Origin of the sequence: Flavobacterium sp. Sd200, from assembly GCF_009826935.1 — a bacterium.
Classification (GTDB): domain Bacteria; phylum Bacteroidota; class Bacteroidia; order Flavobacteriales; family Flavobacteriaceae; genus Flavobacterium.
The window spans coordinates 1-57671 of sequence record NZ_WUMN01000003.1 but is presented as its reverse complement, the minus strand read 5'-3'; the positions used below and the strand labels follow the sequence as shown (position 1 = coordinate 57671).

Here is a 57671-nt window from a genome sequence, read left to right as displayed (position 1 = left end):
CACCGTGTAGCAATGGAGGTGCGCAACTATTTATCTAAACAGGGCTTTATAGAAGTTGAAACTCCTGTACTTATTAAATCGACACCGGAAGGTGCACGCGACTTTGTAGTGCCAAGCCGCATGAACGAAGGGCAGTTTTATGCCCTGCCGCAATCGCCGCAAACTTTTAAACAGTTGCTTATGGTGGGCGGTATGGATAAATATTTCCAGATCGTAAAATGTTTTAGAGATGAAGACCTTCGTGCCGACCGCCAGCCGGAGTTTACACAAATTGACTGCGAAATGAGCTTTGTGGAGCAGGAAGATATTATACAAACCTTTGAAGGACTGGCAAGCCACCTGCTTAAAGAAGTTAAGGGCATTGAGACAGGCGCTTTCCCTAGGATGACTTATGATGAGGCCATGAGAAAATATGGCAACGACAAACCGGATATTCGTTTCGGGATGGAGTTTGGAGAACTTAACGCCGTTGCACAGCATAAAGATTTTGCCGTGTTCAACAGTTCAGAGCTTGTTGTAGGTATTGCCGTTCCGGGAGCTGCAAGCTATACCCGCAAAGAAATAGACGGACTTATTGAATGGGTAAAACGCCCACAGGTAGGTGCCAGCGGAATGGTATATGCTAAATATGAGGCAGACGGAACACTAAAATCATCGGTAGATAAATTTTATGACCAGGCAGACCTTTTACAATGGGCAGAAATTACAGGAGCCAAACCGGGCGACCTTATATTAGTATTGAGCGGAGATGCCAATAAAACCCGCGCACGCCTTAGTGCCCTGCGCATGGAGCTTGCAACACGCCTGGGCTTAAGAAACCCAGAAGTTTTTGCTCCGCTATGGGTAGTAGACTTCCCTCTATTGGAATGGGATGAAGAAAGCGAGCGTTTCCATGCCATGCACCATCCTTTCACGTCGCCAAAGCCGGAAGATATCGCATTGCTTGAAACCAATCCGGGTGCAGTGCGTGCCAATGCCTATGACCTTGTATTGAACGGAAACGAAATTGGCGGTGGTTCTATACGTATACACGACAAAGCAACACAATCGCTAATGTTTAAATATCTTGGTTTTACAGAAGAAGAGGCCAAAGCACAGTTTGGTTTCCTTATGGATGCATTTCAATATGGCGCACCACCACACGGTGGGCTTGCCTTTGGTTTCGACAGGCTTGTAGCAATACTTGGCGGCCAGGAAACTATTCGCGATTTTATTGCGTTCCCTAAAAACAACAGCGGCCGAGATGTAATGATCGATGCGCCAAGCACCATAGACAACAAACAACTTGACGAGTTGCACATCAGGCTGAAATAAAAAAATAAACCTATTTTTCACAGTGTTCTATCCGCTCCGTAAGCTTTATAAAAGCCCGTAGCAGGATAGAGCACTTTTTTTTTTAAGTGTATAACCTATCTTATCAAATGAAAAAAAATTTAATAGTTTTTCTATCTACACTATTACCTATAATCGCAACATCACAGGAAACAAAAACACCAAACAATATAAAATTTGGCGTACAGGCCGGAGTGACCTATGCCGGGATTCGGGGCAATGAAAAGGCAAAATCAAATGATTATGCTATAGATTTTACCGCAGGTATATCTATTGAAGCCCCAATAAATGAAAAGTTTTCAATTTTGGGAAACCTCAATTATGAAGCGTTAAGTTTTACAAATACAATTTCACTCTTTTCTTCAAACGAGTGGCTACCAGATCCTAATGATCCATCATTCAGAGAGGGAATTCTGGACACAAGATTTACATTACACTATTTAAACCTTCCCTTAAATATAAAATATTATATAGGCAAGAACAGACTGTATTATGTAAATGGTGGTGTATTTGCAGGAATCCTTTTGGGAGAAACATTAAGAATAGATAGGACTATAGTAAGCGATAGATCAGGCTCGCTGTATAAAGACCTCAATTTTGGTATAAATTTAGGTATCGGTACACGTATACCTGTTAATAGCACCAACGACATCAATATAGAGTTAAGAAACAATCTTGGGCTCAGCAACATTGGCGATGTACCTACAATAAACGGCGGCAGCGTTAGAACCAACTCTGTAAATTTAACTGTAGCATGGCAATTTGGACTGTAAGCACATTGCTTCATTTAGAAATATTTTCCGGCATAAAAAACCGCAAATCTTTGTAAAAAAAGTCACTCAAACTGTAATATTTTTTACAACATAATAAAAAATTCAGTTTTAAAATAATTATTTTTCATTTTTTTTAACATTTCGTTTTGCGGTTTCAGAAATAATTCTACCTTTGATGTATTATTAATTTTTTTTATTACCAGAATGCGAACAGGCAAAGTTAAATTTTTTATTGAATCTAAAGGTTACGGATTCATAACTGACGATGAAACAGGACGTGACATTTTTGTACATGCCACAGGATTAAACGGTGAAAACCTACGTGAGGGCGACAAAGTGAGCTACGTTGAAGAAGACGGCAAAAAAGGTAAAGTTGCTGCGCAGGTAGCAGCTATAAGCTAATATACAACCATATTACTTTAAAACCTCTTTACAATCACAAAGCCATCTGTTTAACAGGTGGCTTTTTTAATAAAAATCATCACTAATCGCATCAATCGACCGTGTTTTTTAGCAAAAACGCAGTATTCAAAAAACACTTCTGCCAACTTTACAGAAATCGATTGCTTTGAGGATTTGATTTTTATTTAGAACCAATAAAAATTGCGGTTTTATTTGCAATCTCTCAATAAAACCTTGATTTTTTTTCGGGACGACCTGTATATTTGTGAATAATTACACAATAAACCTTCAGGTCATGAACACCAGTCAGGCTGATTATTTCCCTATATTAATGCAAACGCTGCTTGCCATTGGCTTTGTGGCAGGAACAATATTTGTTTCAGGACTACTTGGCCCTAAAAGAAACTCTAAAAACAAAGACAAAAACTTTGAGTGCGGTATCGAATCTGTTGGTAACGCACGCATCCCTTTCTCTGTAAAATATTTTTTGGTAGCCATACTTTTCGTTCTTTTCGACGTAGAAGTAATATTTATGTACCCATGGGCGGTTAACTTCCGTTCTATGGGCGTAGAAGGGCTTCTAAAAATGGGCATCTTTATGTTCCTTCTTGTTGTGGGCTTCTTTTATGTAATGAAGAAAAAAGGCCTTGAGTGGGAATAAACCAGGCATCATGAGGCATGCTTTTTGCAGCCTATCTGCTGATGATCAAAAACTAAATTACAATGAGCAATTCAAAAGATATTAAAATAGTAGATGCCCCTCCGGGAGTAGAAGGCAATGGCTTTTTTGCCACCCAACTCGATACGGTTGTGGGTATGGCAAGGGCAAACTCGCTTTGGCCTTTGCCGTTTGCAACTTCATGCTGCGGCATAGAGTTCATGGCTACCATGGCAGCACATTATGATGTGGCACGTTTTGGGTCTGAACGTATGAGTTTTTCGCCGCGTCAGGCCGACATGCTTTTGGTAATGGGCACCATTGCCAAAAAAATGGCTCCTATTTTACGTCAGGTTTACGAGCAAATGGCAGAGCCTCGCTGGGTTATTGCCGTTGGTGCCTGTGCATCATCCGGTGGGGTGTTCGACACCTATTCTGTGCTTCAGGGTATTGATAAAGTAATTCCGGTAGATGTTTACGTGCCAGGCTGCCCACCAAGACCGGAACAAATTCTGGACGGTATCATGACACTTCAGGATATTGTAAGGAACGAATCGGTAAGGAGAAGAAGTTCTCCTGAGTATAAAGAACTATTGGCTTCTTATAACATTACATAAATAATGGCTTTAGAAACATCTGTAATAGAAGAAAAGCTTACTGATAAATTTGGCGATAAAGTAACCGGATTTGTCATTATCAAAGATATACTGTCGTTTGAGGTTGAGGCGGGCGCAATGCACGATGTAATGCAGTACTTAAAAGAAGATGCACTGCTTCGCTTTAATTTTTTGACCGATGTGTGCGGCATCCATTATCCGGATAACGAGGTTAACAGGCAGTTTGCCGTTACCTACCACATGCACAACTGGTACGACAACGTTCGCATTCGCTTTAAAAGCTTCCTTAACGGAGAGGCACCCGAAATTGACTCGGTAACCGACCTTTATCTTGGAGCCAACTGGCAGGAACGCGAAACATACGATTTTTACGGCATCATATTTAAAGGACATCCTCAGTTAAAAAGGATCCTTAACATGGATGAGATGGTATCGTTCCCTCTGCGCAAGGAATTCCCACTGGAAGACGGTGGGCGTACAGACAAGGACGACCGTTTCTTTGGCCGTAAAACTGATAACGTGAATAACAATTAACCGGGAATAAATTATTATATAATGTCAGACCTGTTATTACCACCGGAGCATCGCTATGCCAAGATGATCGAGCAAAGAAAGAATGAAGACGGCAGCGAACTCTCTATATTAAACCTTGGCCCTACCCACCCCGCTACACACGGCATCTTCCAAAACATTCTTTTAATGGATGGCGAAAGAATACTGGATGGCGAAGGAACTGTAGGCTACATACACCGCGCTTTTGAAAAAATTGCCGAGAACAGGCCGTTTTATCAAATAACACCACTAACTGACAGGATGAACTACTGCTCATCTCCCATTAACAACATGGGCTGGTGGATGACGTTAGAAAAGGCACTGGACATAGAAGTGCCTAAGCGTGTGCAGTATTTAAGGGTTATTGTTATGGAACTTGCCCGTATTGCCGACCATATTATATGCAACTCGGTTTTAGGAGTAGATACAGGTGCCCTTACAGGCTTTTTATATGTTTTTCAGTACCGCGAAAAAATATACGAAATATACGAAGAGATATGCGGTGCCCGCCTTACTACAAATATGGGTCGCATAGGTGGTTTTGAGAGGGACTGGAGTCCTGCCGCCTTTAAAAAAATAAACGATTTCCTTGAAGAGTTCCCGGCTATATGGTCGGAGTTTGAAAACTTATTAGTGCGCAACCGTATTTTTATGGACCGTACTATTAATGTGGGGCCAATATCTGCCGAAAAAGCTATGAGCTATGGTTTTACAGGCCCTAACCTGCGTGCAGCGGGCATTGATTATGATGTGCGCATTATGCAGCCTTACAGCTCTTATGAAGATTTTGATTTTAATGTTCCTGTAGGCCAATCGGGCGACACGTATGACAGGTTTTGCGTTCGAAACGCCGAAGTATGGGAAAGTCTTAGCATTATTAAACAGGCACTGGCTAAATTGCCTGAAGGACCTTACCACGCAAATGTGCCGGATTATTACCTGCCTCCAAAAGAGGAAGTGTACAACAATATGGAAGCGCTTATTTATCACTTTAAGATAGTGATGGGTGAAGTTCCGGTTCCAAAAACAGAAGTATATCATGCCGTAGAGGGCGGTAACGGAGAGCTTGGCTTTTACCTTATAACCGATGGAAGCCGTACACCATACAGGCTTCACTTCCGCAGGCCATGCTTTATATATTACCAGGCGTTTAACGATATGGTTAGGGGCCAAATGCTGTCGGATGCTATTGCAACACTGTCGAGCCTTAATGTAATTGCAGGAGAATTAGACGCATAGAGTTGTTTTAAATTTTGAATTACGAATTTTAAATTACGAATTGAAATTGGCAATGCCATTTAAAATTCAAAATTTAGAATAAAATAGAAACAGAAGGATGGAGATTAGTCACATACATCAGGAAATAAACATAACACCAGCCTTGCAGGCCAGGATAGACGAACTGTTGAGCCACTACCCTGCCGACAAAAGGAAATCAGCATTGCTGCCTGTACTGCATGACGTGCAGGATGCGCATGACAATTGGCTGAGCATACCATTGCAGGATAAAGTTGCCGAAATATTAGGCATAAAACCGGTAGAGGTGTATGAGGTAGTAACATTTTACACCATGTACAATCAAAAGCCCATAGGTAAATTTATGTTTGAGTTTTGCAGGACATCCTGCTGTGCTGCACGTGGTGCCGAGAACCTGATGGACTATACCTGCAACAAGCTTGGCGTTAAAGAAGGCGAAACAACAGCAGACGGCATGTTTACCGTAGTTGGTGTAGAGTGCCTTGGTGCCTGTGGCTATGCACCTATGCTTCAGTTGGGCGATTTTTACAGAGAGAACCTTACTCCGCAAAAAATGGACGAACTAATAGAAGACTGCCGCGCGGGTAAAGTAGATTTACATAAACTGACCATTACTCAATAACGATGGCTACAAAGATATTATTAGAGCATATAAACGTACCGGGTATAAAAACCTATGAAGTGTATCGCCAGCAAGGTGGATACCGCTCTGTAGAAAAGGCCCTTAAAGGCATGACACCGGACGAGGTGGTGGAAGAAGTAAAAACCAGCGGTCTTCGTGGTCGTGGGGGTGCGGGTTTCCCTACCGGAATGAAGTGGAGCTTTATCGATAAAAAATCGGGCAAGCCAAGGCACTTGGTTTGCAATGCCGACGAATCAGAACCTGGAACGTTTAAAGACCGTTTTTTAATGGAGTACATTCCGCACCTTTTGATAGAAGGAATGATTACTTCGAGCTACGCATTGGGGTGTAACCTGAGTTATATTTACATTCGTGGCGAATACATGTGGGTTTTCCGCATATTGGAAAAAGCAATTAAAGAAGCCTATGCCGCCGGATGGCTGGGCAAAAATATATTAGGTACAGGCTGGGATCTTGACCTGCACGTGCACTGTGGTGCCGGAGCCTATATTTGTGGCGAAGAAACCGCACTTATTGAATCGTTAGAAGGAAAAAGGGGCAATCCAAGGATAAAACCTCCATTCCCTGCTGTTAGTGGTTTGTGGGCTAACCCAACCGTGGTAAACAATGTAGAATCTATTTCGGCAGTGCCATGGATTGTAAACAATACCGGTGCAGAGTATGCTAAAATTGGTATAGGGCGCTCTACGGGCACAAAATTATTCTCTGCATCCGGCCACTGTAAAAACCCGGGTGTTTATGAAATAGATATGGGGCTAAGCGTGGATGAGTTTATGAACTCTGATGAATACCTTGGCGGTATGATGGACGACAGACCTTTAAAAGGTTTGATTCCCGGAGGATCTTCAGTACCAATATTGCCATCACATCTTATTTTTAAAACCGCAGCCGGAGAAGACCGCTTAATGACCTACGAATCGCTTGCCGATGGTGGATTTGCAACAGGATCTTCATTAGGTTCGGGAGGCTTTATAGTATATAATGATACAACCTGCGTGGTGCGCAATACCTGGAACTTTAGCCGTTTTTACCATCACGAAAGCTGCGGACAATGTTCGCCATGCCGTGAAGGCACAGGCTGGATGGAAAAAGTATTGCACCGCATAGAGAACGGCCACGGCCGCGAAGAAGATATAGATTTGCTGTGGGACATACAGCGCAAAATAGAAGGTAACACCATTTGCCCACTGGGAGATGCAGCAGCATGGCCTGTGGCAGCAGCCATTCGCCACTTTAGGGACGAGTTTGAATATCATGTTCGTTTTCCTGAAAAAATTAAAAATCGCGACCATTTTGTAAATGAGCCTTTTGAAAAAGTAAGGCATTTGGTGGCGAAACAGGCAGTGATATAAGCCCCTCCCGACCTCCCCAAAGGGGAGGAGACTGGAGACGAAAAGTATAATAATTAAACATACCCGAGTTCCCCCTTTGGGGGTTAGGGGGCTGATAAAGATGAAAGTAACAATAGACGGCCAGGAAATAGACGTAGAACCGGGGACCACCATCCTGCAGGCTGCGCGCAAAATAGGCGGCGAGAGCGTTCCGCCAGCCATGTGCTATTACTCTAAACTTAAGGGAAGCGGTGGTAAATGCCGTTGCTGCCTGGTAGAAGTATCTAAAGGCAGTGAGGCCGACCCAAGGCCAATGCCTAAACTTATGGCTTCGTGCGTAACGGGCTGTATGGATGGCATGGAGGTCAAAAGCATTACTTCTGAAAGGGTTGTAGATGCACGTAAGAGCGTAACCGAATTTCTTTTAATTAATCACCCACTGGATTGCCCTGTGTGCGATCAGGCAGGTGAATGCGACCTGCAAAACCTTAGCTTTAAGCATGGTGCAGCCAAAACCCGCTTTATTGAAGATAAACGTACATTTGAGCCCGAGAATATTGGTCCAAACATACAGCTTCACATGAACCGCTGCATACTTTGCTACCGCTGTGTTATGACAGCAGACCAGCTTACTGACAACCGTGTGCATGGCGTAATGAACAGGGGCGACCACTCGCAAATATCTACCTGTATTTCGAAAGCTATAAATAATGAGTTCTCAGGAAATATGATCGATGTGTGCCCTGTAGGCGCACTTACCGATAAAACATTCCGTTTTAAACAAAGGGTATGGTTTAACAAGCCTTACAATGCACACCGCAACTGTACAAAATGCTGTGGTAAAACCACTCTGTGGATGTTTGGTAACGAAATACAAAGGGTTACTGCGCGTAAAGACGAATATCATGAAGTGGAGGAATTCATTTGCAACGAGTGCCGCTTTGACCATAAAGATACTGCTGACTGGGTTATTGAAGGACCACGCAAGTTTGAAAAAGACTCTGTTATCAACCAAAATAATTACACCCGTCAAATTAAACCTGTAGTTATAGAGACTGAACACAACATACTTTTAGGCCGCGATATAGACCGCAAAAAAATAAGTATGACCGAAGTTCCGCTAAAACCCGAAGAACAAAAAGTATTAAACGAAGGTAACGTATAAGTTGGTTTACGGTTGATGGTTATTAGTTGTTGAAAGCTCAGCAACTTTTAAACTTTAAACGTTCAAACTTTAAACTAATAAGAAATGGATAGTGCAATAATTATAGAAAAAGGCATTTTTATAGTGGTAATATTTGCCATTACCATGCTTTTTGCCATGTATGAAACCCTTGCCGAGCGAAAAATTGCTGCCTGGCTACAGGATCGTATAGGGCCTAACCGGGCAGGTAAAGGTGGTATACTGCAGCCACTTGCCGATGGTTTAAAACTTTTTTCTAAAGAAGAGTTTTTTCCTGATACGCAAAACAAGTTCCTTTTTATTGTAGGCCCGGCCATATCAATGACCACTGCATTAATGACCAGCGCGGTTATTCCGTGGGGTGATAAGTTGCAGATATTTGGCAGAGATGTTATCCTTCAGGCTACAGATATTGATATTGCAATGCTGTATGTTTTTGGTGTACTATCGGTTGGTGTTTACGGCATCATGATAGGCGGATGGGCATCAAACAATAAATTCTCGCTAATGGGTGCCATGCGTGCCTCATCTCAAATGATATCTTATGAGGTTGCCATGGGTCTTGCCATAATTGCACTGGTAATGATGACAGAATCGCTATCATTAAGAGACATTGCAGCAGGACAGCACGAATGGCGTTGGAATATACTATATCAGCCAGTGGGTTTCCTTATCTTTTTAGTATGTTCTTTTGCAGAAACGAACCGTACTCCTTTTGACCTTGCCGAGTGTGAGGCCGAGTTGATTGGTGGATATCACACCGAATATTCGTCAATGAAAATGGGCTTTTACCTGTTTGCCGAATATGCCAGTATGTTTATATCATCTACCATACTTGCGGTGTTATATTTTGGTGCTTACAACTATCCGGGTATGGACTGGGTAGAGGCCAACTGGGGTGTTAACCCTGCAAATATTATTGGCATTGCAGTATTGTTTGCTAAGATATGTTTCTTCATATTCTTTTATATGTGGGTGCGTTGGACGATTCCGCGCTTTAGGTATGACCAGCTAATGAAACTTGGATGGAAAATGCTTATTCCGCTTGCTATTGCAAACATTATTGTAACGGGCGTTGCCATATTGTTTTTTGATAAATAAGAAATTTTATACCCTAATAGGTTAAATCGACACATCATGTCTATACAAACCATATCATTATCGGGAAAGAAAAAAGAGGTATCTAACAAAAAGATGACCTTTTTAGAAAGCCTTTACCTTGTGGCAATTGCCAAAGGACTTATGATTACCATAAGGCACCTTTTTAAAAGAAAGGTTACCATTAAATATCCGGAACAAACCCGCGAGCTTAGCCCTGTTTACCGTGGCCAGCACATGCTTATGCGCGACGACGAAGGACGCGAACGCTGCACAGCCTGTGGTTTGTGTGCCCTCTCCTGCCCTGCCGAAGCCATTACTATGAAAGCCGAAGAGCGCAAGCCCGAGGAGAAACACCTTTACAGGGAAGAAAAATATGCTTCTATTTATGAGATAAACATGCTGCGCTGTATTTTTTGCGGCCTGTGTGAGGAAGCCTGCCCTAAACAGGCTATCTATCTTACAAAATCGCGTGTTATGGTAAAATCTAACAGCGACAGGGAAGATTTTATTTACGGAAAAGACAAATTGGTTATGCCGCTTGACATGGCCATAAGGAACACCCAAATGCAAACGGCCAACTAAACCATGCTAACACTATTTTACATCTTATCGGCTATTACCTTGGGAACGGCTTTTTTAACCATCCTGAGCAAAAACCCAATCCATAGTGCCATTTATCTTATTCTTTGCTTTTTCTCTATAGCCGGGCACTACCTAATGTTTAACGCTCAGTTTTTATTTATAGTACACATTATAGTTTACAGTGGGGCTATTATGATTCTGATGCTGTTTACCATAATGCTCATGAATCTTAATAAAGAAGACGAGCGAAACAAACCGCTGCTTTCGCGCATTGCCGCAGCCGTTGCCTTTGGCCTTGTAGCACTTATACTACTTGCAAGTTTTATAAAATCGCAACCGGTAATCGAACAATATAAAGTTTCAGGACAGGACTATCAGTCTATCAAAGTACTTGGGCATGTATTGCTAAACGAATACATTATTCCGTTTGAGTTTGCATCAGTATTGCTTTTGGTATCTATGATAGGTGCTGTACTGCTATCTAAAAAAGAACACATAAACGGTTAGTATGGAAAATATTTTACAGGAAATAGGTATAGACAACTACATTTACCTTTCTACACTTCTTTTTTGTGTGGGCGCTTTCGGAGTATTATACAGGCGCAATGCCATTGTAATGTTTATGTCTATAGAGATTATGCTTAATGCCGTAAACCTGCTTTTGGTAGCTTTTTCTACCTACCATCAGGACGCCGCAGGTCAGGTATTCGTATTTTTCTCTATGGCAGTTGCCGCTGCCGAGGTAGCCGTTGGGCTTGCCATACTTGTGGCGGTGTACCGTAACCTTAACGGTATTGATATAGATAACTTAAAGAATTTAAAAGGATAACGCCTAATGGATACAAATTTGGCCTTACTATTATTATTTGCCCCATTTGTCGGGTTCCTGATCAATATTTTCTTTGGTAAAAAGATAAGCAAAACACTATCAGGCACATTGGGCACGGTAGCTGTTGCCGTTTCGTTTATTACAACGCTTGTTTTCTTTTTGCAGGTAATGAGCACTAAAGAGCCAGTTATGGTTAACCTGTTCCAGTGGCTTACATTACAAAATTTCAGCGTAGATTTTAGCTTTCAGTTAGACCAGCTTTCGTTGCTGTGGCTTATGTTCGTTACCGGTATTGGTACACTGATACACGTATATTCTATAAGCTATATGCATGATGACGAAAACCTGCATAAGTTTTTTGCCTACCTCAACCTTTTCGTGTTCTTTATGATAACGCTTGTTATGGGCAGCAACCTCCTTATAATGTTTATAGGCTGGGAAGGTGTTGGACTTTGTTCGTACCTGCTTATCGGTTTTTGGTATAAAAACCAGGACTATAATGATGCAGCCAAAAAGGCTTTCATCATGAACCGTATTGGCGACCTTGGTTTCCTTATAGGCATCTTTATTCTTGCTTATCTGTTCCACTCTGTAGAATATAATGTTATTAAAACAGAACTTGACAACCAATGGCCTGTAGACCAAACGTGGCTGGGTGTTGCCATGCTGTGCCTGTTTATTGGTGCTTGCGGTAAAAGCGCGCAGATACCATTATACACATGGTTACCCGATGCGATGGCAGGGCCAACTCCTGTATCTGCACTAATACACGCGGCTACAATGGTAACGGCAGGTATCTTTATGATTACAAGGCTAAACTTTTTATTTAACCTTACACCTGATGTACTTGAAATAATAGCTGTTGTTGGAGCAATAACATCGCTCATTGCAGCATCTATAGGGCTCGTACAAAACGACATTAAAAAAGTACTGGCTTATTCAACGGTATCTCAGTTAGGTTTGATGTTCCTTGCCCTTGGGCTTGGTGCCTATGAGGTAGCAGTATTCCATGTAATAACACACGCTTTCTTCAAAGCATGCTTATTCCTTGGTTCGGGTTCTGTAATACATGCATTGCATGGCGAACAGGACATGCGCAACATGGGCGGTCTTCGAAAAGTAATGAAGGTTACATTTATTACTTTCCTTATTTCAACTCTTGCCATATCAGGATTGCCTCCATTCTCCGGGTTCTTTTCTAAAGACGAAATATTGCTAACGGCTTTCCACCATAATAAAGCGTTGTGGGTTATAGGCTCTTTAGCATCGATAATGACGGCATTTTATATGTTCCGACTGCTGTATCTTACTTTCTATAAAGAATTCAGGGGTACAGAAGAGCAGAAACACCATTTGCACGAGTCGCCTGCTCTTATTACTTTCCCATTAATAGTTTTGGCGATACTTGCCCTTGTTGGAGGAGCAATAAGCCTTCCGGGCATGAGCTGGCTTAACGAATATTTAGCCCCGGTAATTGCCAAACCAGCAGTACATGGGCACCTTGGCACTACAGAATATGCACTTATGGGTGTAGCAGTGGTTGGTGCACTGATAGGTATAGGTGTGGCGTATGCCAAATACATTAAGAAAGGCGAAGTACCACCACAGGACAGCGAAATTACAGGTGTTGCAGGAGTATTGTATAACAAATATTATGTAGATGAAATTTATACTGCAATAATTGTAAAACCTATATATGCTATAGGCAGCTTCTTTAAAAATGTTATCGAAACAGCCATTTCGGCATTTATTTACGGCTTAGGAAAAACAGCTATAATGCTGGGCAACGAGGGTAGGTCATTGCAAAACGGAAGCGTAGGTTTTTATCTTTTGGTTTTTGTATTGGGTGTTTGTTCAATAATTGGCTATATATTTCTGGCAAAATAATTCATACTAATGGACGTATCTTTTATACTTATTGTTTTATTGTTTGGCGCAGGAGCCACTTATTTTGTAGGCGATAAATGGGCCTCTAAAGCGGCACTTATTTTTAGCCTTGCAGCTTTCGCGGCAACGGTATATATAACCTATTTGTTTACTGCAGGCGAAAATGTTAGCACCTTAAAATTATGGATTAAATCGCCAAGAATATTCCTTGCCTTTAGGGCAGACGGGCTGTCTTTACTCCTAACGTTGCTTACAACTGCCTTGACCCCGGTAATCGTATTTACTTCTTTTGGCAACCTTTTCCCTAAAACAAGGGCATTTTATGCACTTATACTTTTTATGGCATTTGCCATGGCCGGAACCTTTTTGGCTGTAGATGGTTTGCTGTATTATATTTTCTGGGAACTTTCTCTGATACCGATATATTTCATAGCATTACTTTGGGGTAGCGGAAATGCCGAAGAGCGAAAAAAAGCAGTAGTTAAATTCTTTATCTATACTTTTGCCGGCTCGTTATTTATGCTTGTTGCATTTATATTCCTGTATCAAAGAACGCAATCGTTCCTTAATTTCCATTTATACAATGCAATGATCACTCCACAGGAACAAACCTGGATATTTTTTGCGTTCTTTTTGGCCTACGCTATTAAAATTCCAATTATACCGTTCCATACATGGCAGGCAAATGTGTATCAAAAAGCACCTGCCGCTGGCACCATGCTCTTATCGGGTATTATGCTTAAAATGGCTTTATACAGCATTATAAGATGGCAGTTGCCTATTGCTCCAATAGCTGCAGTTCAGTATAAATATATTATTGTTGGCCTTTGTATTGCAGGGGTTATATATGGTTCTGTACTTGCACTGAAACAAAATAACCTTAAAAAACTTCTTGCCTACTCGTCTCTTGCCCACGTTGGGCTTATAGCTGCCGGAAATTATACGCTTACCTTAGACGGCCTTCGCGGAGCAGTGATACAAATGCTGGCGCACGGTGTTGTTGTGGTAGGGCTATTTTTTGCTGCCGAAGTTATTGAACGCAGGTTTGGCACACAGCAAATAGATGAAATGGGAGGCATACGCATACAGTCGCCTAAGTTTACCTCTATGTTTATGATATTGGTACTGGCATCTGTTGCATTGCCCGGAACCTTTAACTTTATAGGAGAATTTGAGTTGCTTTACAGCCTTGCCCAAATTAATATATGGATAGCCGTTATTGGCGGAACCACAATTATCCTTGGAGCATTTTATATGTTGAGGATGTTCCAGCAGGTAATGCTGGGCGAAAAAAATGTAAAAGCATTTACAGATGTAACCTTTAACGAAGGGCTTGCGTTTGTACTGATCATTGGGGCACTTTTATTCTTTGGCTTGTACCCGAAACCCATAGCCGATTTTGTGACCCCTGAGCTGGAAAAGATTTTAGTTTACATAAACCGATTTAATAAATAATGGATATTTTAATAGCTATTGCAGGATTAGGTATAATATGCCTTGTAGCTGAGATTTTTAACCTTAGAAAAATCATCGTGCCTTTTACAGTGGCAGGACTTATTGCTCTATTGGGTTATACGGGTGCAAAAATATTCAGTAAAAACCCTGATATTCTGGGTACGGGCTTAGACGGAGCTCCGTATAACAGCATGATGGCATCAGACAAATATGGTCTTGCCTTTAGCGCATTATTTATATTGATCAGTATATTTTTGGTGGCATTAAGTCCGGAATTTCACAAAGAACACAAAGCAAAACTATCAGATTTTGTAGCTATAAAACTATTTTTGCTTACAGGAGCTATAGCCATGGTATCGTTTACAAATCTGGCTATGTTCTTTTTAGGTATAGAAATACTTTCAATATCATTATATGTTCTTGCAGCAAGCAAGCCTAAAGATGTAAAAAGCAATGAAGCCGGTATGAAGTACTTTCTGATGGGAGCTTTTGCTTCGGGCATCATACTTTTTGGTATTGCACTTATATATGGCGCAACAGGAACATTCAACATGCTCGACATTAATGCCCTTAACAGGGAGGCACTCCCTACATGGTTTGCCATAGGAACTGTGATGATGATAATTGGCCTTATGTTTAAAATTGCAGCAGTGCCCTTCCATTTTTGGGCACCGGATGTATATGAAGGCTCTCCGGCTCTAACTACTGCAACCATGAGCACATTGGCAAAAGTAGCGGCAATGGCATCATTATTTAAATTGGCTACAACACTAAATGCACACGTTCCCGGATTATTAACAACTATAAATCTCCTGGCTGTATTGTCTATGACAGTGGGTAACCTTTTGGCATTAAAGCAAACAAATGTAAAACGTATGCTTGCTTTTTCAGGTATATCTCATGCGGGTTATATGTTGTTAGCATTCCAGTTTCTTAATCTGACAACTTCGCAGGGCAACCTGTTGTTTTATGCAACAGGATATGCACTAGCAGGTATAGCCGCTTTTGCAGTAATACTATCGGTTTGCGGCAGCAAAGGAAACGAAGACATATACAACTTTAACGGCCTTGGCAAAACACACCCTCTACTGGCGGGCGTACTTACATGTGCATTGCTGTCTATGGCCGGGATACCTATTTTTTCAGGATTCTTTGGTAAACTGTTCCTGTTTGGACAGGTGCTTGAAAAAGGCCGACTGATACTTGTAGTAATAGCAGTAATAAATTCAATAATAAGCATTGGATATTACTTTAAATTAATCCTGTCTATGTACACTCAGGAAAGTACAACAGAGACAGAAAAAACTACTGTACCATTTGTATACAGTGCAGTGGCTGTACTATCTATAGCCATTAATATTGCTATAGGTCTTTATCCTCAGTTTATACTTGATCTGATAAAATAATACGAATTACCCCATAAACAAATGGCGTTTTGCAGACTGCAAAACGCCATTTGTTTTATACGAAAGAAACTTTAAGATTACCAGCCCTCTTTGAAACCTTCTTTGAGAGCGGCAGTATATTTTTCTACATTAAATTTATAAAGGTTTGGCGATTTGTGTGCCCCACCCTTGCGCGATTCGTCCTGCTTGTCTAAAATGTCATAACCAATCATCTTACGGTAAAAATTACCCCTGTTTAGCTTTTTCCCTAAAATGATCTCATACAATTTTTGCAACTCGGGCATGGTAAATTTCTCAGGCAGCAGCTTATCTCCAATAGGCTCATAATTTAGCTGGCGCCTAAGCGTTACAAGAGCTTTATCGAATATTTCCTTATGATCCATCATCATATCCTGAAGTGCGTCGATATCAATCCACTCGCAGGCTTCAGAGAACACATCTGTAACAGGAATAACATCAGCAAAATTGACCAATGCATAGAACCCTACCGATAAAAAGCGTTGCTTATGCCACAAATTATCGTCATAATCTTCAAAGAAATATTCAGAGCGGTTAAGATCAGTAAAAATTTTAAACTGCTGTAAAAAGATATCCCCTGCCCCCGTACGCTCCTTAAGGATGCGATTAGCAGCATCGTTTATAACTTCCTGTTTGCCCATATAGCCACCCGGAAGCCCCCACTTATCCTGGCCTTTTACTTTAAGCAGTAAAACTTTTAGTGCCGAATTATGAAAACCAAAAACAACACAATCTATAGAGATATGCGGAATATATTCTTTCCATGCCATCTCAGACCATTCTTCCAATAAAACCCTAAAGCTCTTTTCCTGCATTTATAATAATCTATTTTACAAGGTTTAAACGGCTAAAATACAATTTTTAATTGAAAAAAAAAGTTACTGTATTTACAACCATGGTAATGTGCTTTTTTATACCGATGAAAAGCGACAGTCAGCATATTTAAAACTAAAAAAATCTTTACCATTGCCACTTTACAGCTATAAACCCAGGCTTTTTCGAACAAAACATAACTAAGAGACTATTTTTATCGATTTGTAAAAACAAACATATCAAACACTTAAACACAAATGAAAAAATAATTTAAATTTTTACCGAAATTATTTTTGGACAACAACAAAAAGTGTCTATATTTGCAACCGCAATGAGCAAATGTATTTGCTCATACAGGAGGAATGGCAGAGTGGTCGATTGCGGCAGTCTTGAAAACTGTTGACTGTAACAGGTCCGGGGGTTCGAATCCCTCTTCCTCCGCAAAATCCCTTATAATCTAAAGATTGTAAGGGATTTTTTTATTTTAATAATTTTCACAACAGAAATAAAAGAAGAGATAAACATCAAAAGTTGTGAGATTTCTATCTTCATTTTTTTCCTAAATATGATGAAAAAAAAGAAAGCATTTTACACTGCTTACATACCTGTTTTTTTACTGGGAATATTTTATGTCTATAAAATGGATCAACTAGCAGAGAACAATAGAAAATTAGCCCCTGAAATATGTTTTGAAAAAGGCCTTGAAGAGTTAATAGTTAAAACAATATCTTTTGAAAGAAATAATCTGTATTTTAATGACACGCTGTATAATTCTGAGGGCATAAGTAGTTACACAAGAGTTAAGAGTAAAAACACTGTAGAAGAATTAAGTGATATAAAATCACCTTTTAAAATAAAAAAGAAATCTAACAATGATACTCTTGAATTTTATAAAAACGGCAAACTTTATTACATACTGTTAACTGAAGAAATTAATTTTTCTCAAGACAATTAAGCATAAAAACACACTTTTTACATCTTATCAAAAGCAAAAATGGATTAACCGCATTATAGCCAGTATCAATTTATAAGGCATTTAATTCAAAAGTCAAGGCTTAATTATAAACAACAATCTCACCCGTTTCCAGGGAGATTATTGTTTATAGTCCTAGTTAGCCAGCAACTTTATAACTGGCATAGAAAACCATCACAAGCGCAACGCACCCATTTTAGTTAATGACTTTGGATTAGTTGGTACGGTCTTAAAGGAATTGGTGCTCTTAGTAATAATGCTTATGGGTTATTAAGTGTTTCAGAGAAATAAAGCAACTCGAAGGCTGCTTTACATATCTTAGAGCTTGTTTAAATATATTTATTTGATAACACTTAATCTGAAATAACTCCTATTAATTGAATAACTCAAGAAGTGTTTCACAGATAAATAAAACATCTTCGTTTGACATACCAATAAACGGCATTTGATAAATGTTTCCAGTAAGTTTTTGTATGCAATATGCTTCATTTCCTCCATCAGAACCGAAAATAAAATATTCGGGTGCATACTCATTGACTTTATATTGAGTGTTCAATTCTAATAAATCATCTAATTTCCATAACACTATGTAGCTTCCACTATCTGTATAAATTTCAGCACTATTAGTTTCTTTGTAAAACTCTAAAAAATCTAAGGGTAATTTAAAATCAATGCTTTCAGTGAAATTCCGTATCGAATCAATAAATAAAGTTCCTTTTTTTATAATTTTCATATATATTATTTTTTTGTTGCATTTCGCATTAAAGCATTCCAGAAATTAGTATACTGTATATGTTGTTGAGGGGTTAAAAATAACTTATTTGATATATCAGTTGGATTACCATTAAATATAACAGACTGTATTTCATGTATTTGTAAACTTTCAAAGGCTGATGGGTTACTTGCTCTTAAAGTTCTATTTGCACTATTTGCTGCCTGTCTAGCTGCCGAATATTCAACTCCTTCTAGTAATCTAAAAGGGCCATTTGGCTTTGGTCCACCTGCTGGATATCCATGCCTGTCTAAAACTGAAAAAGTACCTTCGACAAATTCTTCTTCAGCTTTAGCAATCGTTGAAGGGGCAGCACTACTTACGCCATAACCGCCTGTTATGAAATTAAATAACTCTTCTCTATGAGCGTTCGCTATAGTTTGATATAAATAAGCATTTATACCATCTTTTTTATAAACATCTAAGGCTTCAGCTTGCTTCGTTACTTGGCCTCCACTAAAAATATCTCCAGCTAATATAGGGTCAAAAGTCCATGTTCCTTCTTCAGCTGTTACACTACTTTTGCTTCCTGAGCCAAACCATCCCTTAACAGTATTTACAGTTCTTTTAAACCATGAAATTCCGCCACCGCCTCCATCATTATTGCTTGCAGAAGATTTACCTGGATCGTTATGCCCGCCAATATTACCATGCATTCGCTTGAAAGCGGCTTCTTGTGTCGCTGCACTTGGCTTTCCATCCCAATCCGAAAAAGACCAATCCGGTGTTGCTTCTGCTTTCATCCCATCAGGGTCTACAAACACAACTGGGTTGTTATAACAATAGTTGTAAGGTGTCCATCGTCTGCTCGTTTCAGCCAGTGGGTCAATATTCATCCATCTGCCCAGTGCAGGGTCATAATTCCGTGCACCGTAGTCGTACATATCAAGCCCCAGCTCGTGCTGCAGCTCCTTGCCGTTGTACTTATACTATAAAGAGGCTATCTTTTTGAGATAGCCCCTTTAAATTATTTATCATTGATAAATACTCTATCCCAGCATGTTATAAATATAAATTCTCATATCACTAACTTTGAAACACTACCGACTGCGGCAACAATATCAATAAATTCTCACTCATAATCCGGATAATTAATTGGGTATTTATTTCCCTTGACAAGTTCTAAAATCCCATGCGGATTAAATACAAGTCCTATGAAACTGTTTTGATTTTCTCCTTCAAGTTTTCCAACTATATTAAAATCCTTGCTATTAATATGCCAAACATGCCAGTTATCAGATTTCCTAATAGGCTTGTCGCCAACTTTAGTACCATAGTCTTTGGTACTTCGAAATAAAATTTTTTCAGGAGATCCAATGTTCTCACTACTACTTTCTTTCGTCCATAGATTTAATTTCAAGCCAAAATCGGTAGCGCAGTGAGCATAAAATAACACGTCATCATTTATAATTTCATCTATTGTTGGGCTGTTGTCTAAGGGGAAAATGTGATTAAAACATCGAACAACATCACTATTTAATTGTAATACATCATACGCAATTAACTGCATATATCTCTTCTCTTTTTCATTTATTGGGACAGAGAATATGTCGCCAATTTTTGTTTTTAATCTTTTTGCCATATTTTAGTTGCTAAGGTGTTACCCCATATTGTACCCATTTTGAAGGGGCTATAGAATTAATTTTATTTAAAAGATTAGGTAAGCCATGTTGATTAATTACATTTTGTTCCCAAACTCTAGCTTGTGTCTTAGTTAAACTTGTAGCTCCTTGGATAATTTCAAAATCTAAAGCAGATTTAGGAGTACCACTAGCCGCATGTTCAGCAAACCGAACAGCAGCATCTCGACTTGTAATACCAACATATTGAACTTTACCCGCAGCGTCAAAGCCTTGATAAACTACGTGGCTTCCTTCCTCAACAGCGACAATTGCCTCCTCTGCCTCGACAACAGCGACAATTGCTTCCTGTCCTGTCGCTTCCAATACAGCTACCGTTTCTGTTGCCAAAGCCATACTACCAAGTTCAACCACTACTTCAATCGCAATTTCTGGTATTATAATTGACGCAAGAAAACTACCGTAAAGATTCCCGTTCTTTTCATCATTTTTATGAAATTCCTTGTAGAATTGCATATTATTCTGATTAGAGGCGAATGACTTATAATTCTCTAAATATTTCTCTCCAAAAAATGCTTTTCCTAAGTCAAAAGTAGGCAACCATGAAATATTTGCCGAGCTTGAAGATTTTGAACGTGTTGCAGTAATAACAACTTCTTTAAGGTTACCAGCATCAATTGGCTCATCATCTCCAGGCCCATCAGCAAACATACCATCAATGTCTATAAAATAGACCGGATTATTCATGGTGTATGCATATGGACTATATGGAACATATCTTGATGCCAGCGGGTCAATATTCATCCACCTGCCCAGTGCAGGGTCATAATTACGTGCGCCGTAGTCATACATATTAAGCCCCAACTCGTCCTGCAGCTCCTTACCATTGTACTTATAGTTATGCATCAGCTTGCCCTGAGTACTTAAAGGCGGGTACAAAACAATAGACCCTTCGATCTCTTTGTACTCCAAATAATCCATGTTGTAGTTAAGATGCCTTAACCCAAACGGATAATAATGGCTCTCCTCCTTAATCTTAAGCCCTCCCGGATCGCTCTTTAACGGTGGTGTGTAGGCATAATTCATACGTACATTGCCCAAATGGTCTTTGTACTGGTACACATAATTATAGGAACCACCAGTGCCTACTGCCGTAAAATCTACATAGCCCTCGGCCGTTGGAAAAAACTGCAATACATTATTCTTGTACTGGAAGCCACTCAGGTAGTCTACAACAACAGTATTTGCGCCATCAACAACCGTCTTTTTAAGCTTAACACCCGCTGCATTGTAAAGGTAGGTAATTTTTCTACTGCTGTTGTTGTTAAAAATAATCTCAACCGGAAGGTTAAGGTGGTTGTACTTAATGCTTGTAATACCTTTATTCAGGTCGGTAAGCATGTTGCCGTTGCCGTCATAGGTATACTCTGTGCCGTTAGGACTGCTCGCCAGGTCATTAAAACCCTGCGGGCTACCGGAATTATCCACGACCTTTGTAAGCTGGTTGCTGCCCGTAGGATAGGTAAGCTCCAAAGCATCGATCTGTACAATGGTGTTAGGGTCGTCTACCCCTCCATTGCGGTAAATCCTTGTAATATTGCCGTTACTATCATATTGCAGCGATTCGTTGTAGCTCTCCGTTACCGGAACATTATCGTTTGGCTTTTGGTAGATGGCATCCCTCAGGCGGTTGGCACTGTCATAAGCATAGCTGTATTTGCGCAGTACGTTATCCTGCGAGCTTATCCACTGCGTTTCCGATATGTTGCCGTTATATAGTTCTTTAACCCTGTTATTCAGATTGCCATTAATAGTGTTGTAGCTTATCCTGTAGGCAAACAAATCCTCCGGATACAAAGTCTCCGCTTCAAGATCCTCCACATCATTTATATCTGTAAGCCAACCCCGGATGTTGTATTTATAATCTACCTTTTGGTAAGTGCCTAAAGAGTTACCTAATACAAGCGCACCACCTACATTTTTAGACACTAACTGACCTAATTCATTGTATGTGTTGGTCGAAAGCTTTTGCCCATCCAAACTGTTTATCTGGTGGGTGTGCCCTAACAGCCTGTCCTGATCACTGTACTCAAAACTTTCAGTTATAGTCAGTGCAGTATCTGTACTGCCTTTTTTAAACTGCGTTTTAGTATACTGCACTTTGCCTGTAAAATCAAGCTTGCTGTCTACCTGTGTATACCCACCCAAATAATTAGTTGCTTTGGTGCGCAATGCCCTGCCCCTGTAGTCATAATAGGTGTAGGTGGTTTCCCCTGCTGTAGAAGATGCTCCTTCTAAAGCACGTACCCAACTGCCCGTTAAAAGACCTTTGGTATTTAACGATACCTGTGCACCCTCTACCTGTGTACTGCTTGTTGGCCTCTCGGCTGTGGGCAGCCACAAGTAATCATCATAATAATTTACCGTAAGCAATCTAAATACCGTAGACAACCCTGTTGGGGGCGTGTAATTGACAGGTATATTATTTATAGTCCCGCTACCCCGCACTGCATAAACAGGCACACCATTGTTAAGGTTCTGTAAGGTTGACCGTGTTATAGCATTTACCGTAAAATAGTACCATCCTGTAAAAGCCACCCTGCCAAAGGCATCATAGTAGGTGCGAAGCCAGCCCTGCTCGGCAGACGTTGCAGTACTCCCTCCAAAAGGTATTAAAGTAGGCCCGGTGAGCATTACCCTGTCCTGGCTGTCATATACAATAAACTCCCATTGCTTGCCCGGTAGCTTTTTTTCAACAAGGCGGTTGCGCTTGTCGTACTTATACTGGTAGCACAAATCCTCCAGATAGGTAATTTCCCCTTGGGCCTTGGGCGGCAGTACGTAGGTTAGGTTGCCAAACTCGTCATACACATAATAAGTATCTGCTTTAATCCCATCTATATATGTTCTCTTTAAAACTACCTGTCCGTCTTTGTTCTTAAATTCTTCGGTAGTATGGTTCGTTCCGCTGGTCCAGTTCTCATCTTTAGTAACTGTTTTATACAACTGCCCTGCAGTATAGTAGTCTAAGCCTGTAGCCGAAAATGATATATTATAAATACTCCGGCTCTGAAACCACTCTGCATGGGCTTTAAACTTTTTAACTTCATTAGTTCCGTTAACCTGATGGCTTAACTTAATGGTCTTGTCATTATCATCGCCCAGGTTTCCTTTCCATGGAGCACCGGGTGCACTTTGCTTAAGCACCCTGCCAAGCGGTGAAGGCTCCAAAAAGCTTTGGGAGTATGCAATTGAATCATTGAATTTAGTTACATAGTAGTTGACAGTATTTGTACGGGCAGCACCATCAAATTCTAATGTAGCCCTGTCGGTAGGATATGGCAGGTATTTCTTTACCTGCCTGCCATAAGAGTCGTACTCAATATGGGTGATGATATCCATGCCACTGGCATTCATCTTTCCGGCAACCTGCTGTATGGGTCTGCCAAGCCCGTCATAATACGTTACGCTTTCGTGAGGTGGCAATGTATTTGTCGTATCCCGATAGATTATTGTCTTCACATAATTCTGGTCTTGAGACTGCGCTATTGCCAAAACAGGCAACAGCAGTAGTAGGTATATAAACTTTTTCATAAGGTGCTGCTGTTATTCTTCTCTGTAATGGTATTTGGTCTCTGATAGTGTCCTGAAATTGTCGTCCGGGTCTTTCTCTTTTACAAACTGCAACCTTCCGAATGAATCATAGGTGTAATAGAGCGAGTAGCCTTTAGGGTCGGTAACATTGGTAACACCAACCAAAGGCTTATAGCCATAGGTAGTTACCATTGCATTAGGCAACAGTGTGCGAATATTGGCAGGAACCGTTAACCACTGCTTAACAGCCACTTCGTCAGTGCCCAAAGCAGCCATTACACTGTCAAAATCTGCATTTTCTATCATGGCAATAGGATACTTACCGTTATATCCCCACAGATAGCTTACATTGATACCTGATTCTTTTCTTACCTGAAGCACATTGCCGTTTGTGTGGTCTATCTTTACATATTGTATGCGGTTCTCACTATCAGCGGTGCCTTTGGCTGTTTTAATAAATTCAGGTGCCAAGAGGGTATCGTTCCATTTTCTATAGACGGTCTCCTGTTCGGAGAGTTTTATGCCATCCCTAAACTTTTGGGTAACCAGTGGCACCTGCATGTTTTTTGTTGCCAGATCACCTGCACGAGGCTTGGTTGACATCTCCGGGTCGGTAGGATAAAAATATTTAGTTGCCACGGTACCATCGCTCGTAGTGCTCGTCTGTTCAGCTAAATTGTAATGATTCTCATAGTCGTAAGTATAGTCCGTAGTGGTTACAAACTCTCCTCCGTTGTCTAAATAATCAGTGGTGGTACTTCTTAAAAGATCCATCGCACCGCCTACCTGGTGATAAACTTTGTACATCAATATATGGGCATTTGGTGCAGGTGCTGCACAAAAACGGATTAACGGAAGGCGGAACAACGTCCTGTTTTTTACATATTCAGTATTAGCGCAATATATAGGCATCCCTCCCGATCCGGGTGCAGGACAGTCTTCTAATCCATCTTCCAATAAATTTTTATAATATATTGACCGGAACAGGGAAACGTCGGGATACTCGTTCTCCGTTTTTTTGATCATGCTGAACGAACCGTTAGGATTGCTTTTATAGGCCGTTACAGTCAACGGTTTGCCCCTGAGCCATTCATTATCTGTGGGAGGATGGTAAGGGAAGGTATAATACAACCCCGTATCAGGTGTCATGGTAAAAGTATGTACAGTTTTACCTAAAGTATTGCTGCCCTCGCCGATATATTCGGTAACGGTACCATAACCCAGTGCTTGCTCCTGATAAGTAGCAAAATTTGCTCCCGGCACATTACCCTCCGGCTCGAATGTGGTCCACTCTTGCCCATAAATTGTAGTAACAACTTGTTCTATAGAACGAAAATTTGGAAGTCCAAACAGCTCCCCACTTGACTTTCCGGTAGCCGGATCGTTGTAGCTATAAGTCATTGTTTTGCCTAAATGATCTTCAGAATCCCAATATTCTATTTTCCTGATTCTTTTTCCTGCGGCATAAATAGGGTCGGTATCAGAAACTAAGGATTCAAGCCACTTTATATTAACCCTAAAAGTCTCTACATCGGCCGGGTAGCCATCGCTATCAACAATTCCGGTATGCTCCAGGTCATCCAAGGGATTATGGTTACTATTTCTTGGTGTTACCTCTAAAACATAAGTTCCAGGCCCTAACCCAGGAATATTCCTCCTTTGAGTAGATCCGGTTTGGTACAATACATGGGAATGCCCATTACCAGTCACCGTAATATTAAATCTGCATTGATTTGTATTGGATAGACTACCATTTGACCCGACACCACAACCTCTTGGATCATCAATATCAACCATGTAACTCGGAAGCCCTACTGCATTTTCAGGAATTATAAATGTTTTTTTGTAAGTATTGTTTACATAAACTCCTGGAAAGGCATCAGTATTATATTCCATACTCGTTATACCTACAATATTTGTTGTGTATGGATTGGTATCCGTAAAAAATATGTTACTCGGCAAATGGTTGAATACCTTGTTGTGTTCGTAGTGAAACTTCGTATGCCCCCCGTCCGGGTATATGATTTTTTCCAGCATTCCCGCCTTTGACATAATGGTGTCTACATTTCTTCCTCCATACTCATTGGTCTCGCCTGGGTTTTTAAGACAAAATCCGTTATTCTTACCGTTATAATATCCCCAAATATCCTGCGAATTGGAATGCCTGTTGGGTAGCGGGATTGCATTGTATACAAATTGGTGCGGAGGCAAAGAATTCCCTGACGCATCCTTAACCTGTACAGTTTTTAGGTACATACGCTTCTTAGCCCATGTATCGATACTCCTTAGAAAAGGATGTATCTGGGCATCATCGTTTGCAACAACATATTCGTGGGTAAACTCCACCTGCTTGATGATCACATTATTGATATCCCGAAGGATGATCTTTTTAAGGCGGCCGCCTCCGTTTATATCTTCCCTTGGTTCGTATTCAAACAAAACACTGCCCTTATCAAAATCTATTCTCTTATGCCTGTCTTGGTTACTTCCCACCCTACTTACATAGCTTCTGTATCCGGAAGGTGATGCCCCCGGGACAAACTTGTCATAAGATCTACGCCAAAAATTTAGTGTTTCCCTCTCGTATGTAAATGTGATTTCCGGCCCCTGTTGGGTTTTAATCTTTGATAGGTGCCAGGTGCTGGCAACAAGAGGATTGGCTGCACCTCCACTAATTATAGTATAATTAGTACCTATTTCTGATAATTCCCTTCCTTCATAGGATTGTTCAATATCACCTCCACTTAATGAAGCGCTAAAATCATAGAAATTCCCTTTATCATCGGTTACCGAGCCCAAACTCACCTTAATATTACTGAATTGTTGCACCACCGGCTTTCCATCCGTGTAGTCCAGTATGAATTTACCACTTATACCATTCGCATTAAAATAGTACTGGTCAGGTATTTCATCTGCTCTAATATCACGCCTACCTGTAGCAAACCATTCTTGGCGTCTCTTATCCTGATCATAAAATATATTATCATAGTCCATCTCATATCCAGGTTGTTCATCCGGCTCATCCCTGACCTGCCTTGAGATCATTCCGCCACAGTTCAGTGTCCACCCCAATCCTACACGTGAAGCTATCTCGGCTATTTTTATGCCACGGGCATGGTAGCTGATACTTATTGGAACGGTTACACCACCTGATTCTATTTCAAATAAAGGTATCGATATATTGGGCACTCCTGTGTACAACGATACCGGTACTTCGGTAAATTCAAACACGGATGATGCTTCCGGTGAGGGCGGTGCTATGTTGGGCATGTCTTGCCCATAACACACAGCTTGTATTATAAATGCTATGAGTAAATATTTAATTGAATTCATGGGTATTGGTTTATTGGTTGGCCTGTATATTTTCATTTTTTATGCTGTTGTATTCTATTTTGCACCTTTCATCACTTTAACCGAGTCGGTGCCTTTGTCGGTCTTTACCTCCACGATGTAAACACCTTCAGGGTAAGACCCCATTTCAAGGGGGATGGTGCGTGTGGTTACCGGAAAGCTTTGCAGCTGCCTGCCCGATAGGTCAAACAACGAGACCGTGCCGCTGTTAAATTCAAAGCCCACAATAATGTTGGTAAACTGCCCAGCAGGGTTGGGTATGGCCTCAAGCTGTGTCTTGCGCCTTTCAGGCTTTTCCTTTTCCTTGTCCAGTAACTTTACCACCCAAAAGTCGTTCGAGCCCTTGCCGCTGTTCTTATCCCTCGAAATATCCCCTTTGGAGGTACCTGCCAATAGATAACCACCATCTCGGGTCTCGATGAGTTTTTTTAATTTGTCCTCGCCATTGCTGCCAATAGTCCTGCGCCACAATTCTTCACCATCATGGGCTATTTTTATGGCTACATAATCGTTGATGTCTTTCTTATCCTTTTTAGTGGTTCCCATAACCTCGGTCTGCGCATAGCCGCCTATCAAAAATGTACCATCGCTGTTCTCTACCAATGAGGTTAAAAGGTCTACCTTGCCTGTATTGTAGGTTTCCTGCCAAAGTACTTCTCCTTTTTCGTCAAGTCTCAATATCCAGTAGTCCGTGCCTTTCTTATTCGCCTTGTTTTTGTTGCCTGTGGTAGACGATGCCGAATTACCCCCAACAATGTAACCGCCTCCTTTTAATTCGCTGACAACATACAGGTGGTCGTCTTCCTCGCCGCCAAATACCCTTTGCCATTCGGTAGCACCGTCTTTGTCCAGTTTAAGTATCCAGTAGTCACCTGCACCATAGCCCTGCTCTTCTTTATCTTGTGAAGCAGGTGAATTGGAATACCCACCAACAATATACCCTCCGTCTGAGGTGGTTTCTATGCTTTCCAATACATCGGAATATTTGCCGCCAAGGGTGCGCTGCCATGTTACAGTGCCTTTATCGTCGAGCTTTACGATCCAGAAGTCAAGGCCGCCACGGGAGTTTTCTTTTTTACCGTAAGGGTCGTTTCCGTTCTTAAGTAAAATATGGCTGATAGGGGAAGATGATGTGCCGCCAATGATGTAGCCGCCATCTGCCGTAGGGGCAATGCTTTTTACGATATCCTGGCCACCGCCTCCAAGGGTCTTTTGCCACTCTTCGCCTCCTTTGGCATTGAGCTTTACGATCCAGAAGTCTTCGCGCCCACGGCATGAATCTTTCTTTTGAAGGCCTGTGGGTGATTCTGATGTGCCTGCAAGGATAAAGCCGCCATCACGCGTGTTGCGGATGCTGTACAAAAGGTCTGGACCCGAACCGCCAAGGCTCTTCTGCCATTCAAAATCGCCTTTCTCATCCATCTTCCATATCCAGTAATCAAGGTCGCCTGCATTGTCGTCGGTCTTATTGCCGTTCTTGCCCGAGAGCGAACTGCCTGCCAGGATAAATCCATAATCTGCCGTGGGTTGTGCATCAAGGAGGTATTCGGCCTGTTTGCCACCATAAGAACGCTCCCATAGAATGTCCTGGGCACTAAGCATACTGCAACAACAGCACAATAGTGCCGTCACCGAAAGTGTTTTTGAAATCATAATATTTATTGTTGGTTGAAAAAAGGGGCTATATCTTTTGCTCAAATTTATTTAAGACTTTTTTAACAAAATTAAGGCTTTCCTTATTTAGCAATAAAAATTTTATATTTATAAAAAACTCACAAACAGACACTTATCTTATTAAAACAGAAAAGTTAGCGATTAGCCATATTCTTATATCAAGGCAAGAACAGGCTTAAAATTGATTAGTTGAAATAAGCTATAAATCTACCTCATCTAAAAACGACGTTAAACCATAGTGCCTCCTTAAATCGAGTAAAAATCGATTTAAGGAGGCACTATGGTCGAAGATTTTTACTCGATTTAATAATAGGAAATTGATGAATTTCCAGAAAAGACTCAGTAGGATATTACAATAAAGCTTACATTAAAAAGCACTATTGATATTGAATATTAGAATAAATTATTTTACAGGAATAACTGGATAGGATGCTTTATATTTAATGAAAGCATCCTATTAATAATGTAGCAGATATAATAATATTCGACGCTTTAAAGCATTACTCATCTTGCTCCACACGCCTTAAGAATCTAATTTCAAACATATAACCCTAACTAACTACACTCCTTGCACGTTCCTGTAAGCACACAGTTTACACTTTCCACATTATAGCCCACACCTAACGAAAAATGCACAGGCACAGGCAAACATTCAATAGTTTGGCATTTTGTGCAACGAAAATGAAAATGATGGGCAGCCCGCTCCTTATCTTCGCACTTTATACAAACAGCAAAATACTGCTTGCCGTCTTCAGCAACAATTTTGTGCAATACACCGTCCTCGCAAAAGCGATTTAATATTCTGTAAATCGTGGCACGGTCTATATCTACATCTATTTTTTTGCCTATAGCTTCGTGGCTCATGGCTTTTTTAGACTGGATCAATACATTCAAAACAGCCTCCTGCGTTTGCGTGCTCCTGCGTTTAATTTCTGCATCATTTCTTTCAAACAAAGTTAGCATAAAAAACATTTATTAATGCAACAATGTCGCATTAATAAATGTTTCATTACTTTTGATACCTCAACAACATACAAATCTGTACAATGACACCTGACACCAACTTCGACGTAATCATTATAGGCGGCAGCTATTCCGGGCTGTCAGCAGCTATGGCATTAGGCCGTTCCTTGAGAACCGTTTTAATAATAGACAGCGGTTCTCCATGCAATCAGCCAACACCGCGCTCCCACAACTTTATTACGCACGACGGAGAAACTCCTGCCAACATTGCACAAAAAGCAAGAGAGCAGGTTTTAAAATATGATACCATACAATTGCATAACGGCCTGGCAATTAGCGGTACAAAATCAGATCGTGGTTTTGAGGTTACAACACAAAGTGGTATGACTTTTTATTCTAAAAAGCTACTATTTGCAACAGGAATAAAAGATATAATGCCAAACATACAAGGTTTTGCAGATTGTTGGGGTATTACTGCCATACATTGCCCCTATTGCCATGGTTATGAGTTTCGAAAAAAAAGGACCGGTATCATGGTAAATGGCGAAAGAGCCATGCATCTGGCTTCTTTAGTTAACAACCTATCCAATGATATTACCATATTTACTCAAAGCCATGCAAACTTTGACCAGGAACAACTAACAAGGCTAAAAAAACACAATATCAGCATTGTCGAAAATCAAATTGCAGCATTGGAGCACGAAAACGGGCGACTTAAAAATGTAATTTTAGATAATGGCAGTAAAATGAACTTCGAAGCCATTTATGCAGCACTGCCGTTTGTACAGCATTCAGATATTCCTGTACAATTGGGTTGTGAACTTACCGAACAAGGATATATTAGAACCGACGGATTCCAAAAAACTACAGTTAAGGGAATATTTGCCTGTGGCGATAACTCCGTAATGATGCGATCAGTCTCAAATGCTGTGGCAACCGGGAGTCTTGCCGGAGCAATGATTAACAAAGAACTTACAGAGGAACAGTTTTAAAAACAATTCGGGGCATTTATAAGTCTTTGGCTAAAACTTACAAATGCCCCGAATTTTATATTACTTTATATCTTCTACCAAATAACCACCCTTAAACTATCGGGCTGGCGCATACTGCTTCCCTGCTTGATCGAGAATGCCTCATAGAACTCTGGCATGTTGGCAAGCGGTCCATTTATTCTGTATTGTGCCGGAGCATGCACATCGGTCATTATTTGTTGCGACAGTGCCTCTTTTTTAATATTAACCATCCATGCATAGGCATAGGCTAAAAAGTAACGCTGCTGCGGAGTAAATCCGCTGATCTTTTGGTTCTCTTTAAATTGTGGTGTTTTTTTAAATGCTTCATAGCCCATAACAACACCGCCAAGATCGGCAATGTTTTCTCCCTGGGTAGCATCTCCGTTTACAAACTTGCCCGGCAAAGCTTCAAATTTATTAAACTGATCTACAATAAGTTTTGTTTTAGCATTAAAGCGCGCAAGGTCTTCGGGTGTCCACCAGTTATTAAGATTGCCTTTATCGTCATACTGCGCACCCTGATCATCAAACCCATGTGTAATTTCATGCCCAAAAACAGATCCTCCTATAATGCCATATAAAATTGCATCATCCGGCAGACGGCCCTCAAACCCAGGCACAACAATGTTGCAGGCTGGTACAACAATTTCGTTATTGCTTGGATTGTAATAAGCATTATAGGTTTGCGGCGTCATGCTCCACTCTGTACGATCAACAGGCTTACCATATTTAGCGATCATATACCTGTAATGCCACTTGGCCACCTCTATGACATTGCCACAATAAGAATGGCCAACTGTAACACTGCTCATATCTTTCCATTTGTCAGGATACCCCACCTTCATTATTATCCTACTTAGTTTCTGTAAAGCTTTTTTCTTAGTAGGTTCACTCATCCAGTCTAAATTTTTAATACGTTCAGCATAGACTTCCCTAATATTGTTTCCAATTTCAACGAGCTTTTCTTTTGTACCTTTTGGTAAATAGTCTTTTACATACACCTGCCCTATAAGCTCGCCAAGCATACTGTTTGTTTCTTCAACAACCCTTTTCCAACGGGGCCTTTGTTTTGTAACCCCGCCCATAACGGTACTGTAAAAATGAAAATTCTCATCGGCAACAGCTTCATTAAGGTAAGGCGCATAGCTGTTAACCAAATTAAACTTAAGGTAGGTTTTAAGATCATTTAAAGGAACAGTCTTTACCATTTTGTTAAGGGCTGCAAAATATTCGGGTTGTCCAACAATAACAGTATCAACCTTTGTCACACCCATTTCCGGTAGCAGTTTACCCCAGTTCATATCGGGTGTGGAAGCATTAAATGCTGCAAGTGTAACTTTATTGTAGTTTTTAATAGGGTCACGCAACTCCTCCAGCTTTCGCGAAGATGATGCAAGTGCCGTTTCCAGCTTCATTATATTAGCGGCCCCTGTATTAGCAGCGTTTGTATCCTCTCCTATTATCTTTAAGACGGCCGCAACATATTTTACATATTCAGCACGTATGTTCACTGCCTCGGCATCATCATTAAAATAATAATCACGGTTACCTATACCTAAACGTGCCTGCGAAAAGAATGCTGCATGTTTAGTGCTTATCTTATCGTCCTGTCCAATATAAAAACCATACAAAGGCGATGTTCCTACAGTGTGCAAATAGGCAACAGTTTGCATTAAAGATGGCACATCCTTAACAGCATCTATGCGTTGCATAAACCCGGCAAGTGGTTTGAGCCCTTCTTTTTCTATAGCAATAGTGTCGAGCCCGGAAGCATAAAAGTCTCCTATCTTTTGCTCGTTACTACCTTTAGCAGCATTTTTATTACCGGCAGCTTTCTCGCAAATAGCTTTTACCTGTGCATTAACAGTATCTGCAATTGTCCTGAAAATACCATTGCTGCGCTCACTATCAGGAATTGGATGATGTTTAAACCAGCCGCCATTGGCATACATAAAAAAATTATCGGAAGGATTTACGGTAGTATCGCGGTTAGTGACCAGCGGATCCGGATATTGGGTTTCTTTTTCAGAACAACCTATAATTAATAAGGCCGACGCCGCCATTAAGAACGGCCTAAAAGCTATTTGCATACAACAGTTTTGTTAGTTTTTTGTTAAGCCAAAGATATTGTTTTAATTTGAATTGACCTGACTTACATTGAACTCAACATCCTGTGCTGTAAATTAAAAAGATCCGTAAGGCAATGCCTCACGGATCTTTTGTATAGAACAAAAATCCAATTTAATCCGTAATTCTAAAAATTAAAACGGAAGGTCGTCGTGGTCTTCTTCTTTGTAGTTTGTTGCAGGTTCAAAAGCATCACGTGGTGCAGGTGGCTGCGGGAAGTTTTGCTGTGGCGCCTGCTGGAATCCGCCCTGTTGTGGCTGGCCGTATTGTGGTTGCTGGCCATACTGTGGCTGACCGTATCCTTGTTGTCCATAACCCTGCTGTGGCTGATATTGAGGCTGTTGTTGGTAGCCACCCTGTTGTGGTGCATCGCCACCTTTTTCTATTCTCCAGCCCTGTATAGAGTTAAAGTATTTAGTTTCACCCTGAGGGTTAACCCATTCCCTACCTCTTAAGTTTATAGAAACCCTTACCGGCTCACCAACCTGATAATTGTTTAGCAGGTCGCACTTGTCCTGTGTAAACTCTATCATAATATGCTGCGGATACTGCTCATCTGTAGTAACTACAACTTCCCTCTTCCTAAAACCGTTAGCTCCAAAGGCTTTGGTTTCGTCAATCATCTTAATTCTTCCTGAAACTTCCATATGTGTTTTTGTTATTTTCTACCAACTAAAAGGGTAGCAATCGTTATACAATAATTAAAAATTTTTCTTAGCAAGTATTATTTTCCACGCCTCTGTAAGGCGGTTCTGGTCAAGATATTCTTTAGCCTTAGCCAGCTTTTTATCAGGGTCATCGGCACTTAGCACTGCTTTTGCCTCAAAACTCTCTTTTACAAATGTATCAATTTCTTCGGTTGTTGGCAATCGTTCTATATTGCCAAGTTTACCAAGGTCGTTACCGTCAAAAACAGTACTTTGCCTTACATCATCAGGTATGGCATCTACCCCTATTCCCAGTGTTGTAAGTGGTTTTTCTACCTCAAACAGGCCATCTGCCGATCTCGAATACCAATTACCACCAAGCCTTGACACAAGGTCTATTTTATGTTGGTCTATATTTCCGGCATCATCCAGCACACTTTCGTCAATATGCATTTTAAGAACTTCGCACAATATAAGGTTTCCGGCACCTCCTTCTGTCCCCAGAGCAATAATATCGTTTACACGGCATTCAAACTGCACCGGAGCTTCTTTAACCCTAAACGGCTTAACAATATCAGACGGCAGCATAGTAAAACCTGCTTTTATAAACTCGTTTACCCCACCTGCATACTCGGTGCTGCTTAAAGAAGTTTGCTGTACCATGGCATAGTTTACCACATTAATAACTACCTCGCGGTTAAGCTCGGCATTAAGCAGTGTATGTTTAACTGTATTATCCCTCACTCTTCTTGATGGTGAAAATATCAGCACCGGAGGATTACTGCTAAACAAGTTAAAAAAACTAAAAGGCGAAACATTGGGCACACCGTTGCTGTCTATAGTACTGGCAAGTGCAATGGGTCTTGGCCCTACAGCGCTTTGCAAATATCCGTGCAGTTTTGGTGTACTTAGTTCTTTTGGGTCTATGGTAAGCATTCTTGCTTTTTTATACAAAGATACTTTTATAGCTAATGCCACACTGCATTGTTAATAAAATAATACGGGGTCTTTTGCGTTATTACTGTCTACAACCTCCTGCCACAAAACTTTTAGTATCTTTAAGCCACAAATTACAGTGTATGCAAATTACAGATAAGAGGAGCCTTGCACGTTGGGTTATTATTGGGGTTTCCTTTTTTATAGTACTCTTTATTATATGGAATACCTACTATCTTTTTCAGATATTTAAAGAAGAGGAAGACTATAAAATGAAGCTTTGGGTTAGCGCAACCGAGACCATTGCTAATGCCCCAATAGACAGTAAAGAGCTTGAACTGCCTCAACGGGTTAGCGACAACAACACCACCATTCCGATAATTTTAGCCGATGGCGATGGCCATATTACAAGCTGGAAAAACATAGACGATAAAATAATGAAAGATTCTTTGCAGGCCTACAAACGCCTCGAAGAGTTTAAATCGGCCAACACGCCGCTTACTTTTGAATATTTGCCAGGTGAGTTCCAGTATGTATATTATGGTAACTCTACACTACTCAAGGTTTTAAAATATTATCCGTTTGCCCTGGCATTGGTTATATTGCTTTTTGGTACCGTTATATATAACTTTTATCGTGCCACCCGCATGGGCGCACAAAACAGGTTGTGGGCAGGTATGGCAAAAGAAACCGCTCACCAAATAGGCACTCCCCTATCGTCTTTATTAGGCTGGATAGAGATCATGCGGGCAGATGATGTAGACCCCGATACTGTTGCCGAAGTGGAAAAAGATGTGGCACGCCTGCAAACCATTGCCGACAGGTTTTCTAAAATTGGCAGTGAACCATTATTAGAAGAGCGTGATATTGTTGCAGAAACCGAAAGATCATTTGCTTACCTTAAAGCACGGGCGTCTAAACAGGTTGAGTTTGTATTTAATGCACCCGCGCATGCAATACCCGTTTTACTTAACCCTGAACTACATAGCTGGACCATAGAAAACCTGGTAAAAAATGCCATAGATGCCATGAAAGGCAAAGGCAGGCTCGAAATTATTATTGACGAAACCGACCGCTTTGTAAAAATAAAGGTTTGCGATAGCGGCAAGGGCATTCCAAAAGCCCAGTTCCGTAAAGTTTTCGAACCGGGCTTTACTACAAAAAGCCGTGGCTGGGGGCTTGGCCTGTCGCTCACTAAACGCATTGTAGAAGAATACCATAAAGGCAAAATCAAGGTGTTAACCTCAGAACTGGGCAAGGGCACAACCATGCAGGCCAGTTTTAAAAGAGTTTAAAGAAACCCTAACTTATTCTTTAATGAGCTTTTGTGTAGTGGTGGCATTGCCATTATCTATCTTCATAATATAAACACCTGCTGAAATATTGCTTAGGTTTACATTGGCTTCTTTGCTGTTGTAAGTGCCATTAAATACCTGTCTGCCATTGGTGTCGAACACGGCAATAGCCTTTATCATTCCACCTGTATTAACGGTAACTATGTCTTTAACCGGGTTAGGATATACCGAAACCTTATTTTCTTCAGCAAATTGAGTTGTAGAGAGTTCTGTAACAATTGTTACTGCGTAGTCTTCAGTTTGTCCGTATACAGGCGCAATACAAGCTGTTGGAGTAAAATTAGCGAAATCAGAAATTACCCTCATTCTCAACGGAACATTTCTTACGGCACTTACAGGTGGCGTAACACTTCCTGTAACTGTAGTGTTTGCAGCTACATACGAACGGTTTAAAACCAGTTCATTAGTTTCATTAAACTGCCCGTCGTTATTATAATCTATATATACTTTAATATTTTGGTTATTAATACCTATACCCACCGTCAGGTCTGTTCCTGTATTATAAAGAACAGATGTGGAAACACTGCGTGACAGGCACGACAACTGGCTATAATCAACATAATAATCAGATGCATCAGCAAGTCTTCCCGATGTAAAATTATTAATAGTACCAAATGTTACCTGTCTTGGGCCAATTGCATAATTAGCAGCTATAACGCCTGCATTATAAGGAGTACAACCCGAAACCACCTCTATTGCCTGATTAGCATCGGGTGCCATGCCGCCTTTAGAACTAAGCAGCGACTGCCTGAATTGCAGGACCTGCGCCACAGCCCTTTCAGACTGTCCAAGAGTAAACCTGTCACGAATAGCTCCATAGTTCATTATATTATGCTGCTCCCCGTTATAATTGGCCTGGGAGCAAACATTGAAAGAATTATTTGTAGGATAAGGGTATGTACTAAGGAGACTTTGCACAGGTGCAGTATCGCAAACCATATCATTATCCAAAGTACAATCGGCATTTACAGGACACTGTCCGCCACTACTGCTTGCCCCGTCAAACACATGCTTCAGTCCCATTGCATGGCCAATTTCATGCGCCAGTGTATTGTTTGATGTATTTACAACCGATGCTTTCATAAAAGCACCATCTACACCAGGCGTTGCTCCGGCATAATAGGCAAAACCTGTTGTACTACTGCCACTGTCAATAGTATTCACTATGTAGATATTATAGAAGAAATCGGCAGTCCATCTGCTCAAGGCTCTTAACTGATCCTGGGTTGCCCCGGTTGTAAGGGAGCGGTTTAAACCATTTTGGGAATACCCTGAAATTCCACTACCGTTAACCCTTACAATTCCGGTTGTTGCATTGCAGTTTGCATCGCGCTGCGCCAGCACAAGTCGTACAGGTATAACTTCAGAATTTGTAAAACCGGGGCCGGCAGCAAATATATTGTTGGCATATTCTATCCAGTTTTCAATTTGCACATCAGTAGGATTGTATTGGGTACCAACGGCACCTCCGGTATGAATAACATGCACTACAACCGGAATTTCATAGACTCCGTTATTAGCAGAACGCTGCAGGGCAGAACGCCCGCTTTTTATATCTTCTGAAAGGCGAAGATTAAACTCATTGAGCCTTTCGGCAATTTCAGGATGTTCTGACAGGTATTGGCGGTTTACTTCATCAGAACCGCAAAAGTCTATCTGCGCATGTAAAAAAGAAGCACAAAGTAAAAAAGCAGAGAGTAATAATTTTTTCATAAGGTGGGAATAAAGAGGCTATTTGTTTGTAAATATAGACTTACATCACACCGGAAACAATACCTATTATTGGGTATTTTGAACGAAAAAATTAAGTATTTATACGCAAAAATCCCGAAATTGGCTTCGGGATTGTAGTTTTTACAGGTTATTTGCTATTGCTTTTGCTAATTCTTCAAACTCTTCTTTTTCGAGTTTAACCTTATTTATAAAGCGCATTTCATCCATTTCATTAAGAGGTATTAAATGTACATGTACATGCGGAACTTCCAGCCCCACGACAGCTACGCCCACCCTTTTACACGGAACGGTTTTTTCTAACGCTATGGCAACCTTGCGGGAAAACTGCATTAATCCAAGATACAAGTCTTCCGGCATATCAAAAATTTTATTTATTTCCTGTTTTGGTATGCAAAGCGCATGTCCTTTAGCGTTAGGGTTTACATCTAAAAAAGCAAGAAAATTGTCGTCTTCTGTTATCTTGTAAGCCGGTATTTCGCCATTTACTATTTTAGTGAATATACTACTCATAGTGAGATATTTTTATCTTGAAAGTTCTAATAACTCAAATTTTAGCGTACCGTTTGGCACTTTTATTTCGGCAACCTCTCCCACAGATTTACCCAGCAACCCTCTGCCAATAGGCGATGTTACCGATATCTTGCCGTTTTTAAGGTCGGCCTCGCTTTCGGCAACAAGGGTATAGGTCATTTCCATGCCGTTTACCTGGTTTTTAATCTTTACAGTAGAGTGCACCAATGCTTTAGAAGTGTCTAACTGCGACTCGTCTATTAGACGTGCATTAGCAGCCAATTCTTCCATTTTAGCTATTTTTAGTTCCAACAAACCCTGCGCCTCTTTTGCGGCATCATATTCTGCATTTTCACTAAGGTCGCCTTTATCCCTTGCCTCGGCAATAGCCTGGCTGGCTTTTGGACGTTCTATACTTTTTAGCTGATCCAGCTCATCCCTTAACTTTTTTAACCCTTCTGCTGTGTAGTAAGATACTGTACTCATAACTTCATCGTTTATATAAATAGAAAAAATCCCATGAGGACGGGATTTTGTGTATGCAAAGATACATTTTTTTGTTAAATCAATTTTTAAGCATGCTTTAGCATATCCCAAAGTTAATTAAATTAAATTTGTTTCATAATTTTTAGGTAAAATTTTAACCGCCATGAAAAAATATCTTTTTGTACTTTTTATTATCTCATTAATCACAGCCTGCCATAGCGACGACTATAATAACAATAATTCGTTCCTGCCAAACTACAGTTTTAGCGTTAGCATAGACATGAACCTTCCGCAATATACCAACCTGCTTTATACTGCAAACCCTGTACTTATAAACGAAGCCGGAGCAGGCATAAATGGCGTAATAGTTATGAACACCGGTGGTGGCTATGTAGCTTTCGAGAACTCATGCCCTAACCAGCCCATTACAAATTGTTCCATGCTGCAAAGAACAGGCATTATGGCCAAATGCCCCTGCGACGATGTAGAATACAGCCTTTTTGACGGCACTACAACCGCAGATGTGCGATTTCCCTTAAAATCATATCGCATACAAATCACCAGCCCTACGAGTTTAAGGGTTTATAATTAAAATGCCTGTAATAACCCTAATTACTGTTATAAACGCCCCCATAAAGGTAGTGTTCGACCTATCGCGAAGCATAGACCTGCACAAAATATCTACAGCCAAAACCAACGAAGAAGCTGTTGCAGGAAGAACAAGCGGACTTATTAACTTAGGAGAAAGCGTTACGTGGCGTGCAAAACATTTTGGCATAACGCAAAAACTCACCAGCAGTATTACAGCTTTTAACTATGCACATTCTTTTACAGATGAAATGACCTCGGGAGCTTTTAAAAGCTTTAAACACGATCATATTTTTGAGGAAACAAACCATGGTGTTTTAATGACCGATATTTTTGACTATAAAAGTCCGTTTGGTGTTCTTGGACAAATGGCCGATGCGCTTTTTTAGAAAAGTATATGACTCAATTTTTAAGCGAAAGAAACCTTGTAATAAAACAGTTTGCAGAAAATGCTGAATTATATAAACAAATACTGCCGCACTAATGCGGCAGTATTTGTTTATATAATGAAATTGTTTTAAAATGCAGTACTAAGATTTAGGGTAAAACCTGTACTCTCCGGCACAAAACGGCACACACCACCCACACATACAAGGCCACCGCGCTGACGCCCATAATTTGCGGCAATGCGTGTAGCGCCTATTCTATATGCTCCACCCATATTATAATAATGTGTTTGCATATTTTCGTCATCATTGCCATAGTTATAAATATCCCACACATAAAAAGACCAGGTATCGTTTAAATTGAGTTCCAGTGTACCGCATGCCCAGTTTTTCTTATCGGCATCAGCCCACATGTGCTCTGCCTCAAACCTTATTGATTTAGATGGGGTAAAGTTGTAGGTAGCCTCTCCGGTAACTATATTAGTCTTAACTTTTTCTCCGCCTTCTAGCCACTCTTTATTGTAGTACTGGTTGATGTAATATACAGCAGTGTGCCACGACTCAGAAAGCTGCTTGCGCACCTCTATATTGTAATCAGAAAAATATTTGGTACCCACACCAAAAAACTTAGTGTTGTAATCGGCCGGAGCCAGCCTGTATTGCCCCGGTAGATTATACCAGCTCGACATATTAACCGCCAGTTTAGTTCCATACTTTCCACCAAGAGCAGTTTCTTTTGCAAAGTCATAAAACACATCTATCTGTCCTCCGGTCTCTCCGGCTTTTAGTATTTGTGTACCTATAAAATCTACCTTGCTTTGCGCCTGATATACATATATATTGGCCAGATTGCTATGGTGCTGTTTTGTGAGTGCAGGTGTAAAATTAAGCACCCTGTCGTTATAGTTAAGACTCGACGATGTAGCATCTACAAAAGCAGGTTCTCTTTCGCTCAAAAACTTAAGGTTTTCTATACGCCTGAAAGTAGCATCTATACCAAGGCCTTTTTTAGAATAGCCAAGGTTTAGCAACACAGCATTACCTGGCTTAACAAAATCGTTATCAATTAAATTTTGCACATCAAGCACACCGTCTTCCTGCTTATAGTTATATTCTCCCGAAACATAAAAAGCATTGTGTATAAAGTTGATACGACCTGCAAAAGCATTGGTAAGCGCATCAAAATTTGGGTTAGGTATCGTTGTTTTTTCATACCTGCCTACATAGGTCGCGCCAAAAGACAGATCGGACACCTCAAATTTAAACAGACTGCTAAGATTAAAATCAGAATCAAAGCCATAAATATCACTGTTAGCTACATCAAACCCCGTGCGCTGGCGACCGTAGAGCGCTGTTAGCCTTACATTATCAGTAGGTCGGTATATTACACGCCCGCCACGCAGAGCTGTATTAATTCCGAGTGCACGGTCTTCCCATGCGCGCAGCAGCAGCCCGCTGCCAAACTGCTCATAAAAATATCCGGCAGTAAGTTCCAGTTTATTAGTACGGTATGCCGCATACCACGTACCTACATTTACACCATCGAAACCCGGATTATAGTTTAACAATGCCGGAGCATAAGCCTCTGCCTGTATACCTGCAGAAAAACCTTTATACTGATAGTTAACCAGTAAATAGTTATTTGATCGGACAGGCTTATTATTGATAGGTGGTGCATCCTGGCTAACGCCGGTACCCTTATCGTTTAAATACCATTGTGAGTTAGACTCGAACCCACCGTACACTTTGCCATAATCTTTCTTTTCTGCCTGTATGGTGTCATTTTCCTGAGCATACGCACTACCGGCAAGACACAGAAGCAGCGTAAAAAACTTATTTTTCATTTAAACTACAACTGCTTCAGCTTGTTATACAATTCTTTTTCGGCACCTTGGCTATATCCGTTATGAATATAAACTACCTTTTTGTTTTTTACAACTACTGTATAAGGAACATTAGCCACAGAAAGTGCTCTTTTCAGGTCCTGATTGGCATCGAGCAATACAGTATAGGGCCAGTTCTTACCATTAAGTAAAGGCTTTACACGTTTTTGTGTGCGCGCGTCATCTATAGATATGGCAACAACCTCCATATTAAGCTCTTTGCTCCAGTCATTATAATTTTCGTTGATAGCATCCAACTCATTAATACATGGCACACACCATGTTGCCCAAAAAGAAAAAACATAAAGCTTGTCTTTTTCTGCAAAATCGTTCTTTACATTATAAGCCTTATTATTTTCAGATTTTATAGTAACATTAGGCATTTCTTTTTGTGCGTTTGCGGCAGCACAATAAAACATTATAAGCAGTGCTAATTTTTTCATTGCATTTAAATATTTAGGTAAAATTGTTGCACGGCAATATTAAAAAAAATTTAACCGAAACAGCGTTTTTTAAGCAAAAATATAATCCTATAGAGCTTATAGAATTATAAAAATCACACTTTTAAAAGAAAAAATATATTTTTATCACATTTTTTGTGTTACAAAAACAAAAATACACCACCTATCAAACTTTTTTATTGTATTTTTTTTATATGATAAAGTTTTTATATATTTTCGGCTTTCCTTAAGAAAAACATAACTTACAAAGCTTGGAATTAAATGAAAAAAACTTTACTCACTGCACTTTTTGCTTTATCTGGAATCTGCGCCAATGCGCAGCTGCCTAATGGAAGCATAGCTCCTGATTTTACTGCTGTAGATATTAATGGTGTAGAGCATCATTTATATGACTACTTAGAAGCAGGAAAAACTGTAATTATAGATATCTCTGCTACATGGTGTGGCCCTTGCTGGAACTACCATGGAACCAATGCACTTTATGACCTTTACCACTCGTATGGCCCGGGAGGATCTGATGAAGTTGTGGTACTGTTCATAGAAGGCGATCCATCTACCTCATTAGAAAGCATCTATGGTACCAATACACCTGAAGACACATCGGTAACGCGTGGCGACTGGACACACCACTCTCCTTACCCTATAATAAATGATCCGGATCTAGACAACAACAGACGTGGGGATATTTCTCAGGCTTATGCACTTAGCTATTTCCCTACAGTTTACATGATATGCCCTGAAACAAGAACAACCACAGAACTTACACAACCTGCGGCAGCTATACTGAAAACAAGAATCAATGCTGCATGTGTAAGTCAGCCTATGGCAGGAGTTAACGATAAGCCATCGTTTATGGCAGATCCTGCTTCATTTTGTCAGGCAGACGGTGTTTATAAAGCACGTGTGAAAAACCTTGGAACAAACCGCCTTACCAACGCTACCGTTGTACTTAAAGAAGGAGACAACGTGCTTTCAACAAAAACTTATACCAGTACAACCGGTCTTCCTCAATACAGCACTACACTGATAACGTTTGACAGCGCTACTTTTACAGCAGGGACAAACCATACTGTAGAGGTTACATCTGTAAACAACCTTTCTACGTTCCCTAATAATCAACTGGCAACAGAAGAGGTTAGCATAACACCTTTTAGTGCTGCCGAAACAGACAACGAATTTGAAGTAAGGATATACACCGATTTTTATGCCGGCGAGATCTCTTGGAGAATCCGCAATTCTGCTAATGCCATTGTAGCAACAGGCGGACCTTTCCAGGCCGGAGATGAAGACCAGTATGGCGGTGGCGGACCTGATGCTAATACGGTAATATCTCAATTTGTATCATTGCCTGATGCTAATGAATGCTATAAAATAGAACTTAGAGACAGTTTTGGCGACGGATGGGATGCAGCTGCAAGTGAAGGCGAACTTCATGGAATAGAAGTATACAACGGCAACGATATGATTTACAGCAACTATGTTTCGGGTAGTTTTACAACCGTAAGTCTTGATGCTGCCCTTAGCACCACTGCTACAATGGGTCATGATAATGCGTTTGCTAAACAATTTACTGCTTACCCTAATCCTACAAAAGGCATATTAAACTTTAGTACCGCCGAAACAGTAGATGTTACTATTGTGGATGTTACAGGCAAAACCGTTTATACAGCAAAAGGCATTAACGATGGCGACAGCATAAACCTGAGCAGCCTGCAAAAAGGCATGTATATTGCACAAATTAAAGGGGTAACTTCTCAAAAAACAGAAAAAATTATTATTGAATAAAATTTTATTTAATTAAATAATATCTTACAAAAGCTATCGGAGAGCAATGCATTTTGCTTCCGGTAGCCTTTTTACTTAAATACACTATTACAAACAAATTTTAGATTACCATGAAAAAAATTATCCTATTAGCTTTATTTGCCGTTAGTTTTGCAACAAAGGCTCAAACAATATCTTTACTTGGCAATGGCGAAGAAATTACAGAAGGCCAAGTCTTTACCTTTACAGCTCTTACTGACCGTGACAGGGTAAACCTTAGCGTAACCAATTTATCTGACGAAACCATTAATTTAAAACTAAAAGCAAACAGCGTAAGCTATCCTACCGATTATAATATACAGTTCTGTTTTGGAGAAGAATGTTTTTTCAATATCAGTACAGGTTCAACAGTACCTTCTGATGCTGACGGTTTAACTTTAGCCCCGGGCGAATCAAATCCTGACGGAGACCATTTTCTAAGCAACAATCCAGGCAACGGTACAGAACCTGTTACCTATTCTCTAAGCGTTATACAGGTAGATGAAAATGGTACGGAACTTGCCATATTAAGAACATTTAGCTATGTTTATTCGCCAACAGCCAATATTAATGATTTTTCTGCACTTCAAAATATGGGCATCACTGTAAAAAACACGGTAGTAAAAAACCAGTTAGAGCTTAACTCCACATTAAATGCAACATTGCAAATAATAAACCTTAACGGGCAGGCAGTTAAAAATGTTGCCGTTAAAACCGGTTCTCAGTCGGTAGATCTTTCTTCGCTTTCATCTGCGGTATATTTTGCCCGTTTTACTACCGATAAAAACAAAACAGCTCAAATTAAAATAGTTAAAAACTAAACCATTTACACTATTTTAAAGCAACATAAGTTTTAAGAATATCGTAATACTTTTATAATGAAAAAAATACTTGCACTGCTTTTTATTACTGCGTTAGTAATTTTTGGTTGTTCACGTGATTATGAAATACTCGAGTCGTCAGATTCTGTGATATTAACTGCAGACAGTTCCGTAAAACGAACAGGGCAAACCATAACATTTACCGTTAGGGATAACAATGGCGTAGAGCATACTAACGATGCTGTTTTTTTTGTAGACGGTGTAGCTATAGAAGGCAATACACTAACATCTGAAATAGTTAAAACTTTTACCATTACAGCTAAGTATTACAACCTTTCGTCTGAATCTCTCGAAGTGAGTTTTGGCGATGGATCTGAACTTAACTTCCGCAAAAGATTGCTTATAGAAGATTATACAGGCACATGGTGTGGTTACTGCCCACGCGTGGCGCACGCCATAAACTTAGTACATACACAAAGCGAAGACGTTGTTACAGTAGCCATACACAGGCCATCGAGCAACCCCTCAAGTATAGTGTATGACCCTTATAATTATGATGCTTCTGCTCTCGAAGCTACACTAAATATACCAAGCTACCCTAAAGGCTTTTTAAACCGCAGGATAGTATGGTCTAATCCGGAACCTAACAACATTGCCCAGGCAATAGCCCTTACACAAGGAGCTAACCCTAAGCTGGGGCTTGCACTTAAACCTGTTGTTAGCAACGGAAACATTACTGTAGATGTAAGCGCAAAATTCGGGCAGGATTTCAGCAACCTTAAACTGGTGGTATATGTGCTGGAAAATGGCCTTATATATGAGCAGCACAACTACACTACTTATTTCGACGGTGTAGATGTTATTCCTGATTTTGAGCATAACCACGTGCTTCGCGCATGCCTTACTCCTATTTTGGGCGAAGAAGTGCCAGCAGCACAAACAAAATTGTATGACATCTATACAAAAACATTCAGCATACCTGCACCCGCAAATATTGCAAATATTGCCAACGTAGAATTTGTTGCCTTTTTGTTAGACCAGGATGGCAAAGCTATAAATGTTCGTAAAGCTGCCCCGGGCGATGTTCAGGAGTTTGAAGAACTGCAATAATAAAAAAGAACATCTCTATATACAATTAAGGCTACCCAATGGGTAGCCTTAATTGTATATTATAAAAACAAAATATCTATTCCGGTAATTTCTTCGTCGATTCACGCTGACGCAATTCGGTCTTAATAATCGTTGTAGAATATTCAGGTGCTTCGTCTTCTTTAGAGGTAAGCCTGTCTATAAGCATATCAGCAGCAGCAGCCCCTATCTCCGGTGCGTGCTGGCTTACCGTGCTAAGGCTGGGTGTCAACCTTCGCGACCATACACCATCGGCAAAGCCAATTATAGAAAGTTCATCCGGAATTTTAATACCTGCTTTTAATGCAGCCTTGTGTACCGTTACGGCACTATGTTCGTCTATTGCAAAAACACCGTCTATCTCTTTGCCTTTGGCTTCAAAAAGCGGGAAGAAAGCCTCGTCAAATTCTTCGCTGCTTTCAGTACGGATTATTATAGACTCATCTATAGCAATTCCATTGTCTTCTAAAGCTTTCAAATACCCCTCAGCACGAAGCTTGGCTACGTTGATATTATAGAACGAAGAAAACAAAGCTATTTTTTTACAGCCTGTTTTAATAAGATGTGTAACGGCATGTACACCACTGTCAAAATCATCCACAATAACTTTATCACAGTTAACATCTTCAGATACCCTGTCGAACATTACAATAGGAATATCATCGGCAATGGCGTCTCTAAAATGCTTTACCTCGTGCTCTTTTTGAGTTTCTTCTGATATTGAAAGGATAAAACCGTCTATAGTACCATTGCTAAGCATATCCATAGCATAAATCTCCCTATCCAGTGTTTCGTTAGATATGGATGTAATAACATTGTACCCCCTTTTATTGGCCTGCTTTTCTATTCCACTAAAAGCTTTGGCAAAAAACGGATTAAGAATATTAGGCAACACCACACCAATGGTTTTAGACCGCTTGCTTTTAAGGTTTACGGCAATGTTATTGGGTTTATAGTTTTTTAGCTTGGCAAACTCCTGAACCTTTATTTTTGTAGGCTCACTGATTTCCGGACTGTTACTCAATGCCTTAGAAACTGTAGAAACAGATACATTAAGTTCTTTTGCTATTTGTTTTAGTGTTGCTCTTGCTCTCATATCCTATAGTAATTTTATTACGTAAAGTAACGAAATTTTTACGAAAATCTTGTAGTAGATTACAAGAAAAACGTTTTTTTAAAATTCAACCCAATAAAAAACAGTCATTTACCACCTTAACTATCACCCAAATAGACCAACTTAAACTAACAAACTCTAAAAAACGCCTTAAACAAACGTTAATACAACTGTAAAGTTGTTAAATAAAGGTGTTAATTATTTTCTCAACATCATATTCCTATACCTAACCTAATGTATCTGTTAACGTGATGAGTATAAAATTATAATACTACTAACCAATTTACTAAAAAAATGTTAATCATTCAAAAAAACAGATAAGGGCAAAAACCATTAACAATTAATTGGCGTATGTAAAATTAACTTTGATAATCGCGAAAATAACCATCTGATACACAAAGTAAACCAGCGTACATAATCCAGTTATTAATCTAAATGTTATTAAAATGAAAGACACAACAGTAAACATTAAGCAGGTTTCGGCAGCATCCCCTAACGGGAGGAGAAATTTCCTTAAAATGAGCGGTCTCGCTCTTGCAGGCACCGGACTATTAATAGCCGGGTGTAGTGACGACGATGACAACAGATCAGACAATCAACTCCCAGGAGTAAGAAACGGAAAATTTGATCTGGGAGGCGGAGATGCAGGTATATTGACATATGCCTATGCTTTAGAACAGCTCGAGGCAGATTTTTACACCCGAGTAGTTAACAATGCCAGCTTTACAGCCACGTTTAACGCTGCAGAACAAGCAGTATTAGTAGACCTGTATAACCATGAGGTTATACACAGGGAGTTTTTTAAGGCGGCCATAACAGGTGCTTTGTCTGATGCAGGTGGAGGTACACTCTTGCCAAATCTTGAATTTAACTATGGCACACTAAATTTTGCAAACCGTACTGCGGTATTACAAACCGCCATAGCTCTTGAAGACACGGGAGTAAGAGCGTATAATGGTGCCGGTCAATACATTTCCAACACTGATTATTTACTAATTGCAGGCAAAATAGTTTCTGTTGAAGCAAGGCATGCCTCTGCCGTAAGGGACTTACTTAATGGCGGAGACTCATTTGCAGGAGATGACGCTGTTGACGCAACAACCGGATTAGACAAAGCAGAAAACCCATCAGACATTATACGTCAGGTATCTGCACTGAATATTATACAAACTCCTTTCACTGCACAATTTCTAAGATAACCAACTAAAAAACTAAGTCATGAACATATTAAAATTTATAGAATCGTTCACAAACGAGGGCATTATACAAAACCTTAGTACAAAAGGTTCCAGAAGAGACAGTTTTGCCATGCTTGGCAAAGCCGGAGCTAATGTTGCAATGGCTGCATTACCAATGAGTTTATTGTTTTCGCAAAAAGCAACCGCAAAAAATAATTCATCGTCTGCATTCTTAGCTGCCGCTGCTGACACACCAACCGGAGCATTACAACTCGCATTAACTTTAGAATATCTTGAAGATGAATTTTATGATATAGCGCTTAATACCCTCGGGCTGATACCTGCTGCCGACCGCGACGTAATTGCAAAAATTTCTCAGCATGAGCAGGCACATGTAACCTTACTTAGAAATGCTCTTGGAGCAGATGCTCCCGAAAAGCCTACGTTTGACTTTACAGTAAATAACACCTTCCCTACTTTTACTGATTATCAAACATTTCTTGCTGTAGCACAAGCATTTGAAGACACAGGTGTTCGTGCATATAAAGGTCAGGCAGGTAATCTTATCAGCACCCCTAACTTCCTAACAACAGCTCTTCAAATTCATTCGGTAGAAGCCCGCCATGCCTCTCAAATACGCAGAATGAGAGGGCTTAAAGGCTGGATAGTGGGTAATGATCGAGGAACAGGTATGCCGGAGCAAACCCAGGCAGTATATGATGGTGAACAAAATACTAACCAGGCAGGATTTATGACTAATGCCGTACCCGGAACATTTACTCCTGCATTAACTTCAACTGGCGGCACAGAATCTTTTGATGAACCTATTACAGGTGCAGTAGCACAAAGTATAGCCGGGCTATTTATCAGGTCTTAAATACTTTGTTTATAGCTCAATAAATAGAAAAAGGCTGTCAAAATAATTATGACAGCCTTATTGTTTTGAAAATAATTCTTTACATGCAGAAGTAAAAAATTAATAATCGATATCTTCTTCAAACATTCCTGCATCAAAATTATCGCTGCCATTGCCAAAGGTAGCCCTGCTGTTGCCTGCATTTAAAGCAGCATCTATAATGGTCGACTTAATTTCTTCAAGGTCATCCTGAGCCGTAATGCGTTTTAAACCCGCATTTTTATATGCGGCAATATTAATGCGGTTGCCATTATTTACAAATGCTATTGCTGCAAGTTTCTCGGAAGCATGGTTGTAGCCACCTACGTTTGCCGGCGTTGTTTTAATTTTATAAAAATAGAAACTTACTTTATTGCCATTGTGGCTAACTGTTTTTTTATCTAAAAAGGTTATAACATCTTTTTTGGCATCTATATTTGTTATTGTTCTTATAGCCGACGCCGACAATTGCTCATCAGTAATATCTTTAAGCAGTTCGTTCTCTTTTTTAGCCGCAAGCAATTTATATACACTAAACAAAGTTTCAGGGTCGTTTAAAAGAGCATTTATTTCTGCCTGCCCTGCATTCCCGCTCTTAATATCGAGTAAAGCCAATTGCAGGTTGGTTTCTTTATTATTTAACTTTTTAATAGATTCAAACAAGTTAGCAACCTCCTTATCTTTTTTAAAGGCATACAACAGTTCTACATAGTTTTGCAGTTTAGAGGTGTCGTTAGCGCCATCATAATAATTATCACTACCTGTTTCTTCATTTGCCTTACGGCTTTTGGTACGCTTAATTTCGAGGCGTGTATTGGTAATCAGCATTTTTTTGTAACTCTTAAGCTTTTTGGCATTAATAGCATTATCTACAAGAAGATGGGCTGTAAACAACACTACAGGTTCATGATATTCAGGCACACTGTAATACTGCATAACGTCAGGAAAAAGCAAAGAACTATTATTGGTATCATCACTAAAATCGGCAAACAGGCCTGCAACTTCATAACTGTTATCGGGCACCGGAAGATCAAAATCCATTAGCTCTTTTATTTTCTTATAGCCCCCTTTCGATTTAAAAGAAGCAAGGGCTTTTAAAACCGCAAACTGTATTATAGTATTACTGTCTTCACGCTTATACTGCTTTTCTAAAAACGGTATAATGGCAGGATCTTTTAAACCGCTCAGTTTTATGTACAACTCTGTTAATGCTGTTGTTTCTTCGGCGGTAAAATCAAAATCTTCCATAAAACCCTTCAATACAGGCAGGTCTTTTGCGGTTAAAGTAAGATGCTGCACAGATGCCAATGCACTGTATCGAATGCTGTCGTGTTCGCTTTGGGCATCTTCAATAAATAATTGCAGGCGGTCGTCCTGCAGATCATCTGCTTTAGGTTTTTCAGACAATTCAAACGAGTTAAACACCTTTTCTATAGCCGGATCATCGTTCTTGTAACTTTTATCGACCAGCGCACTTACAAGATAGCTGCTACCCCTGCGATAGTAAGCCTTAAACTTAATAGCCTGAGTGTTGTTACCAGAAATGGCCATGCCCTCATAAGTATAAACGTCATCTTTATCAAGGTGCTGTTTCACTTCATTGATAAGGGTAATTTTAGAGTTTTTTTTATTTATTATAGCATCCCACAACGATGCTTTATCTGTAGCCACACTATAATCAGCTATAGCAATATCATCTGCATAAACGGTGCCAACAGCGTTATAATCAGTTTCGGGCTCCAAATCATCACTATCAGTAATATATTTTTTAAACCCTGCCCACAAACTGTCTATGCTTTGAATGCTGCGATAGCGATGGTAATGATGATAAAAAACACTTGCCTGCTGTCCGGACGAAAGCATGAATTGACGGGTTGCATAAGTATCTTTAAAAATGTTTGTTTTGGCATCGTCAAAATAGTCTTCATCATAAATACGCTTAGGCTCAAAGTCAAGTATTTCGTTCGCTGCTTTAGCTATACTAAGGCTATATCCTGCAATAGTATCTTTATACGCGCGATATTCTTCAGTATCTACCGTAGGAATAAAGGTAAACGAGTCAAAAAACTTTTGAGAATCAGCATCGGCAGCACCCACGTTGCCTAATAAGTAATACTTGGCACCTTTTATAACCGATTTTAACTTTATGGTCTTATTTCCAAGTTTTGCCGATGATATAAAAGCCGATGGATTTACTGAGAGTTTTGTTTGTGTAGAATCGATTTTTAGCTGGTTGTAAAACTCATAATGAATACGTTTCAGCTCAAAATCAGTATCTTCAAGCGTTTCGCTGTCGTTTAAAGAACGTTCTAACACAAAGTAAGCCGATTTGTCGGCATTGTTATATGCGTAAGCCGAAACATCACGAACAGCTTTTGCCTTGTCATTATCTCCATAAATGGCACTATAGCCCGGCAACTGTACAGTAAAACCTCCTTTTTTAGGAGTGTAAGCTTTCCACGTTTGCACAGTAGGTTTAAGGACAATATTATTAAATACTTCGCTCTCAAATTGCTGCGCATAGTTCTTTTCCCCGGCCATGCTTATGCCAATGATCTCTAAAGGCGATATATAGTAGCGGTAATGCTGCATGTTGCCCGTCTTGGTTATGTTTTTAATATCATAAACCGTATAACCATCCTGGGTATATTGCTTTTTAGATGTTATTTTTCCGGGTATATTTTCATAGAACAGACTGTCGAGTGTACGGTGGTCAAAAAGTTTATTGTTCTTATTCAAAAAGTCTTTCAGCAAAAGACGTTTAACATTAATATAGCCTCCGTTTGCCAAATCGGGCGATTGTATATTTTGCTGGTTCTCTATTACAGACCCATTATATAAAGGTAATGACAGTACACCGTCGGCAGTTGTATATTTTGTAAAAACAGGTTTTGTAAAATAAGCCTCAATACGTTCTTTACTGGCCTTTCCGGCATCAGTATAACTATCTTTTACAGCCTTAACGGTATAGCCTTTGCTTCTCAGGCTTTCAATAATTCCGTTTTTCCCCGGTAGGTGCGCAGCGCCCACCGCAGCAAAAAGGCTTCCCTTTCTTGCAAGCGAATCTATTGATCGTACCATAACCGTATTGCGGTCATACAACAGTGCTTTTAAATAAGCCGGAGGAGATGCCAGTGTAGTGAGCGAATCAAGCATATCGAGATCCTTATCCCTGTAATAATTCATCAGGGCTTCTTCATATCCTGTGTTTTTTAATATTTTTTGCAGGGTGGCAATATTCTCTTCCTGTGGCTTCATGTCCCTGTAATCAACATTCATAATATTCAGGAGCGATGTTTTAGTATCTTCAAGCCCAACGGTTTTCTTTTTAAACTTTCGGCCTGTGCGATAAATAAACATATCAAGATAGGTCTCTTCCTGATATTCTTTCTGTGTTTCGTTAGTCCTGAACAGAAGGTTATTTATAGTAAAATTGGCAGAGCGGAACAATGGGTAAAGATTTTCTTTAGTGGCAGGCTCTAAGTAAAAACGCGAGTAAAAATTGCCGCTGCGGCTGTATCCGCCACCATCCATAACACCCATAAGATCTATCCACGTTCCGGGATCGCTTTCATTGGCAACCATATCTGCTGCCAAAAGCCTGTTGTAAAAAGCATCAGATAAATGGTAGGATACTTTATCACTAACATGCATAGAGCCATACAAGTAAGAGTTTTTTTTAAGCCCGTTACCTGATATTTCCCATAAAAGTCCCTGATATTTTTTTTCCTGAGCTGTAAGTGCCGTACCTGCCAATAGCAGTAAAAGCAGTATTTTTTTAAGGATGTGCATAACAATATGGAGTATTTACCAAATATAATTATTCTTTTAAGACACTGTATTTTTAAAGAAGCTTTCTTGAGGGTAGTGTTAAAGATATTTTATATTAAAACGTAAATAAGTCTGCAAATGTTACAAAATGCAACAGAGAATTATTTATTGTGTATGTATTTTTCGATGAGCCCGTGCCCAAGATAAATAAGAGGTGTCATAACAATGGCAATTACAAGCTTTACGCTATAGCCCACCAAACCAGATGATATGTAAGTTGCCGTATCCATTTTTCCTGTGGCATAAAAAGCTATGCCCAAAACAATAAAAGTATCAAAAAACTGAGATATTACGGTAGAACCCGTGCTGCGCAGCCATATCATTTTGCTCCCCGTTTTCTTTTTAAGAAAATGAAAAAGCGTCACATCTATTGCCTGCGATGCCAGGAACGCGACGATGCTGCCCACAATGATCCAAAGGCTTTGACCAAAAACAGCAGTAAACTGATCATCTGTCACCAAGCCGTCACCTTTTACAGCAGGTAATTGCAATGCCATGTACAGCAATCCGAAACAGTAGGTTATCAGCCCCGCGGTAACCAACGACAGTTTATGCACATTTTTTTGCCCAAAATACTCGTTTATCAAGTCGGTCGTAATAAACACTACCGGCCACGGAATAATACCTACACTCATTACATACGGGCCAATATAAATAAGTTTGCCGCCAATAAGTTCGGCTGTAACGGCATTGGTAATAAAAATTCCGGCGAGTATTATAAAGAGTGTGTTCTTACGGGTTTCAAACATAATAATGGGTAAAACACAAAGATAAGGCAAAAAGCAATTAATAAGGTAAATGAAGTTTTTGGCACTTTTATCATTATTTTTAAACCTCACACCGTCTAATTTACCAGGGTGATGCTTTATATTTGCATAAATTTTAAAACATACTGCCATGAAAATAGGGGTTCCTAAAGAAATAAAGAACAACGAAAGCCGTGTAGGCCTTGTTCCCGGAGGGGTATTTGAGCTTGTTAACAACGGACACGAAGTTTTTGTTCAGGAGGGAGCCGGACTTGGAAGCGGTTTTGTAGACGAAGATTATCGTGAAGCCGGAGCAATACTACTCCCATCTATAGAGGCGGTGTATGCAATGGCCGAAATGATCGTAAAGGTAAAGGAGCCCATACCTGTCGAATATCCTTTAATAAAACGCAATCAGGTAATCTTTACTTATTTTCACTTCGCATCAAGCCTCGATCTTACCCTTGCCATGATAAAAAGCAAAGCAATATGCATAGCTTATGAAACCGTGAAAGACGACGATGGAAGCCTGCCTCTTTTAACCCCTATGAGTGAAGTTGCCGGAAGGATGGCAATACAGCAGGGGGCTAAATATCTAGAAAAACCCATTAAAGGCAGAGGGGTATTGCTTGGCGGTGTTCCGGGTGTACCGCCGGGACGTGTACTCATTCTTGGCGCAGGTGTTGTAGGCATTCAGGCTGCAAAAATGGCTGCCGGACTTGGCGCACACGTAACCATACTCGATATAAACATGAAACGACTGCGCCATATAAACGACGTTATGCCCCCACATGTTGTAACCGAGTTTAGCAGTGTTTATAACATAAAAAAACACATTAAAACCCACGACCTAATTATAGGTGCAGTGCTGATACCAGGCGCAAAGGCTCCAAGGCTTATTACCCGCGCCATGCTTAAAGACATGCGACCGGGTACTGTAATGGTAGATGTAGCGGTAGATCAGGGCGGCTGTTTTGAAACTACACGCCCTACCACACACGAAAACCCAACTTATATTATTAACGATATTGTGCATTACTGCGTGGCCAACATGCCGGGCGCAGTGCCATACACATCTACCCTTGCTTTAACCAATGTTACGTTGCCTTATGTTTTAAAACTGGCAAATCTTGGCTGGCAAACCGCATGCAATGAATATGCTGATTTACAGCGCGGCCTGAATATTGTTCAGGGCAATGTAATTTTAGATGAGATCAACGAAGCTTTTGAAACACTGAAATAAGTAGTAAAAGCAATTTTTATCAAAACAAAAAGCCCCAAACCTGATATTAGATTTGGGGCTTTATATTTGTGTTTGCTTTTACTTATGCAAGAGCAACTCTTTTAAATCCTGTAACAACTAAAGAAGCATCTACAGATTTGATGTATTCGCTAACGCTTAGTTTACTGTCTTTAATATAATCCTGATTAACAAGAGTGTTATCTTTAAAGAAACGGCCAAGTTTACCTTTAGCAATATTATCCAGCATAGCCTCCGGCTTACCTTCCTGACGAAGTAAGTCTTTAGCGATCTCGATCTCTTTTTCAACTGTAGCAGCATCAACACCTTCTTCGTTAAGAGCAAGTGGAGCCATAGCAGCAGCCTGCATAGCAACGTTGCGTGCAGCCTCATCAGCACCTTCTACATTAGCAGAAAGGCTTACAAGAGTAGCAATCCTGTTACCAGCGTGAATGTAAGAACCAACAAAAGCACCTTCAAGTTTTTCGAAAGAACCGATCTCGATTTTCTCACCAATAACACCAGTTTGCTCAGTAAGTTTCTCAGCCACAGTAATACCGTTGTAGTCTTTAGCAAGAAGCTCTTCTTTAGTAGCACTTACAAGAGCAAGAGCAGCAAAATCATTAGCAAGTTTAACAAAAGATTCGTTTTTAGCAACGAAGTCAGTCTCACAGTTAAGAGAGATAACCACACCTTCAGTTTTTTCTGCATTTACAACAGCAATTACAGCACCTTCAGAAGATTCGCGGTCTGCTCTGTTAGCAGCCACTTTCTGTCCTTTTTTACGAAGGTTCTCAATAGCTTTATCAAAATCGCCATCAGCCTCAACAAGGGCTTTTTTGCAGTCCATCATACCGGCACCGGTAATAGTTCTTAGTTTATTTACGTCTGCAGCAGTTATATTTGCCATCTTAAGTTGTATTTATTTAGTTTGTTAAAAAAATCAAAGCCGTTATGCATAGATAATGCCACAAAAGTAAACATCACCCGGCACAACGGCTTTAATGTAATGTTATCTTTATTCTTCAGTAGCAGGAGTTTCTGCCTGAGCAACAGGAGCTGCATCAAAGATTTCCTCTTCAGCTGGCTGATCCTGGAAGTCTTCTTTGTCAGATTTCCTGTCAGCAAGACCTTCAACTACGGCACCTGTAACAAGAGATAAGATTTTTTCTATTGATTTAGAAGCGTCATCATTTGCAGGGATAACATAATCAACCTGACGTGGGTCAGAGTTGGTATCTACCATTGCGAAAACCGGAATGTTTAATTTCTGCGCTTCTTTTACTGCGATGTGTTCTGCCTTAATATCTACAACGAATAACGCAGCAGGAAGCCTTGTCATATCGGCAATAGAACCAAGGTTTTTTTCAAGCTTAGCACGTAGACGATCTACCTGAAGACGCTCTTTTTTAGATAGCGTGTTAAATGTACCGTCTTTCTTCATTTTATCAATAGAAGCCATTTTTTTAACAGCTTTACGGATAGTAACGAAGTTAGTAAGCATACCACCAGGCCACCTTTCAGTGATGTATGGCATGTTAGCCGCTGCTGCTTTTTCAGCAACGATATCTTTTGCTTGTTTTTTTGTAGCTACGAATAGAACTTTACGGCCAGAAGCTGCGATTTTTTTAAGCGCTTCGTTAGCCTCGTCTATTTTAGCTGCAGTTTTATACAGGTTGATAATGTGTATTCCATTACGCTCCATGTATATGTAAGGAGCCATGTTTGGATCCCATTTTCTGGTCATGTGTCCAAAGTGAACACCTGCTTCCAGTAATTCTTTAACTTCTACTTTATTTGCCATTTTTGTAATAGTTTACGTTCTGTTGAGTAAGCAATGGTAAAGTGGCGATTGTATCGGCCTTAACCATTTAGATGCTAAACTAACCACCCGCCTCGACGGGGCAACAACAACTCGGTTTTTTAATTTATTAATTTCCTTAAGCAAGCCCCTAAGCCGCTTCAGGCCAAAACGAATATTAACGTTTAGAGAACTGGAATCTCTTACGGGCTTTTTTCTGACCGAATTTCTTACGTTCAACCATACGTGGATCCCTTGTTAATAGCCCTTCAGGTTTAAGGATGCTTCTGTTTTCAGCATCAACTTCGCACATAGCGCGTGCAATAGCCATACGTACAGCTTCTGCCTGACCTGTAATACCTCCGCCATATACGTTTATTTTTACGTCAAAGTTTTCAACACTGTTAGTCATGCTAAGTGGTTGTCTTACTTTGTACTGTAAAGTTGCAGTAGGAAAATAAACTGCAATGTCTTTTTTGTTAACCGTGATAACACCAGATCCTTCGCTCAGGTAAACACGGGCAACAGCAGTTTTTCTCCTGCCAATTTTGTGGATAGTTGCCATCTTACTTTAAGTCGTTTAAGTTAACGGTTTTAGGAGTCTGAGCGTCATGTTTGTGCTCAGGACCTACATATACATTTAAGTTGCGGAAAAGTTCTGCGCCTAATTTGTTTTTAGGAAGCATACCTTTTACTGCTTTCTCGATAAGGATCGCAGGATTTTTAGCTTTTACAACTTTAGCCGAAAGAATCCTTTGTCCTCCTGGATAACCGGTGTGGCGGATGTACGTTTTGTCATCCAGCTTGTTGCCGGTAAGATTGATCTTCTCTGCGTTGATAACAACTACGTTATCGCCACAGTCAACGTGCGGGGTATAATTTGTTTTGTATTTACCTCTTAAAAGCATCGCAACTTTAGAAGCAAAACGGCCCAAATTATGACCTTCAGCGTCAACCACAATCCACTGTTTGTCTGCAGTAGCTTTGTTAGCTGAAACTGTTTTGTAGCTTAATGTGTTCACAATAAATAATTTTAATTAAACATTCCGTCCCCAATAAAGGGGATGCAAAAGTACAATTATTTATTAGAAATTCAAATAAGTAGAAAAAATAATCTCATCAGGATATTTTTTTCATGAAGCAGTACCGCAAAAATAAACATTAAAAGCAACATAACACTATTAATAATACGGGAACCACATTAAACCAAAACAACCCCAAACAAAAAACGGCTCCTTTTTT

At 40.2% G+C, this 57671-nt stretch carries 51 protein-coding genes, 1 tRNA gene and 1 pseudogene (1 of these 53 running past the window's edge); 29 read left to right on the top strand and 24 right to left on the bottom strand.

Translation table 11 applies throughout. The annotated features are described in order from the left end of the window. From aspS to GR160_RS09500, 17 genes are all read left to right on the top strand, one after another. Window positions 1-1314: the 3' portion of an aspartate--tRNA ligase gene (gene aspS, locus GR160_RS09580; protein ID WP_160749661.1), read on the top strand. 432 nt of this gene lie to the left of the window's left edge; 1314 of the gene's 1746 nt are visible here — the last part of the coding sequence; the start codon falls outside the window, past its left edge; its stop codon occupies window positions 1312-1314. A 107-nt stretch (window positions 1315-1421) separates the two neighbouring features. Next, window positions 1422-2105, top strand: coding sequence for a porin family protein (locus tag GR160_RS09575; protein ID WP_160749660.1), 684 nt, complete (start codon window positions 1422-1424; stop codon window positions 2103-2105). A 204-nt stretch (window positions 2106-2309) separates the two neighbouring features. Further along, on the top strand, window positions 2310-2507 hold the full coding sequence (locus GR160_RS09570; RefSeq protein ID WP_160749659.1) for a cold-shock protein: 198 nt from the start codon (window positions 2310-2312) through the stop codon (window positions 2505-2507). 295 nt (window positions 2508-2802) lie between these two features. Further along, window positions 2803-3168, top strand: coding sequence for an NADH-quinone oxidoreductase subunit A (locus GR160_RS09565; protein WP_160749658.1), 366 nt, complete (start codon window positions 2803-2805; stop codon window positions 3166-3168). Window positions 3169-3230: 62 nt separating this feature from the next. Next, complete coding sequence (locus tag GR160_RS09560; RefSeq protein ID WP_160749657.1) at window positions 3231-3782, top strand: NADH-quinone oxidoreductase subunit B; 552 nt, start codon at window positions 3231-3233, stop codon at window positions 3780-3782. 3 nt (window positions 3783-3785) lie between these two features. After that, window positions 3786-4316, top strand: coding sequence for an NADH-quinone oxidoreductase subunit C (locus tag GR160_RS09555; protein ID WP_160749656.1), 531 nt, complete (start codon window positions 3786-3788; stop codon window positions 4314-4316). A 21-nt stretch (window positions 4317-4337) separates the two neighbouring features. Next, window positions 4338-5573 (top strand): NADH-quinone oxidoreductase subunit D, encoded by a 1236-nt coding sequence (locus GR160_RS09550; protein WP_160749655.1) that lies wholly within the window; start codon window positions 4338-4340, stop codon window positions 5571-5573. A 97-nt stretch (window positions 5574-5670) separates the two neighbouring features. Further along, a complete protein-coding gene (gene nuoE, locus GR160_RS09545) occupies window positions 5671-6213 on the top strand; it encodes an NAD(P)H-dependent oxidoreductase subunit E (RefSeq protein ID WP_160749654.1) in 543 nt (180 codons plus the stop codon). Between the two features lie 2 nt (window positions 6214-6215). Further along, window positions 6216-7586 (top strand): NADH-quinone oxidoreductase subunit NuoF, encoded by a 1371-nt coding sequence (gene nuoF / locus GR160_RS09540; RefSeq protein ID WP_160749653.1) that lies wholly within the window; start codon window positions 6216-6218, stop codon window positions 7584-7586. 100 nt (window positions 7587-7686) lie between these two features. Further along, the gene (locus GR160_RS09535; RefSeq protein WP_160749652.1) at window positions 7687-8730 is read left to right on the top strand and encodes a 2Fe-2S iron-sulfur cluster-binding protein; all 1044 of its coding nucleotides are present in this window, start codon (window positions 7687-7689) and stop codon (window positions 8728-8730) included. An 84-nt stretch (window positions 8731-8814) separates the two neighbouring features. Next, a complete protein-coding gene (gene nuoH / locus GR160_RS09530; protein WP_160749651.1) occupies window positions 8815-9849 on the top strand; it encodes an NADH-quinone oxidoreductase subunit NuoH in 1035 nt (344 codons plus the stop codon). 36 nt (window positions 9850-9885) lie between these two features. After that, window positions 9886-10431, top strand: coding sequence for an NADH-quinone oxidoreductase subunit I (locus GR160_RS09525; RefSeq protein ID WP_160749650.1), 546 nt, complete (start codon window positions 9886-9888; stop codon window positions 10429-10431). Window positions 10432-10434: 3 nt separating this feature from the next. Beyond that, window positions 10435-10938: an NADH-quinone oxidoreductase subunit J gene (locus GR160_RS09520; protein ID WP_160749649.1), complete on the top strand. Its 504-nt coding sequence runs from the start codon at window positions 10435-10437 to the stop codon at window positions 10936-10938. Between the two features lies 1 nt (window position 10939). Next, window positions 10940-11260, top strand: coding sequence for an NADH-quinone oxidoreductase subunit NuoK (gene nuoK / locus GR160_RS09515; RefSeq protein ID WP_160749648.1), 321 nt, complete (start codon window positions 10940-10942; stop codon window positions 11258-11260). Between the two features lie 6 nt (window positions 11261-11266). Further along, window positions 11267-13147, top strand: a complete 1881-nt coding sequence (gene nuoL / locus GR160_RS09510; protein WP_160749647.1) for an NADH-quinone oxidoreductase subunit L — start codon at window positions 11267-11269, stop codon at window positions 13145-13147. Window positions 13148-13156: 9 nt separating this feature from the next. Further along, window positions 13157-14602, top strand: a complete 1446-nt coding sequence (locus tag GR160_RS09505) for a NuoM family protein (RefSeq protein WP_160749646.1) — start codon at window positions 13157-13159, stop codon at window positions 14600-14602. Further along, window positions 14602-16008, top strand: coding sequence for an NADH-quinone oxidoreductase subunit N (locus GR160_RS09500; protein ID WP_160749645.1), 1407 nt, complete (start codon window positions 14602-14604; stop codon window positions 16006-16008). Before GR160_RS09505 ends, GR160_RS09500 begins: the two co-directional genes overlap by 1 nt. 77 nt (window positions 16009-16085) lie before the next feature. Here the strand turns inward: GR160_RS09500 and GR160_RS09495 are convergent, their stop codons facing one another. Then, window positions 16086-16841: an NUDIX domain-containing protein gene (locus tag GR160_RS09495; protein WP_160749644.1), complete on the bottom strand. Its 756-nt coding sequence runs from the start codon at window positions 16839-16841 to the stop codon at window positions 16086-16088. A 354-nt stretch (window positions 16842-17195) separates the two neighbouring features. Between GR160_RS09495 and GR160_RS09490 the strand changes: the two genes are divergently transcribed. Continuing rightward, window positions 17196-17280: transfer RNA gene (locus GR160_RS09490), tRNA-Ser, on the top strand. 124 nt (window positions 17281-17404) lie between these two features. Next, the gene (locus tag GR160_RS09485) at window positions 17405-17794 is read left to right on the top strand and encodes a hypothetical protein (protein WP_160749643.1); all 390 of its coding nucleotides are present in this window, start codon (window positions 17405-17407) and stop codon (window positions 17792-17794) included. 391 nt (window positions 17795-18185) lie between these two features. Here GR160_RS09485 and GR160_RS09480 read toward each other — a convergent pair whose 3' ends face one another. The 8 genes and pseudogenes from GR160_RS09480 to GR160_RS09450 all read right to left on the bottom strand — a co-directional run bounded on the left by GR160_RS09480 (window position 18186) and on the right by GR160_RS09450 (window position 29746). Next, entirely contained in the window at window positions 18186-18545 is a 360-nt protein-coding gene (locus tag GR160_RS09480) for an SMI1/KNR4 family protein (protein WP_160749642.1), read from the bottom strand. 5 nt (window positions 18546-18550) lie between these two features. Beyond that, on the bottom strand, window positions 18551-19327 hold the full coding sequence (locus tag GR160_RS09475) for a hypothetical protein (RefSeq protein WP_237421200.1): 777 nt from the start codon (window positions 19325-19327) through the stop codon (window positions 18551-18553). A 9-nt stretch (window positions 19328-19336) separates the two neighbouring features. Continuing rightward, a pseudogene (locus tag GR160_RS19395) lies at window positions 19337-19501 on the bottom strand (RHS repeat-associated core domain-containing protein); the annotation flags it as partial. Between the two features lie 155 nt (window positions 19502-19656). After that, the gene (locus GR160_RS09470; protein WP_160749640.1) at window positions 19657-20166 is read right to left on the bottom strand and encodes a hypothetical protein; all 510 of its coding nucleotides are present in this window, start codon (window positions 20164-20166) and stop codon (window positions 19657-19659) included. 10 nt (window positions 20167-20176) lie between these two features. Continuing rightward, window positions 20177-23758, bottom strand: coding sequence for a DUF6443 domain-containing protein (locus GR160_RS09465; protein WP_160749639.1), 3582 nt, complete (start codon window positions 23756-23758; stop codon window positions 20177-20179). A gap of 12 nt (window positions 23759-23770) precedes the next feature. After that, window positions 23771-27091, bottom strand: coding sequence for a hypothetical protein (locus GR160_RS09460; RefSeq protein WP_160749638.1), 3321 nt, complete (start codon window positions 27089-27091; stop codon window positions 23771-23773). Window positions 27092-27145: 54 nt separating this feature from the next. After that, entirely contained in the window at window positions 27146-28762 is a 1617-nt protein-coding gene (locus GR160_RS09455; protein WP_160749637.1) for a T9SS type A sorting domain-containing protein, read from the bottom strand. Between the two features lie 576 nt (window positions 28763-29338). Further along, window positions 29339-29746, bottom strand: coding sequence for a Fur family transcriptional regulator (locus GR160_RS09450; protein ID WP_202390756.1), 408 nt, complete (start codon window positions 29744-29746; stop codon window positions 29339-29341). 83 nt (window positions 29747-29829) lie between these two features. On the opposite strand from GR160_RS09450, the gene GR160_RS09445 reads away from it, so the two are divergent. After that, on the top strand, window positions 29830-30738 hold the full coding sequence (locus GR160_RS09445) for an NAD(P)/FAD-dependent oxidoreductase (protein ID WP_160749636.1): 909 nt from the start codon (window positions 29830-29832) through the stop codon (window positions 30736-30738). 74 nt (window positions 30739-30812) lie between these two features. On the opposite strand, the gene GR160_RS09440 is transcribed toward GR160_RS09445, so the two are convergent. The 3 genes from GR160_RS09440 to GR160_RS09430 form a co-directional block, all read right to left on the bottom strand. Then, entirely contained in the window at window positions 30813-32849 is a 2037-nt protein-coding gene (locus tag GR160_RS09440) for a M13 family metallopeptidase (protein ID WP_160749635.1), read from the bottom strand. A gap of 171 nt (window positions 32850-33020) precedes the next feature. Beyond that, on the bottom strand, window positions 33021-33533 hold the full coding sequence (locus GR160_RS19555; RefSeq protein WP_160749634.1) for a DUF3127 domain-containing protein: 513 nt from the start codon (window positions 33531-33533) through the stop codon (window positions 33021-33023). A gap of 54 nt (window positions 33534-33587) precedes the next feature. Further along, window positions 33588-34469, bottom strand: a complete 882-nt coding sequence (locus tag GR160_RS09430) for a flavin reductase family protein (RefSeq protein ID WP_160750082.1) — start codon at window positions 34467-34469, stop codon at window positions 33588-33590. 143 nt (window positions 34470-34612) lie between these two features. On the opposite strand from GR160_RS09430, the gene GR160_RS09425 reads away from it, so the two are divergent. Then, window positions 34613-35764 carry a PAS domain-containing sensor histidine kinase gene (locus GR160_RS09425; protein ID WP_160749633.1) on the top strand — a complete coding sequence of 384 codons (1152 nt, stop codon included), beginning with the start codon at window positions 34613-34615 and terminating at the stop codon, window positions 35762-35764. A 12-nt stretch (window positions 35765-35776) separates the two neighbouring features. Here GR160_RS09425 and GR160_RS09420 read toward each other — a convergent pair whose 3' ends face one another. From GR160_RS09420 to greA, 3 genes are all read right to left on the bottom strand, one after another. Next, window positions 35777-37537 carry a zinc-dependent metalloprotease gene (locus tag GR160_RS09420; RefSeq protein ID WP_160749632.1) on the bottom strand — a complete coding sequence of 587 codons (1761 nt, stop codon included), beginning with the start codon at window positions 37535-37537 and terminating at the stop codon, window positions 35777-35779. Window positions 37538-37678: 141 nt separating this feature from the next. Next, on the bottom strand, window positions 37679-38068 hold the full coding sequence (locus tag GR160_RS09415) for an HIT family protein (RefSeq protein ID WP_160749631.1): 390 nt from the start codon (window positions 38066-38068) through the stop codon (window positions 37679-37681). 12 nt (window positions 38069-38080) lie between these two features. After that, window positions 38081-38554 carry a transcription elongation factor GreA gene (greA, locus tag GR160_RS09410; protein ID WP_160749630.1) on the bottom strand — a complete coding sequence of 158 codons (474 nt, stop codon included), beginning with the start codon at window positions 38552-38554 and terminating at the stop codon, window positions 38081-38083. Between the two features lie 163 nt (window positions 38555-38717). Between greA and GR160_RS09405 the strand changes: the two genes are divergently transcribed. Beyond that, entirely contained in the window at window positions 38718-39146 is a 429-nt protein-coding gene (locus GR160_RS09405; protein WP_160749629.1) for a hypothetical protein, read from the top strand. Window position 39147: 1 nt separating this feature from the next. Continuing rightward, entirely contained in the window at window positions 39148-39531 is a 384-nt protein-coding gene (locus GR160_RS09400; protein WP_370519212.1) for a cell division protein, read from the top strand. Window positions 39532-39659: 128 nt separating this feature from the next. Here the strand turns inward: GR160_RS09400 and GR160_RS09395 are convergent, their stop codons facing one another. Then, window positions 39660-41372, bottom strand: coding sequence for a DUF6029 family protein (locus GR160_RS09395; RefSeq protein WP_160749628.1), 1713 nt, complete (start codon window positions 41370-41372; stop codon window positions 39660-39662). Between the two features lie 5 nt (window positions 41373-41377). Beyond that, a complete protein-coding gene (locus tag GR160_RS09390) occupies window positions 41378-41854 on the bottom strand; it encodes a TlpA disulfide reductase family protein (protein ID WP_160749627.1) in 477 nt (158 codons plus the stop codon). 279 nt (window positions 41855-42133) lie between these two features. Between GR160_RS09390 and GR160_RS09385 the strand changes: the two genes are divergently transcribed. From GR160_RS09385 to GR160_RS09375, 3 genes are all read left to right on the top strand, one after another. Continuing rightward, window positions 42134-43657, top strand: coding sequence for a T9SS type A sorting domain-containing protein (locus GR160_RS09385; protein ID WP_160749626.1), 1524 nt, complete (start codon window positions 42134-42136; stop codon window positions 43655-43657). A 110-nt stretch (window positions 43658-43767) separates the two neighbouring features. Further along, complete coding sequence (locus tag GR160_RS09380; RefSeq protein ID WP_160749625.1) at window positions 43768-44496, top strand: T9SS type A sorting domain-containing protein; 729 nt, start codon at window positions 43768-43770, stop codon at window positions 44494-44496. A 57-nt stretch (window positions 44497-44553) separates the two neighbouring features. Next, window positions 44554-45606, top strand: a complete 1053-nt coding sequence (locus GR160_RS09375) for an Omp28-related outer membrane protein (protein ID WP_160749624.1) — start codon at window positions 44554-44556, stop codon at window positions 45604-45606. 76 nt (window positions 45607-45682) lie between these two features. On the opposite strand, the gene GR160_RS09370 is transcribed toward GR160_RS09375, so the two are convergent. After that, window positions 45683-46720 carry a LacI family DNA-binding transcriptional regulator gene (locus GR160_RS09370; RefSeq protein WP_160749623.1) on the bottom strand — a complete coding sequence of 346 codons (1038 nt, stop codon included), beginning with the start codon at window positions 46718-46720 and terminating at the stop codon, window positions 45683-45685. Between the two features lie 464 nt (window positions 46721-47184). Between GR160_RS09370 and GR160_RS09365 the strand changes: the two genes are divergently transcribed. Both GR160_RS09365 and GR160_RS09360 read left to right on the top strand, forming a co-directional pair. Beyond that, window positions 47185-47937 carry a ferritin-like domain-containing protein gene (locus tag GR160_RS09365; protein ID WP_160749622.1) on the top strand — a complete coding sequence of 251 codons (753 nt, stop codon included), beginning with the start codon at window positions 47185-47187 and terminating at the stop codon, window positions 47935-47937. Between the two features lie 19 nt (window positions 47938-47956). Beyond that, complete coding sequence (locus GR160_RS09360) at window positions 47957-48793, top strand: ferritin-like domain-containing protein (RefSeq protein ID WP_160749621.1); 837 nt, start codon at window positions 47957-47959, stop codon at window positions 48791-48793. A gap of 99 nt (window positions 48794-48892) precedes the next feature. Here GR160_RS09360 and GR160_RS09355 read toward each other — a convergent pair whose 3' ends face one another. Beyond that, window positions 48893-52603 carry a TraB/GumN family protein gene (locus GR160_RS09355; protein WP_160749620.1) on the bottom strand — a complete coding sequence of 1237 codons (3711 nt, stop codon included), beginning with the start codon at window positions 52601-52603 and terminating at the stop codon, window positions 48893-48895. A gap of 140 nt (window positions 52604-52743) precedes the next feature. Next, entirely contained in the window at window positions 52744-53391 is a 648-nt protein-coding gene (locus GR160_RS09350; RefSeq protein ID WP_160749619.1) for a queuosine precursor transporter, read from the bottom strand. 148 nt (window positions 53392-53539) lie between these two features. On the opposite strand from GR160_RS09350, the gene ald reads away from it, so the two are divergent. Next, window positions 53540-54631, top strand: a complete 1092-nt coding sequence (ald, locus tag GR160_RS09345; RefSeq protein ID WP_160749618.1) for an alanine dehydrogenase — start codon at window positions 53540-53542, stop codon at window positions 54629-54631. Window positions 54632-54713: 82 nt separating this feature from the next. Here the strand turns inward: ald and tsf are convergent, their stop codons facing one another. The 4 genes from tsf to rplM form a co-directional block, all read right to left on the bottom strand. Beyond that, complete coding sequence (tsf, locus tag GR160_RS09340) at window positions 54714-55538, bottom strand: translation elongation factor Ts (RefSeq protein ID WP_160749617.1); 825 nt, start codon at window positions 55536-55538, stop codon at window positions 54714-54716. 108 nt (window positions 55539-55646) lie between these two features. Next, entirely contained in the window at window positions 55647-56432 is a 786-nt protein-coding gene (gene rpsB, locus GR160_RS09335; RefSeq protein WP_160749616.1) for a 30S ribosomal protein S2, read from the bottom strand. A 175-nt stretch (window positions 56433-56607) separates the two neighbouring features. Next, the gene (gene rpsI / locus GR160_RS09330) at window positions 56608-56994 is read right to left on the bottom strand and encodes a 30S ribosomal protein S9 (protein WP_160749615.1); all 387 of its coding nucleotides are present in this window, start codon (window positions 56992-56994) and stop codon (window positions 56608-56610) included. A 1-nt stretch (window position 56995) separates the two neighbouring features. Continuing rightward, window positions 56996-57451, bottom strand: coding sequence for a 50S ribosomal protein L13 (gene rplM / locus GR160_RS09325; RefSeq protein ID WP_160749614.1), 456 nt, complete (start codon window positions 57449-57451; stop codon window positions 56996-56998). Window positions 57452-57671 lie beyond the last annotated feature (220 nt).

Excerpts from the sequence above, each read along its gene's own strand:
- GR160_RS09380 (WP_160749625.1), top strand. The coding sequence starts at position 43,768 with ATGAAAAAAATTATCCTATTAGCTTTATTTGCCGTTAGTTTTGCAACA.
- tsf (WP_160749617.1), bottom strand. The coding sequence starts at position 55,538 with ATGGCAAATATAACTGCTGCAGACGTAAATAAACTAAGAACTATTACC.
- nuoE (WP_160749654.1), top strand. The coding sequence starts at position 5,671 with ATGGAGATTAGTCACATACATCAGGAAATAAACATAACACCAGCCTTG.
- nuoK (WP_160749648.1), top strand. The coding sequence starts at position 10,940 with ATGGAAAATATTTTACAGGAAATAGGTATAGACAACTACATTTACCTT.
- GR160_RS09525 (WP_160749650.1), top strand. The coding sequence starts at position 9,886 with ATGTCTATACAAACCATATCATTATCGGGAAAGAAAAAAGAGGTATCT.
- GR160_RS09355 (WP_160749620.1), bottom strand. The coding sequence starts at position 52,603 with ATGCACATCCTTAAAAAAATACTGCTTTTACTGCTATTGGCAGGTACG.
- nuoF (WP_160749653.1), top strand. The coding sequence starts at position 6,216 with ATGGCTACAAAGATATTATTAGAGCATATAAACGTACCGGGTATAAAA.
- GR160_RS09420 (WP_160749632.1), bottom strand. The coding sequence starts at position 37,537 with ATGAAAAAATTATTACTCTCTGCTTTTTTACTTTGTGCTTCTTTTTTA.
- GR160_RS09390 (WP_160749627.1), bottom strand. The coding sequence starts at position 41,854 with ATGAAAAAATTAGCACTGCTTATAATGTTTTATTGTGCTGCCGCAAAC.
- GR160_RS09450 (WP_202390756.1), bottom strand. The coding sequence starts at position 29,746 with ATGCTAACTTTGTTTGAAAGAAATGATGCAGAAATTAAACGCAGGAGC.
- GR160_RS09495 (WP_160749644.1), bottom strand. The coding sequence starts at position 16,841 with ATGCAGGAAAAGAGCTTTAGGGTTTTATTGGAAGAATGGTCTGAGATG.
- GR160_RS09560 (WP_160749657.1), top strand. The coding sequence starts at position 3,231 with ATGAGCAATTCAAAAGATATTAAAATAGTAGATGCCCCTCCGGGAGTA.
- GR160_RS09430 (WP_160750082.1), bottom strand. The coding sequence starts at position 34,469 with ATGCTTACCATAGACCCAAAAGAACTAAGTACACCAAAACTGCACGGA.
- GR160_RS09455 (WP_160749637.1), bottom strand. The coding sequence starts at position 28,762 with ATGATTTCAAAAACACTTTCGGTGACGGCACTATTGTGCTGTTGTTGC.
- GR160_RS09400 (WP_370519212.1), top strand. The coding sequence starts at position 39,148 with ATGCCTGTAATAACCCTAATTACTGTTATAAACGCCCCCATAAAGGTA.
- GR160_RS09370 (WP_160749623.1), bottom strand. The coding sequence starts at position 46,720 with ATGAGAGCAAGAGCAACACTAAAACAAATAGCAAAAGAACTTAATGTA.
- GR160_RS09415 (WP_160749631.1), bottom strand. The coding sequence starts at position 38,068 with ATGAGTAGTATATTCACTAAAATAGTAAATGGCGAAATACCGGCTTAC.
- GR160_RS09365 (WP_160749622.1), top strand. The coding sequence starts at position 47,185 with ATGAAAGACACAACAGTAAACATTAAGCAGGTTTCGGCAGCATCCCCT.
- GR160_RS09475 (WP_237421200.1), bottom strand. The coding sequence starts at position 19,327 with ATGAAAGCAGAAGCAACACCGGATTGGTCTTTTTCGGATTGGGATGGA.
- GR160_RS09565 (WP_160749658.1), top strand. The coding sequence starts at position 2,803 with ATGAACACCAGTCAGGCTGATTATTTCCCTATATTAATGCAAACGCTG.
- GR160_RS09360 (WP_160749621.1), top strand. The coding sequence starts at position 47,957 with ATGAACATATTAAAATTTATAGAATCGTTCACAAACGAGGGCATTATA.
- GR160_RS09575 (WP_160749660.1), top strand. The coding sequence starts at position 1,422 with ATGAAAAAAAATTTAATAGTTTTTCTATCTACACTATTACCTATAATC.
- ald (WP_160749618.1), top strand. The coding sequence starts at position 53,540 with ATGAAAATAGGGGTTCCTAAAGAAATAAAGAACAACGAAAGCCGTGTA.
- nuoH (WP_160749651.1), top strand. The coding sequence starts at position 8,815 with ATGGATAGTGCAATAATTATAGAAAAAGGCATTTTTATAGTGGTAATA.
- nuoL (WP_160749647.1), top strand. The coding sequence starts at position 11,267 with ATGGATACAAATTTGGCCTTACTATTATTATTTGCCCCATTTGTCGGG.
- rpsI (WP_160749615.1), bottom strand. The coding sequence starts at position 56,994 with ATGGCAACTATCCACAAAATTGGCAGGAGAAAAACTGCTGTTGCCCGT.
- greA (WP_160749630.1), bottom strand. The coding sequence starts at position 38,554 with ATGAGTACAGTATCTTACTACACAGCAGAAGGGTTAAAAAAGTTAAGG.
- GR160_RS09425 (WP_160749633.1), top strand. The coding sequence starts at position 34,613 with ATGCAAATTACAGATAAGAGGAGCCTTGCACGTTGGGTTATTATTGGG.
- GR160_RS09395 (WP_160749628.1), bottom strand. The coding sequence starts at position 41,372 with ATGAAAAATAAGTTTTTTACGCTGCTTCTGTGTCTTGCCGGTAGTGCG.
- GR160_RS09550 (WP_160749655.1), top strand. The coding sequence starts at position 4,338 with ATGTCAGACCTGTTATTACCACCGGAGCATCGCTATGCCAAGATGATC.
- GR160_RS19555 (WP_160749634.1), bottom strand. The coding sequence starts at position 33,533 with ATGGAAGTTTCAGGAAGAATTAAGATGATTGACGAAACCAAAGCCTTT.
- GR160_RS09375 (WP_160749624.1), top strand. The coding sequence starts at position 44,554 with ATGAAAAAAATACTTGCACTGCTTTTTATTACTGCGTTAGTAATTTTT.
- GR160_RS09350 (WP_160749619.1), bottom strand. The coding sequence starts at position 53,391 with ATGTTTGAAACCCGTAAGAACACACTCTTTATAATACTCGCCGGAATT.
- GR160_RS09405 (WP_160749629.1), top strand. The coding sequence starts at position 38,718 with ATGAAAAAATATCTTTTTGTACTTTTTATTATCTCATTAATCACAGCC.
- GR160_RS09485 (WP_160749643.1), top strand. The coding sequence starts at position 17,405 with ATGATGAAAAAAAAGAAAGCATTTTACACTGCTTACATACCTGTTTTT.
- GR160_RS09535 (WP_160749652.1), top strand. The coding sequence starts at position 7,687 with ATGAAAGTAACAATAGACGGCCAGGAAATAGACGTAGAACCGGGGACC.
- GR160_RS09460 (WP_160749638.1), bottom strand. The coding sequence starts at position 27,091 with ATGAATTCAATTAAATATTTACTCATAGCATTTATAATACAAGCTGTG.
- GR160_RS09465 (WP_160749639.1), bottom strand. The coding sequence starts at position 23,758 with ATGAAAAAGTTTATATACCTACTACTGCTGTTGCCTGTTTTGGCAATA.
- GR160_RS09480 (WP_160749642.1), bottom strand. The coding sequence starts at position 18,545 with ATGAAAATTATAAAAAAAGGAACTTTATTTATTGATTCGATACGGAAT.
- rpsB (WP_160749616.1), bottom strand. The coding sequence starts at position 56,432 with ATGGCAAATAAAGTAGAAGTTAAAGAATTACTGGAAGCAGGTGTTCAC.
- GR160_RS09385 (WP_160749626.1), top strand. The coding sequence starts at position 42,134 with ATGAAAAAAACTTTACTCACTGCACTTTTTGCTTTATCTGGAATCTGC.
- GR160_RS09440 (WP_160749635.1), bottom strand. The coding sequence starts at position 32,849 with ATGCAAATAGCTTTTAGGCCGTTCTTAATGGCGGCGTCGGCCTTATTA.
- GR160_RS09570 (WP_160749659.1), top strand. The coding sequence starts at position 2,310 with ATGCGAACAGGCAAAGTTAAATTTTTTATTGAATCTAAAGGTTACGGA.
- GR160_RS09520 (WP_160749649.1), top strand. The coding sequence starts at position 10,435 with ATGCTAACACTATTTTACATCTTATCGGCTATTACCTTGGGAACGGCT.
- GR160_RS09470 (WP_160749640.1), bottom strand. The coding sequence starts at position 20,166 with ATGGCAAAAAGATTAAAAACAAAAATTGGCGACATATTCTCTGTCCCA.
- GR160_RS09500 (WP_160749645.1), top strand. The coding sequence starts at position 14,602 with ATGGATATTTTAATAGCTATTGCAGGATTAGGTATAATATGCCTTGTA.
- GR160_RS09445 (WP_160749636.1), top strand. The coding sequence starts at position 29,830 with ATGACACCTGACACCAACTTCGACGTAATCATTATAGGCGGCAGCTAT.
- GR160_RS09505 (WP_160749646.1), top strand. The coding sequence starts at position 13,157 with ATGGACGTATCTTTTATACTTATTGTTTTATTGTTTGGCGCAGGAGCC.
- GR160_RS09555 (WP_160749656.1), top strand. The coding sequence starts at position 3,786 with ATGGCTTTAGAAACATCTGTAATAGAAGAAAAGCTTACTGATAAATTT.